Source organism: Amycolatopsis vastitatis, assembly GCF_002234595.1.
GTDB classification, from domain to species: domain Bacteria; phylum Actinomycetota; class Actinomycetes; order Mycobacteriales; family Pseudonocardiaceae; genus Amycolatopsis; species Amycolatopsis vastitatis.
On the sequence record NZ_NMUL01000021.1, the window covers coordinates 230096 to 286682 of the forward strand.

The following is a 56587-nucleotide window of genomic DNA, read 5'->3' on the forward strand; positions in this document are numbered from 1 at the left end:
CGACGTCGTGCAGCGCCGACAACCGGACCACCTCGGCCGGGTCCGCCAGGTCGTGCAGCCGGTCGAACAGCTGCGCCAGCCGGCCGGCCGGGCTCACCCAGAACAGTCCCCGGGTGATGTCCTCGCCTCGGTTGTAGTAGGCGTGCGGAAGGCCTTTCGGCAGCCGGACGGTGTCGCCGGGGCCGGCGGTCTCCCACTCGCCGTCGAGGTAGAGGGTGAACACGCCCTCCAGGACGTAGATGTGCTCGTCCTGGGTCGGGTGCACGTGCGGTGGTACCCCGGTGCCGGGCGGGTCGAAGGTTTCGAAGGCGAAACTCGATTCACTCACGGCTTTCAGGGAATAGGTGTGGCCGAGCACGTTCCACACCTTCTTCCGCATCCCCTCGCGGGCGGGCGTGATCCCCTTGGGCAGGGGACCGAGCACGATTTCCTCGCCGGTCATCACACCTCCTGGCCGATGGCTCGTCAGGTACTGTCCGGCATCCCGGTCGCGCTGTACAGCCTCCGATACCCGGGCAACGCGAGGAGCGCGGTGGCGAAGAAACGTCCGTCCCGGTCTTCGTCCTCACCGCCGGGTTCTTCCGGTGTCACGGGTCGCCAGAGAGACAGGGAAAGACCGCGGGCGAGGTAGGTGTGCCCGTTCTCCTCCTCGGTGACAGCCGTTCTCGCGCGGAGCGCGGCGACGACTTCGTCGGCCGGGATCCGGAAGAGGTCGAGCCCGTTGTAGATCACCGCGTCCGCGCGGTCGGGGCTGCCGAGCTGGATCGCTTCGACGCGGTCGGCCTCGTCGAAGTGGCAGCCGATGGACAGGCCCGACGGCCGGTCGACGCCCCATCCCGGGCGGCCGCCGCGGAACCCGCACAGGAAGACGGGGTCGCCGAGCCGCCGGAGCGCCTCGAGGGTTTCTTCGCCGGTGGCACCGATGCGCAGCGGCCCGGCGACGTCGGGCGGCCGGAGCCGGATGACGACGCCGGGTGTCATGTCGTCGCACCGCCGGACCGGTCCAGCAGGGCCCGCACGTCGTCGGCCTCGGGTGTGCCGAGCGCGGTGTACGCGGCCAACGCCGCTTCCAGGTGAGCTTTCGCTTCGGTGTCGTGCCCGTCCGCCAGGTGCACCCGCCCCAGGCCGTGGTGCGCCCGGGCGCGCTCGTGCAAGTGCCCGATCCGCCGGGCGAGCTCGAGCGCCACCTCGTACCGCTCGATCGCCTCGGCGCCGGTCTTCGTGTCCGCGAAGTCGTTGAGCGCCCCGACTTCGAGGTTCGCGTTCCCGGTCCTGGCGAAATCCAGCGCACGGCGGAAGTGGGCGTCGGCTTCGTCCTGCCGCCCCAGGGCGGCGTAGGTGCTGCCCAGCGCGGCGAGCACCGGTCCGCCGAGTCCGGCCGACCCCAGTTCCTGCGCGATCGCGCCGCTGCGTTCCAGGTGGTCGATCGCCGTCCGGTAGTCACCGCACCAGCGGTAGTGCTCGCCGAGGTTGCACAGCGCGATCCCTTCCAGGAGCGCGTGACCGGTCCGGCGGGCGGCGGCGAAGGCGAGCCCGTACTGCTCCCGGGCGGCCGGGCGCCGGCCGCGCATGTCGTCGATGGTGGCGACGGCGTTGCGGACCATGCTTTCGAGCAGGTCGTCCCCCTGGTCCAGCGCGACGGGCAGGGCCTGCGCGAGATGATCGGCGGCCTCGTCGTAGCGGCCGAGCCGGATCAGGGCCACGCCGACGGCCTGGCGAGCGAAACCCTCTTCCAGCGTGCCGGCGCGAGCCGCGGCGAGCGCGGCCGTGTGGAGGGTGAGTGCCTCGTGGTAGTGCGCCGCGATGTCCAGGTACCGCCACAGCGTCGCCGCCAACCGGACCACGTGCCCGGCCAGGGCTTCCGGGGCGCTCGTGGCCAGCGTCAGCATGGTGGCCCGCTCGGCGTCCAGCCAGGCCCGCTCGGCCTGGGTGCCCGCGAAACGCGGTTGCGGCCCGGCCGACTGCGCGGCCGGCGGCCGCACGTAGGGCTCGTGGGGTGAGAACAGGTCCATCGCCGCCGAGGCCCAGCAGAGGTAGTGGTCGAACAGCCGGGTCCACGCGGCGAGCCGGGTACCGGCGTCGTCCCGGGCCGCGAGCTCGGCGGCGTAGAGCTTGACGAGGTCGTGCATCCGGAACCGGCCGGGCGGGTTCTCCTCCAGGAGGTTGGCGGCGCACAGCACGCGCAGGGGCCGCGCGTCGCCGAGCAGGGCGATCGCGGCCGCGCGCTCGACGTCGCCGGTGGGCACCATCCCGAGCAGGCGGAACGCGGAGGCGGAACCCGGGTCGAGTGAGCGGTACGAGGCGTCGAACACCGCGCGCAGGCTCGCGGTCAGCTCCCCGGTGTCGAGGGCGTCCAGCCGGCTTTCGCGCAGTTCGGCGGCCAGCGTGGCCAGGCGGTTTCCCGGCCGCGCGGCCACCCGGGCGGCGACGATCGCCAGTGCCAGTGCCATTCCCCCGCACTGGCGCAGGATTTCCCGGCCCGCGTCGGGTTCTTCGGCCAGCCGGGCCGCCCCCAGCTTGTGGGCGAGCAGGTCCCGCGCCTGGCGGTCGTCGAGAGTGCGCAGGGGCAGCGTGCTCGCGCCGTGGGTGGTGAGCAGGCCGCCGAGCTCGTGCCGGCTCGTGATCAGGACCGAACAGGAGGAGCCGCCGGGCAACAGCGGAGCGGCGTGTGCGGTGTCGCGCGCGTTGTCGAGCACCACGAGCAGCCGGCGCTCGGCCGTGAGGGTCCGGTACAGCGCGGCCTGCCCGTCCGGCTCCGGCGGGATCGACGCCGGGGCGACGCCGAGCGCGCCGAGGAATCCGCGGACGGCCCGCTCGACGGGCACCGGTTCGCGGGCCGGGTCGAAGCCGCGGAGGTCGACGTGGAGCTGGCCGTCGGGGAACCGGCTCGCGTGGTCGGTCGCCCAGCGCACGGCCAGCCAGGTCTTCCCGAGACCACCCGCGCCGGAGATCACCGCCACCGCCCCCTCGGAGGCGAGCATCCGGTCGAGGGCCGCCAGTTCCGCGACACGGCCGGTGAAAGCGGACGGCGCGGCCGGGAGCTGCCGGGGCACCGGCCGCCCGGCGTCCGGCCCCCCGCCGGCCAGGATGCGTTCGTGCAGGCCGCGCAGCCTGGGTCCCGGGTCGGCACCGAGCTCGTCCGCCAGGCGCGACCGGACCCTTTCGTACTCGCGCAGCGCGTCGGCCGGGCGTCCGTCGAGGAACAACGCCTCGATCCGCTGTGCCGCCGCCCGTTCGCCGGTCACGCCGTCCGGGCCGGACCGGGCGAGCACGGCGGCGTGGGCGCCGGTGCGCAGCCGGAGGTCGTCGCGGTCCAGGAGAGCTGCTTCGTGCTTGCGCTCCAGCTCGCCGCGGACGCCCTCGACCCACGGCGAGTCCAGCTCGCTGAGCGGCGTCCCCCGCCACAGCGCCAAGGCTTCGTCGTACAGCGCGAGTGCCGCGTGGTCGTCCGCCGTCGTCCGCGCCTGCCGGAGCAGGCTTTCGAACCGGTGGACGTCCACGGTCAGCGGATCGGCGGCGAGGACGTAGCCGCCGCGGTCGCGCTCGATCGTCACGCCGTCCAGTGCGGCCAGGACCCCGCGCAGCCGGGAGACGTAGCCGTAAAGGGTGTTTCTCGGCTGCCGGGGCGGCCGCTCTCCCCACACGCGGTCGACGAGCCGGTCGACCGGCACCACCTGGCCGACGTCGAGGAGCAGCACGGCCAGGACGTCACGCTGACGCGCGTGCCCGACGTCGAGCCGGGTGCCCCCGGCCACGACCTCGAGGGTCCCCAGCACCCGCAGGTCTGCCACCACGATCCCTCCCTGCCACCAGACCTAGCGGATCGGCGGCGTCCGGACAAGGCCTCTCCAAGGTTTTCCGAAGGGCTCCGGCCCACCGTGAAGACACCGAACGGCGGCCGAAGGAGCAGTGATGATCGACCACACCTACGTCCGGACCCGCATCACCGAGGTCCAGCACGAGTTCGCGGCGGCCCGGCGCTGGCGACGGCGGCTGGAGCGTCTGGTGGATCGCGCCCGCAGGCGAAACACGGGGTAGCCGGCCCGTCCGGGGACGTGCCATCGAGGGGTGGGCACGTCCCCGGACGGGTGAAGTCCGGCGGGCGAACCGGCCACAGTGGACGCTCGCGCGCGCGCCACGCGCCGGGACCGGGCGGCGGCGGACGGGCCGCTGCCTCTAGGATTCCGCCGGTGACCACCTACGACGACACCTTCGAGCACCTCGACCCTTCGGCCCTGCCCCAGCGGCAGCAGCGGATCCTGGTCGCGATCCGGGACTGGGTGGTCCAGCACGGCTACTCCCCCAGCACGCGGGACATCGGCGAAGCCGTCGGCCTGCAGTCGACGTCTTCGGTCTCGAAGCACCTGGCCGCCCTCGAAGACAAGGGCTTCCTCCGCCGCGGCGCGACCGTGTCGCGCCCGATGGACGTGCGCGCGTTCCTGCACGGCAGCGCTTCCGCCGAGGACAGCGACTCGGTGCCGGTGCCCGTGGTCGGCGACATCGCCGCCGGCACGCCGATCTCGGCGGTCGAGCACGTCGACGACGTCCTCAAGCTGCCGCGCGACCTGACCGGCCGGGGCACCGTCTTCGGGCTGCGCGTCCGCGGCGACTCGATGATCGACGCGGCCATCTGCGACGGCGACATCGTCGTGGTGAAGCAGCAGTCCGAAGCGCACTCGGGGCAGATCGTCGCGGCGATGATCGACGAGGAGGCGACGGTGAAGGTCTACCGCCGCCGCGACGGGCACGTGTACCTCGAGCCCCGCAACCCGGCCTACGACGTCATCGACGGCGACCGCGCGGTGATCCTCGGCACGGTCGTGTCGGTGCTGCGCAGCGTCTGAGCCCGCCCGGTCGTGAGTGGTAAGGCGGGTTCCACCCCGCCTTACCATTCACGACCAGGTGACCGGCAGCTCGTAGACGCCGTACACCGATCCGTCGTGCTTGAACGAGATCTTCTCGACGTCGGTGGCGAGCGCGAGCGTCGGGATCCGCCGGTACAGCGTGCTGTACACGACCTGCAGCTCGAGCCGGGCCAGCGGCTGGCCGAGGCACTGGTGGACGCCGAAGCCGAAGGCGACGTGCCGGTGCGAGTCGCGGCTCAGGTCCAGCCGGTCGCCGTCGGGGAAGACCGCGGGGTCGCGGTTGGCGATGTCGTTGGCCATGATCAGGCCCTCGCCCGCGCGGATCACCCGGCCGGCGATCTCGATGTCCTCCAGCGCGACGCGGCGGCGGCCGTTGTGCGTGATGTTCAGGTAGCGCAACAGTTCTTCGACCGCCGAGGCGACCAGGCCCGGGTTGTCGCCGTCGCTGTCGCCGTCGCGCAGCAGGGCCAGCTGGTCCGGGTGCTCCAGCAGGGCGAGGGTGCCCAGCGCGATCATGTTCGCCGTCGTTTCGTGGCCGGCGATGAGCAGGAGCACCCCCATCTGCGCCGCTTCGGCCCGGGTGAGCTCCCCCGCTTCGACGCGCGCGGCGAGGCCGGAGAGCAGGTCGCCGGCGGGCCGCGCGAGCTTCTCCCCCATCAGCTCGTCGAGGTAGCCGATCAGCGCCTGGTGCCCGGCGGCCCGCTCCTCGGGCCGCGCGTCGCGGCGGATGATGACCTTGCTGTTCTCCTGGAAGAAGTCGTGGTCGGCGTACGGCACGCCGAGCAGTTCACAGATCACCAGTGACGGCACCGGCAGCGCGAACGCCTCGACGAGGTCGACGGGGTTCGGGCCGGCCAGCAGCTCGTCGATCAGGTCGTCGACGATCTTCTGCACGGCCGGGCGCATCGCGGCGACCCGGCGGATCGTGAACGGCGCGGTCACCATCTTGCGCAGCCGCGCGTGCTCCGGGTTGTCCATCAGGATGAAGCCGATCCCGGTGCCGCCCTTCGGCAGCGGCGCCGGGCTCGGGTAGCCGGGCCGGGTGATGTCGGCGCTGACGCGCGGGTCGGCCAGCAGTGCCCGTTGTTCGGCGTAGCGGGTCACCAGCCACGGCGTGCTGTCGTCCCACAGCCGGACGCGCGCGAGCGGCGCCTCCTCCTGCAGCGCGCGGGCGACGGGCGGCGGGTCGAAGGGGCAGCCCGCGGCGCGGGTCATCGGGAAGGCGGGGATCTCGGCGGTACTGGTCATGTTTCCTCCGCGGTGGCTGTCAGTTCGCGATCAGTCAACCGAGACTGCTACGCTAAGTCAAGCGACTGATTTAAATGCCATTCCGACGGAGGCCCGCTCGTGCCCGACTCATCCAGATCCGCCCCGGAGGCGTCGCCGCGCGCGAACGTCGTCGTCGCGGTCCTCGCCCTCGCGGGCATCACCGTCTCGCTGATGCAGACGCTGGTCATCCCGCTGATCCCGGCCCTGCCCCGGCTGCTGCACGCCTCCGCCGCCGACGCCACCTGGGCCATCACCGCCACCCTGCTCGCGGGCGCGGTGGCGACCCCGACCATGGGCCGGCTGGGTGACATGTACGGCAAGCGGCGGATGCTGCTCATCAGCCTCGGCGCACTGGTCGCGGGCTCGGCGATCGGCGCGCTTTCCGACAGCCTCGTACCGATGGTCGCCGGGCGCACGCTGCAGGGCCTCGCCGCCGGCGTCATCCCGCTGGGGATCAGCATCATGCGGGACGAGTTGCCCGCCGAGCGGCTCGGCTCCGCCACCGCGCTGATGAGCGCGTCACTCGGCGTCGGCGGCGCGCTCGGCCTGCCCGCGGCCGCCCTGCTGGCCGAAAACACCGACTGGCACGTGCTCTTCTGGACCGCGGCCGGGCTCGGCCTGGTCGTGACCGCGCTCGTCGTGGCCCTCGTGCCGGAGTCGCCGGTGCGCACCGGCGGCCGCTTCGACGTGCCCGGCGCGGCCGGCCTCTCGATCGCGCTGGTGTGCCTGCTACTGGCGATCTCGAAGGGCGCCGACTGGGGCTGGGGCAGCCCGGCCACGCTGGGCCTGCTGGTCGGCGCGGTCGTCGTCCTCCTGCTCTGGGGCCGGTGGGAGCTGCGGACCGCGCAGCCGCTCGTGGACCTGCGGACGACCGCGCGGCGCCAGGTGCTGCTGACGAACATCGCGTCGGCGGTGTTCGGCTTCGCGATGTTCGCGATGTCGCTGGTCCTGCCACAGCTGCTGCAGCTGCCGTCGGCCACCGGCTACGGCCTCGGCAAGTCGATGCTGGCGGTGGGCTTGGTGATGGCGCCGTCCGGGCTGGTGATGATGGCGCTCGCGCCGGTGTCCGCGCGCATCACGGCCACGCGCGGCCCGAAGACGACGCTGATGCTCGGCGCGGTGGTCGTGGCCGCCGGGTACGCCCTCGGCATCGTGCTGATGAGCGCGACCTGGCACCTCGTGCTGGTCTCGAGCGTCATCGGGGCCGGCATCGGGCTCGCCTACGGCGCCATGCCCGCGCTCGTGATGGGGGCCGTGCCGGTGTCCGAGACCGCGGCCGCCAACAGCCTCAACACGCTGATGCGGTCGATCGGCACGTCGGTCTCCAGCGCCACCGCGGGCCTGGTGCTCGCCCGGCTGACGATCGAGTTCGGGCCGGTGACCCTGCCTTCGCAGAACGGTTTCCGGCTCGTGCTGGGGATGGGCGCGGCCGCGGCCCTCGTCGCGCTGGCCGTCGCCGCCTTCCTGCCGCGGCGTCCGCCGTCGGCTCCGGCCCCCGCAGCCCCGGAACCAGCCGCCGCGGCGGCGCGCTGACCGGCCGCCCGCCGGGCGGTGCGCGCGTGGTGCGCGCCCGGTCAGCGCCGGGCGGAAACCTTCGGTCAGCGCCGGGCCACCACGGCCCGCACCGACCTTCAGGAGCCGGAAATGACGAGCAGGAACGCTTTGGTGACGGGGGCTTCGCGGGGCATCGGCCGCGCGATCGCCCGGCGGCTCGCCGCGGACGGCGCTGTGGTCGCCGTGCACTGCAGCGGCAACGAGGTCGCGGCCAAGGAGACCGTCGCCCTGATCGAGGAAGCGGGCGGCCGCGCCTTCACGGTGTGCGCCCGCTTCTGTGAAGCAGGCGCCGTCGACCGGCTGGCCGACGCGGTCGGCGACGCGTTCGGCGACGGCCTGGACATCCTGGTCAACAACGCCGGCATCAGCTCGCACAGCACGATCGGGCAGCTGACCGAGGAGGAGCTGGACCGGCTGCTGGAGGTCAACGTCAAGACGCCGACGCTGCTGATCCGCCGTCTGATGCCGGTGCTCAACGAGGGCGGCCGGATCGTCGTCGTCGGCTCGATGGCCACGCGGATCGCCGTGCAGAGCCAGATCGGTTACACGGTCAGCAAAGCCGCGGTCGAGGCACTCGCGCCGACGCTGGCCAACGAGCTCGGCCACCGCGGGATCACGGTCAACACCGTCGCGCCCGGGCCGATCCGGACGGACATGACCGAGCCGATGCTGGCGATTCCGGAGGCGGCGGCCGGCCTCACCGCGATGACCGCGCTGGGCCGGATCGGCGAGCCCGAAGACGTGGCCGACGTGGTCGGGTTCCTGGCCGGGCCGGACGGCCGCTGGATCACCGGCCGCACGCTGGACGTCTCCGGCGGCACGTTCCTCGGCCCGATCACGCCTGCTGCCTGACGCGGTCTGGCGGCCCGGGTCACCCCCGGGCGGCCAGGCCGTAGAGGTGGATCTCGCCTTCGCCGTGGTGCGCGGCGACGAACTCGGCCCCCTTGGTGACGAGCCGCGCGATCGCCGTGGCTCGAGGGTCCCCAACTTCCCACCGACAACTTTTTCGTCACGCCTTCCGCGCGACGACCGCGAGCGTCGTGTACGGCAGCACGAACCCGCCGCCGAGCCCGTCGATGGCCGCCCCGACGCCGTCGAGCACGGCCGCCAGCGCGTCCGGGGCCAGCCGGGTCAGGCCACCGGTCGTCGGCAGGAAGTCCAGCCATTCGTCACGGGTGTAGGACCGCTCCCACCCGAACCGCCACCGCTCGGGCTCACCGAAGCCACCGGCGTCGCGGATCCCGTCGGCGAACTTCGCGAACATGACGTCGTAGATCTCGGCGGCGCTCCTCGACTCCCCCGCGAACGGCGACCCGGGCACGAGGCGCCGGAAGGCGTCCGCAAGCGCCTCCGCCACCACGGCCGGCGGCTGGAACACGTGCGCGAACACGGCGAGCAGCCCACCAGGACGGAGCACCCCGGCCGCCTTCACCGGACCCGCGACGGGATCGACCCAGTGCCAGGCCTGCCCCGAGACGACCGCGTCGAAGGTCCGCCCGGCGGGTTCCCAGTCCTCGAAGGTCGCGACCTCGACGTCGATCCCGGCGCCCCGCGCGAAGGCGGCCATCCGCACATCAGGATCGACGCCGAGCACCCGGCACCCCGCCTCCCGGAACTGCCGCGCTTCGATACCGGTACCGCACCCGACGTCGAGGAAGCCGGAACCGGGACTCTCGGCGACGATCCGGTTCACCAGTTCGGGTGGATAACCTGGGCGGGCACGGTCGTAGCGTCCGGGATCGACACCGAACGATTCGGCCATCCGGCGGGCCTCATGGGGTTGAGTGGGCATGCGCCCACTTTAGTGGGCACTCGCCCACTCGGGCAACCGCGTGGGCGTTCGCCACGGGCGTAACGGAGAATGGGGGCATGCCGACCGGGGTCCACCTGCGCGACGTGCGCAAGCAGCTGTTCGACGCGGCCGCGCGGGTCCTGCTACGCGACGGCCCGAACGCGCTGACGAGCCGGGCGGTCACGGCCGAAGCCGACGTCGCGAAGGGCGTGCTGCACCGCCATTTCACGGACTTCGACGCATTCCTGGCCGAGCTGGTGACCGACCGCATCACCCGGCTGGCGGACCAAGCGGCACTCCTCCAGGCCTCGGCCGGAACCCGGACGGTCGCCGAGAACCTCGTCGACGCGCTGACGGAGGTGTTCAACCCGCTGTCGCTGGCACTGACGAGCCTGGTGTTTTCCCGCGACGAACTACGCAACCGCCTACGCCGAACAGGTGACGGCCTCCCCCTTCTGGTGGAAGCCCGGGAGATGCTCGCGGGCTACTTGGCGGCCGAGCGCGAACAGGGCCGCATCGCGGTCGACGCGGACGTGGATTCCCTGGCGCTCTCCCTGATCGGAGCCGGGCACCTCCTGTTCGCGGGCCGCCGCCGGGGCACCCTCCCCGAGGACACCGAGCTGGCCGGTCTGGTGGACACGATCATCGCGGACGTCATCCAGCGCAGGCTGCTGTGAGAGTCCGAAGTGGACGGACCCGCATCGCCGACTCGAACTGCCTGAAAAGCTTGGAATATCAGCTGAGTGCTTGAATCTCGGTCGCCGGCCTTTCCTGGCCGGCGGCCCACGACGCCAAGAGGGCAAGACCGTCCGCGGCCGCCGTGCCGGCGGCCGCGGTGTAGACGTTCAGGAGCAGGCGGGTCGCCGGCGGCGTCGACCGCCGGGCGCCCTGGACTGCCGCGCGAGGTGGAACAGGTGATCGCGCTCGGCCTCGTCGAGTTGCAAGGCAACGGCCAACGCGTCGAGCACCCCGTCGGAGGCGCCGGCGAGGCTGCCGCGCTCCATCCGCACGTAGTAGTCGACCGATACCCCGGCCAGCAGAGCCACCTCTTCGCGGCGCAGACCTTTGACCCGGCGGTTGCCGCCGTGGGCGGGCAGTCCGGCCCGCTCGGGCGCGATCCGCGCGCGACGGGAGCTCAGGAATTCCTTGATCTCAGTGCGCAGATCGATCTTGGTCACCCCTTCCCAATGCCCTGGGTGCCACCAGTGACAAGTGCGTATTTCCCCCTCAGATCGAAAAGATCCGAGTGACTGGTGAATGGGTTGTTGGCCATGAGTCTCCATCGTTTTGTCACGAAGATGTGCTGACGACCAACCCAGGTTGACAGGCGTCCCGGACGTCCGGGAGACCCTGCTGATCAAGGTACTGCGAGACCCCCTTAACACGGATCAGCTCCTGTTCCGCGCGGCACTCACCGTCGCGGACGGCTATCTCAGCTATACGGAGCGTGCCAAGGCGCCGCAGTACGGGCAGCGAGCACAACCACCCAACGCAACCACGCGTGGGGGTCCGGGGGCTTGCCCCCGGCGGGGGTGTGGGGGCTCGGCCCCCACAGGACACAGAACGAGAGAGCCCCTGTTCGCGCGTTCCGCGAACAGGGGCTACCCCGAATCGAGTGGGCGATACTGGGATCGAACCAGTGACCTCTTCGGTGTGAACGAAGCGCTCTCCCCCTGAGCTAATCGCCCGTCGTACGAACTTCCACGAGGTCCGAGGGGGCGGACTCGTGGTGCGCGATACTGGGATTGAACCAGTGACCTCTTCCGTGTCAGGGAAGCGCTCTCCCGCTGAGCTAATCGCGCGCTGCGGAACTTCGTACTGGCGGAAAGCATATCGGACGCCCGGAGGGCCCGTGCAGGGGGTCCGGTGTCTCCGCCGCCTGCGAAAACGTCGTGACACGAACGTGCGGAAACGGGCAGACTGCGGAGGACATCCGCCTTCACCCCCGACCGTCGCCGGCGCCGAAGGCGGCCACCCCGCCGGCGCGGCCGACCAGGAGAGCTTCCGCCTCGATGACCGAAACCGTGTCCACCTCTTCCGCCGACGTGCACCGCCCCCCGGCGCGCTCGGGACTCCTCATCGGGGTTCTCGTGCTCTCCGCGTTCGTGATGATCCTCAACGAGACGATCCTCAGTGTCGCGCTGCGTGAGCTGACCGTCGACCTCCGTGTCCCGACCACGACGGTGCAGTGGCTGACCAGCGGGTTCCTGCTGACCATGGCCGTCGTCATTCCCACGACCGGGTTCCTGCTGGAGCGGTTCTCGCCGCGGCAGGTGTTCCTCTTCTCGCTGTCGGCGTTCAGCCTCGGCACGCTCTTGTGCGCGCTCGCGCCCGGGTTCGGGATGCTGATGGCCGGGCGCGTGGTGCAGGCGTGCGGCACGGCGGTGATGCTGCCGCTGCTGATGACGACGGTGATGCGGCTGGTGCCGCCGGAGCGGCGGGGCGCGACGATGGGCACGATCACCATCGTCATCGCGGTCGCGCCGGCGATCGGGCCGACCATCGGCGGCGCGGTGCTGTCGCTCGGCTGGCGCTGGATGTTCTGGATCGTGCTGCCGCTGGCGGTCGCCGCGCTGGTGGCCGGGGGGCTGCTGCTGCGCATCGACAGCGAACGCCGTCAGGTGCCGCTGGACGTGCCGTCGGTGCTGCTGTCCGCGATCGGGTTCGGCGGTGTGCTGTACGGCCTGTCGTCGACCGGTGAGCCGGCCGGTGCCGAGCCGCCGGTGCCGCCGTGGGTGTCGATCGTCGTCGGTGTCGTCGCGCTGGCCGTTTTCGTCTGGCGTCAGCTGCGGCTGCAGCGCCGGGAGCGCGCCCTGCTCGACCTGCGGCCGTTCACGTACCGCAGTTTCGTGGTCGCGCTGGTGCTGACCGCGCTGCTGTTCGTGTGCCTGATCGGCGGGGCGGCGATCCTGCTGCCGCTGTACCTGCAGACGGTGCTGCACACCAGCACGTTCGTCAGCGGCCTGGCCGTGCTGCCGGGCGGGCTGGTGCTGGGCCTGCTGGGCCGCCCGGTCGGCGCGTTGTTCGACAAGGTCGGCGCGCGGCCGCTCGTCATTCCCGGGGCGGCGGCGATGGCCGCTTCGCTGTGGCTGTTCACCGTGCTGGGGCCGACGTCGCCGCTGATCGCGGTGATCGGGATCCACGTGCTGCTGATGGCCGGGCTCGGGCTGATGATGACGCCGTTGTTCACCGAGTCGCTCGGCGCGCTGCCCGATCACCTTTACCCGCACGGCAGTGCGATCCTCTCGACACTGCAGCAGGTGGCCGGGGCGCTCGGGACCGCGGTGTTCATCAGCGTGGCGACGCTCGGCAGCCACGACACCACGGCGGGCACCCCGGACGGTTCGGGGTTGCGGGCCGCTTTCGTGGTCGCCGGGGTCTTCGGCTTGCTCGCCTTCGCCGGCACCTGGCTGATCCGCCGGCGTACTCCGGCTGAAGCGTCCACTTCGGACAGCTGAGGTAAAGTCCCGCTTCCGCTCGGCGAAGGCTGGGGGGAGACCTGCGAGCGGAAGCGGGAGTTCAGGGTCGGTACGGGGGTCGCCTCGCGGCGAAAGGCACAACACGGCTCCAGCATGATCGGTATTCCGTGAAGGCAAGGGGTGAGGCCCGGGGACACCGCCGTACCGACACCCTCTACAACGTCCCGCGCGCGTCGGTGTTCCCCCACCGCGCGGGACGTGACGCGGCTCATGCCGCGCCCGGCTCACCATCCACAAGGGACAGTGCTGGTCAGGACGCGGGCGTCACCGGGGCCAGCAGCAACCCCGTGATCGCGTCGATCAGGCCGGTACCCGCGTCGTCCCAGCTGGCCCGGGGTGTCGCCGTGCCCTCCGCCAGCGCGCGCTCGCGCTCGGCCGTCATGTGGATCATCAGCTGGCGCGCCATGTCGCCCCGCTCGGCCCGGACTTCCGCCGGCAGGCCGTCCAGGCACCGGTTCAGCCCTTCGACCGCGCGCGCGAGCGTCGGCGACGACAGCGACTCCTCGACGACGATCGGCCGCAGCGCCGGGTCGGTCATGACCTGGGCGCTGAACCGCGCGAACCAGGTCGGCGCGCCCAGCTCCCGCAGGTAGCTCGTGGACGGACGGACGAGGCAGGCCACCCAGTCGCGCAGGTCGCCGTCGCCGTCGACCGCCTCGACGAGCTCGGCCCGCAGCCGTTCGATCCGTCCGAAGTGCTTGCGGGCGATCGCGCGGACCAGATCGACCTTGGTGCCGAAGTGGTAGTTGACCGCGGCGTTGTTGCCCTGCCCGGCCGCCTCGCTGATGTGCCGGTTGGACACCGCGTGCACCCCGTGCTCGGCGAACAGCCGCTCCGCCGTGACCAGGATGCTCTCCCGCGTGGCGCTCGCGCGGTCCGTCTTGACGTTCATCAGCCCCACCCGGTCACCCCGACTATCTGCCGGGCCCCACCTTACGGAGCCCGTCACCGGAGCCGTCCCAGCCACGCCCGTGCCGTCGCCAGGTAGCGACGGCTGAACTCCGTGCCCGGTGCCCAGGCCTCGAACCCGTGCGGGCCGCCGGGCACGACGTGGAACGTCGTGCCGACGCCCGCCGCGCGCAGCCGGCGGGCGTATTCGGCGGCTTCGTCGTGGAACAGGTCGATGTCCCCGACGCCGATCCACGTCTCCGGCAGCCCGGCGACGTCGTCCCGGCGGGCGGGCACGGCGTAGTGCGGCACGACCGGCGCCCCGGGCTCGGTCCCGAGGTAGGCGCGCCAGCCGAAGCGGTTGAGGCGGTTGTCCCAGATCCGGTGCCCGGCGTCGTCGAGGCCGCGCCGGGCCGCGGTGCGGTCGTCGAGCATCGGGCAGAAGAGCCACTGCGCGCGCGGCCGCTCGCCCTCGTCGTGCAGGCGCTGCACGAGCGCCGCCGCGAGCCCGCCGCCCGCGCTCTGCCCGCCGACGACGATCCGCTCCGCGGCGGTGTGGCCGCGCAGCCACGTCCAGGCGGCGTGGCCGTCGTCGAGCGCCGCCGGGAAGGGGTGTTCCGGGGCGAGGCGGTACTCGGCGGACACCACGGTGATGCCGAGTTCGCACGCCGTTTCCGCGCAGAACCGGTCGTCCTGGGCCGCGCCGCCGATGACCAGGCCGCCGCCGTGGATCCACAGCAACGTGAGATCCGACTGCGGCAGCAGCGGCCGGTACACCCGCAGGCCGGGCCGCAGCTCGATGGCGACACCGGGCACCGGCGACGGGCGCATCCGCGCGGTCACCGCCCGCACCAGGTACCGCACCCAGGCGCGCTCGAGCGGCAGGCGCGGCAGCCGCCGGACCCGGCCGCGCAGTTCGGGCGCCACCGCGGACAGGTTCACTGCACCGACCAGCCGCCGTCGGACGGCAGCAAGGCGCCGTTGACGTTCACGCCGTCGTCGGCGAGCAGGAAGGTGATCGACGCGGCCAGCTGCTCGGCCGTGGCGATCGGCGGGATGAGCCCGAGGAACTCCCCCACGCGGCCCTGCCCGAACTCCGACGGCCGCGCGGGCAGCGCCATCCCGGTCGCGACCCCGCCCGGGGCGACGGCGTTCACGCGGATGCCGTGCGGCCCGTACATGAAGGCGCAGCTGCGGGTGATGCCGACGACGGCGTGTTTCGACGCGGTGTAGGCGATTCCGGCGGCCGAGCCGCGCAGCGCCGCTTCGGAGGCGACGTTCACGATGGCGCCGGAGCCCGCCTCGAGCATCGCCGGGACGACCGCGCGGATGAGCCGGAACGTCCCGTCGACGTTCACGGCGAAGACGCGCCGCCACAGCTCGTCGCTCACCTCGTGGGCCGGCGAGAAGTCGTCGACGATGCCCGCGACGTTGGCCAGCCCGTCGATGCGCGGCCCCGCGGCGGCGAGGATCCGCGCCACGCCGCTGTCGTCGGTGATGTCGGCGGGCACCGCGACCAGCTCCGGCGATCCGAGCCCGGCCGCGAACTCGTCCAGCCGGCTCGCCGAGACGTCGACCGCGACGACCCGGCCGCCTTCGCGGGCGATGCGCGACGCGGTGGCCCGGCCGATCCCGGAGGCCGCGCCGGTCACGACGACCGTCCGGCCCTCGAACCGGCCCGGCACGATCCGCTCGTGCCACCCCGCCCGGCCGGCCCCGGGCGACGGCGTCACCCCGTGGTTGGCGCGCGTCACCAGGTCGTCGACGACCTCCTGGGCGAGCCGGCCCTGGCTGAGGGCGACCAGCTGCCGCAACGGCAGCAGACGGACCGGCGCGAGGACGGTCTCGTCGACCCCCGCCTCGGCGAGCAGGGAACGGATGAGCGGGCCGCCCTCGGGGTGCGCGACCCAGTCGCCGATCGGGGTGTCCGCCGTGAGCGGTTCGGTGGTGGTCATGGGTGCAGCGTACCCGTTGTTTAAGTCAAGTGCTTGACTTAGCTTTCGGCGATGGCGAGAATCCGGTGGAGCGTGGCAGGAGAGCCACTGCCGGTCCGCGGCCCGAGTTCCTAGCGTGATCGTCATGATCGAGGTGCTGGCGCCGATCCTGATCGGCCTGCTCTACGTCCTGCTGAACTCCCTGATCCGCGAACCGCACCGGCGGAAGTTCAACGCCGTGATGGTGGGCGGCGCGGGCGCGGCCTACCTCTCCGGCGGCGCGCTCGGGCCGTGGGAGGTCGTGTTCTGCGCGGTGCTGGCCTACGTCGCGTTCCGCGGGCTCGACTCGTGGACGTTCATCGGCGTCGGCTGGCTGCTGCACACCGCCTGGGACGTCGTCCACCACCTGAAGGGCCAGCCGATCCTGCCGTTCGCCCACGGCTCGTCCTTCGGCTGCGCGATCTGCGACCCGGTCATCGCGATCTGGTGCTTCACCGGCGGCCGGTCCGTGTGGGCGTGGCGGCGGGTTGGCGCCCATGACACCGGGGTACCCGGGTGACATGAGCGCCGACGTCGAACGGGCCGCGCACGCCTACTGCCCCCGGTGCCACCCGGACCCGCGGCCCGGGGACGTGATCACGGCGCTGTGCGGCGCCCGCCACCCGTACTACGGCCGCCGTGACCGGCCGGTCAACACCTGTCCCGCCTGCGTGACGCTGGCTTCGGCCAACGTCTACGCGTGCGGGCACCCCGGCGCCTGAACAACGCCCCGGATTCGGGTGTTCCGGAACCACCCGGCGAACCGACCACATAGGCTGATCGGCATGAAGAGGGTGGGGATCGCCACGGCGACCGCGGCGGTCGCCGCGCTCGTGCTGGCGCTGGTCCTCGGCTTGCTGGGCGGCACACCGACCGGCGCCGGGGACAACGGGGACGGCTACCGGTTGTTCTGCGGGCCCGGGCTGACCCCGGCGACGCCGAATCACAAGGCGAGCTGGCTGGGCGGCGTGGTGCTCGACTTCGGGCGCGGCACGCCGTGCCCGGACCCGCAGCCGTCCAGTGCCGCCGTGCTCTTCGGGTCCGTCGCGAACGGGCACGGGTCGTTCAGCCTCGTCGAGCTCGGCTGGCTCTACGTGCTGCTGGTCTTCCTGGTCACCCTGCTCGCGGCCTGGGCGGTGCAGGCCCGCGGCCCGCTGCGCCTGCTCTTCCTGCTGCCACCCCTGCTCCCCCTGCTCGAACCGGCCTTCGCGCGGCTGTTCGTTTCGACGTTCGCCGAGCCGGCCGGGCTGTTCGGCGCGTACACGCTGTTGTGCGGGCTCGCGGTCATCGCCGCCACCCGGGCCGAGGACGGCTTCGCGCGGCTGTCGGCGCTGCTCCTCGTCGCCGTCGGCGGGGTCGTGGGCGGGCTGGCGAAGATCGGCTTCCTCCCGTTGTTCGTGCTGGCCGTGCTCGTCTGCGCGGTCACCGCGGCCCGGCCCGGCCGCGGCGCGTGGTGGTCCGGCCGGATCGTCGGGCCGGTGATCGCCGTCCTGCTCGTGCTCGAGATCATCGCCCCGATCCGCGCGAACCTCGCGTGGCAGGAGCGCAACTACGCCGACGTCAACGCGGTCAACGTCGTCTACACCTTCGTCCTGGCCGAGCTGCCGGGGTCGGCGCGCCGGCTCGGCCTGCCCGAGGACGCGCAGCAGAGCGCGGGCCACGCGTACTACCCGGACGGCCCGGAGGCCCTCGCCGGCTCGGACGTCCTGCTGGAGGACCCCTCCACGGTCAAGCACAAGGCCTGGGACCTCCTGCTGGAGCACCCGGGCGTGCTGGTGGGCGCGATCGGCGTCGGCCTGCAGGCGACGTTGGGCCGGAGCCTGCCCTACCTGCCGGACGAGCCGTGGACGGCGACGAGCCGTCCCCCGGACAACTCGGCGCCGGTCAGCGGCGACATGGGCGGCGACTCGGCCACGTTCCAGGAGTGGCTCGACGGCATGGGCATCCCGTGGTGGCCCGCCGTGCTCGTCCTGCTCAGCCTGGCGGCCGCGGTGGTGGCGTTGCTGCGGCGGCGCCGCTCGACGACCCGCTACGGCGTCGTCGCCGGGGTGGCCGCGGCGGCTGCCCTCGGCATCGCCGCGATGGCGGTGGTCGGCGACGGGTACTTCGAGATCGCCAAGCACATGTGGCTGGCCGCGTACCTGCTCGACGTCGCGACCCTGGCGCTGGGCGTCATGGTGGCGCCGGTCCTGCTGCGGCGGGGCCGCGAGCTGGGCAACCGCCGTCGGCGGGCCGCGGCCGGAACGCCGGAGACGCGGGAACCCGAGCCGGCCGCACCGGTCAACTGAAGTCTACAAAGGACGATCGGCCCGCAGGGCGCGGATGAGGACCGGCAGCGCCGCCACCAGCGCGATCCCCCGCACGGCAGCGGCGACGAGGTACGGCGCCCGGAGCCCGAGCCCGTGCGCCACCAGGCCGCCGGTCAAGGCGCCCACCGGGATCAAGCCCCAGCCGACCAGCCGGTAGACGCTGGTGACCCGGCCGAGCAGCGCGGACGGCACGAGCTGCTGGCGCAGGCCCGCGGTCACGACGTTCCACAGCGTCGTGACGAAGCCGTTCAGCGCGAGGAACGCGCCGAGCAGCACGGCGCCGGAGCTCAGGCCGATCCCCGCGAACGCGCCCACGTTGACGGCCAGCGCGGTCAGGAGGGCCGGCAGGTTCCCGATCCTCGCCACGACGCGGGAACTCACGAGGCCACCGAGCACACTGCCGAGCGCCGCTCCGGCGAGCAGCAGGCCGTAGCCGCGCGGGCTCACGTCCAGGATCTGGGTCGCGAGCAGGACCAGCGTCACGTTGGCGAGCTGGCCGGCGAAGGTGTTGACGCCGAGCAGGAGCGCGATCGTGCGCAGCAGCCGGTGCCGCGCGAGCCAGGCCACGCCTTCCCGGAGCCCGGAGTGCGGACGGACATCGCGCACCCGCCGGGGCACCGTCGCCACCAGTACGGCGGACAACGCGAACGAGACGGCGTCGAGCCCGAACGGGAGCGCTACCGCCACCCCGAAGAGCATGCTGCCCGCGGGTGGCCCCGCGAACTGCTCGGTGAACGTGGTGATCGCCTGCTGACGGCCGTTGGCACGCGGCAGCAACGGCTTCGCGACGAGGTCCGGCAGGATCGCCTGCGCCGCCATGCTGAAGACGACATCGCCGGCGCCGAGCCCGAACGCGGTGACGACGAGGAGGGGAACACTGGCCCCGCCGCACGCGACCACGACGGCGGCCGTGCCGGCCAGCGCGGCCTGGACCGCCTGAGCCCGCCACATCAGGCCGGCCCGGTCGTGCCGGTCGGCCAGCGAGCCGGCGGGCAGGGACAGCAGCAGCCACGGCAGGTACGCCGCGGTCGCGACCAGCGACACCAGACGCGGGTCGCGCGTGACCGTGACGGCCAGGAGGGGCACCGCCGCGGTGAACGCCCCGGTGCCGAAGCTGTCGATGCCGGTCGCCCACCACAGCCGCAGGTATGCCCGGGGGAGCCGGGGTTTCGCGTCGGTCCGGGTCATCCCGCGATCTTCGGGCCGGGCGCGGTGGCCGGGACACCATTTAGCGTGGCGCTACATACTCGAAGCATGGACTTGCCGATCGAACTCGGCGTGGCCGAGCTGGCGACGACCCGGTTCGCGATCTCGCCGCTCTCGGAAACCGTCGCATGCCTCCAGCAGCTGGCCGGCCGCGACCGGCAGGCCGTCACCCTGCCGTGGCTGCGCTGGGCGCAGGACGAACTCGCCCGCACACCACTGGAGCTCCCGTGGACCTGGCCGCTGCTCGTCAGCGACCGGCCCAACTGGCCGGAGTTCCTCGTGCCCGCCCCGCGTGACACCGGACCGTCCATTGAGGACGATCTGGCCGCGCTGCTGCGGACCACCGCCCGGCAGGTCCGGGCCAGCCTGGGCCGCGTGTTCGGCGACGAACTGCCGGAGGCCGCCGCCGAACTCGCCGACCGGCCGGCGGCCGGGCTGCGGACCATCGCCGCCGAACTGCGGACGGCGCACGACCGGCTGGTCGCCCCGCACTGGCCGCGGATCCGGGCCGTGCTCGACGCCGACGTCGCGCACCGGGCGCGGGTCCTCGCCGCGGGCGGCAGCGCGAAGCTGTTCGACGGCCTGCACCCGGCCCTGCGCTGGCGCGACGGCCGGCTGCTGCTGACCGACGGCCGGCGGACCGACCGGGTCGTGAACCGGGGTCCCGGCGGCCTGGTCCTCATCCCCGTCGTGCTCGGTTCGGCGGACGTACTGGTCAAGGGAAACACGTCCACGCAGACCACGATCCGCTACCCGGCCCGCGGGTGCGGTGCGTTGTGGACGGCCGGGACCCGGCCGCCGCCCGGCGGCACCGTCCGGCTGCTCGGCCGGGCGCGGGCCGGGCTCCTCGAAGCCCTGCGCTCCCCCGCCACCACCACCGACCTGGCGCGGGCGCTCGCGGTCACGCCCAGCGCCGTGTCGCAGCACCTGCGAGTGCTGCGCGAAAACGGGCTGGTGACGCGGGAACGCTCCGGGCGCCAGGTCGTCTACCTGATCACGGCGCTCGGAGCGTCCCTGCTGTCTTCTTGACTCAGCCCGCCAGCGAGGACAGCGGCACCGCGAACACCGAGCGGCCGCAGACCTGGCTCGCCGCCGCGCATTCGGCCGTGGACCACTCCGCCATGGACCACACCAGGCCCGTCGACGAGTCGTACGTCAGCGCCTCCGGGTGCATGGCCCAGCAGGCCGTCGTCCCGGAATCGCACGTCGCCGAGGTGCTCTTCGCCGTCGTCTGGGTCCAGAGCTGGCCGTTGATCGTGGCCGAGCTGTGGGCCACGTACCACTTGCCGCCGTTGGACAGCACTCCCTGGACGTTGCCGACATAGCTGCGGAACGCCTCGGTCGCGGGCACCGTGCCGGACGACGCCGCCAGCAGGAAGTCGTCGCCCATCGGATAGCGGTAGAGGCGGCCGTGGAGGTTCGTCTCCTTGAAGTACTCCGACGTCACGATGCTCGCCGGGCTGGTGCTGCGGTCCAGCGACATCGACGAGAAGCACGGCACCGCCGCGTCGGAAGCCATATTGCAGGTGCCGCCCGCGTAGCTGTAGTAGCCGATCTGCATCATCGCGTACTTGTACGTCCAGGCCGCGTAGCCGGACGACGTCTTGCCGATGTTGTTCGTGGTCGTGTCGGTCATCTGCAGGATGTGTTTGGTGCTGAAGACCCGGATCGCGGTCGAGGTGCTGCCCACGGCCGTCACGTAGATCTTGTCGCCATACCAGGCCATCCCGCCCATGTGCGCTTCCGCGGCGGAGAAGTTCGTGCCGGTGCTGTTGGGCACGGCCAGGTACATCATCCGGTACGACGGCTTGGCCGGGTCGTTGTAGTTGATCGCCTGGATCCGCGCGTCGTTGTACCGATCCTCGTTGGGGGTACTGAGTGCGGCCTCGCCGTGCCAGCCGGACAGGATGATCTTGTCGTCACCCCACTTCCCGTCGTTGTCGGCGTCACCGGAGGTCGTGACGGACTGGGGGGTCCACGTCGTCGTCCCGGCGCGGTCGGCGTCCCAGCACATCGCCTTGGTGGCCACCGGCGCCTTCGGCAGCGAGGCCTTTTCCGCGGTGGTGCAGCCGGTCATGTCGTAGTTGGGGTCGTTGACCACGGTGTTGAGGCTGACGTTCGGCAGCGCGTTGTCCAGCGCGGTGAGCGCGGCGGCCGGCGTGGCGTGCCACACCAGGTTCTGCTTGGTCGTCGTCGTCAGCGGGTCGCTGTAGGCGGCGCTCGCCGTCCCCGGCAGCGCCAGCGCGCCGGCCGCCACGGCCAGCGCGAGCACGAGTGCTTTCCGAATTCGCATGGGGTCAGTACGTCAGGCCGGAATCCAAATTTCGTACACCGTGTTTGTACGGCTTTGTACCGGCCTGGCGAACCGGCGCGAGCGCTTCAGCCGACGACGTCGATTTCGAACGGCTCGGCGGCGCTGTACTCGAGATCGGCCCACACCGCGCCGGGCAGGGCGAAGCGGCGGTGCGAGGTCAGCCGGTCGTCGTAGCCCGGCTCGGACTTGGGGTTGTGGCCGACCCCGGCCTTGTCCGAACCCCAGGCGAAGATGTTGCCGACCCACATCGGCTTCGAGACGCCCTTGCCGTCGATCCGCGGGCGGACGACGACGGCGGCGCCGCTGCTGCCGGACAGGTTGAGCCGGACCGTGTTCGAGCCCGCGTTGGGCGGGGTCACCGTGATGCGTTCCATGATCTCCACTCCGGGTTCGGCGGACAGGGGTGCCGGTGGTGCGTCGTCGACGCCGGGCCAGTAGTCGGCGACGACGGAGATGTCGATGCCGGGCGGGACGTCGAGCAGGTACTGCGCCGCGATCGCGCCGGCCGGGATCTCGGGTCTCCCGGTGGCCGTGGCGATCCAGTACAGCGGCGGTTCGACGTGCTGGGCGGCGAACGCGGCCTTCACCTTCGGCCACGTCGAGCGGTTGCAGTAGATCGTCGGGTGGGCGAACCCGGACCGGCGCCGCATCGCCGCCCACCCGGGCGCCTCCGCGGGCGCGGCGTCCTTGGGTTCCACGTCCAGGACGTGGCCGTCGTTCGTGGTCGCCTTCTTGACGATCCGCACCTTCAGCGCGTCCGGGAAGAGCGCCCAGTCCGCGGCGGTCCAGGGCTCGTACTTGATCCGGTCGATGTATCCGGCCACCAGCACGGGCCGCCGGTCCTTCTTGATGATGTTCCGCGCGGTGAGCGCGTCGTACATGGTGCGCATCGGCTGCCTCGGCTCGGGAATCGGCTGACATCGGCCGTTCCACCATCGCCGAGGCCCCGGCGGCGCCGCCACGCCGAACGGGCGTCCCTTGGGGCGGACCGCCGGGCCGAAAGTCCGCGAGGCTCAGCCGGCTTGGGCGACCGCCTCGGCCAGAATCGCCCGGAGCGGCGTGACCGGCCGGCCCAGGAGGTTCTCGAGGTCGGGCCCCGCGGCGGCGAACTCGCCGCGGCGGACAGCGCGGAACATGCCGAGCATCATGGCCGCGCCGGCCGCGGGCACGCCGTGCCCGGTCAAGCCCGCCACCCACTCGTCGTCGTCGGCGACGACGCGCCTGACGGGCCGCCCGGTGAGTTCGGTGAGAACGACGGCGACGTCCTGGAGGTCGAGCGCGACGGGTGCGGTCAGCGGTGGGGTCGGGCCGTCGAACCCGCCTTCGGCCAGGATGATCGCCGCGGCTTCGGCGAGGTCGGCGTGCGCCGTCCACGACACCGGCCCGTCGGCCGGGGCGATCAGCTCCCCGGTCCGCAGTGCCTCTCCCAGCAGCAGAGGCACGGTACTGGCGTAGAAACCGTTGCGGAGCACGGTGAACGGGACACCGGAGGCCGCGAGGTGGCGTTCGGTCGCGGCGTGGTCGGGCATCGGGGCGAACAGCGAGTCCGGTGACGCACCCTGGTGACTGGTGTAGAGAACGCGCTTCGCCCCCGCTTCGCGGGCAGCGTCGACGGCCGCGGCGTGGTGGGCGACGGCTGCCTCTCCCGTCTCGTCCGTCGAGACGACGAGGACCTGCGTCGCTCCTTCGAACGCTTCGGCGAGCGAGCCGGGATCGGCGAAGTCACCGCGCCGGACGCGGACTCCTCTCCCGGCCAGCCCGGCCGCCCGGCCGGGCTCCCGGACGCTGACGCCGACTTCGGCCGCCGGAACCCGCTCCAGCAGCCGCTCGGCGATCGCGGAGCCGAGCCGGCCGGTACCCCCGGTGATGACGATCATGGTGCACCCTCTCGCTTGGCATCAATGATGATACCCACGTTATCATCACTGATATCGCTTTCGTGTTATCGATGGAACCATCGTCCGGGATTGCGCGTTTCGGGGACATCTTTGGCTGTGGCGTAACACCTTTCGGACTTCCGGCGCCATAGGGGACGGCGTTCGCGCCAGTCCGGTCCCCAGCGCATCAGGAGTTCGTGATGGGTTTTCGCCGTTCCGTGGTCCCCCGAAGATCAAGACGTGCCCTCGCCGCCGGCGTGGTCGTGCCGCTCGTTGGCGCACTCGCGGTGGCCGTCGCCGCCGCGACACCCGCAGCCGCCGTGCCCACCGGGTTCACCGACACGGTCGCGATCGGCGGGCTGACCTCCCCGACCGCCGCCGCGTTCGCGCCCGACGGCCGGGTCTTCGTCGCCGAAAAGAGCGGGCTGGTCAAGGTCTTCGACTCCCTCGCCGACCCGACCGCGACGGTGTTCGCCGACCTGCGCACCCCGACCCAGGACTTCTGGGACCGCGGCCTGCTCGGACTGGCCGTCGATCCCGCCTTCCCCACCCGGCCGTACGTCTACGTCTCGTACACGCTCGACGCCCTGCCGGGCGGCACGGCGCCGCAGTGGGGCGACGCCTGCCCGACGCCGCCGGGCGCGACCGACCAGGGTTGCGTCGTGACCGGCCGCGTCTCCCAGCTGACGATGGGGCCGGACGGGACCGCCGTCAGCGAGAAACCGCTGGTCACCGGCTGGTGCCAGCAGTTCCCCAGCCACTCGATCGGCGCGCTGGCCTTCGGCCCGGACGGCGCCCTCTACGCCGGTGGCGGAGACGGCGCCAGCTTCAACTTCGCCGACTACGGCCAGGTCGGGAACCCCTGCGCCGACCCGCCCTCACCCGCCGGGACGAACCTCGCGCCGCCCTCGGCCGAAGGCGGCGCGCTGCGTTCCCAGTCCCCGCGCCGCCCGGCCGGCCAGCCGGTGCTGCTCAACGGCGCGCTGCTGCGCATCGACCCCGACACCGGTGCCGGCCTGCCCGGCAACCCCTTCGCGAGCAGTTCCGACGCCAACGCCCGCCGCGTCATCGCCTACGGGTCGCGCAACCAGTTCCGGTTCGGGTTCCGCCCGGGGACGGCCGAGCTGTGGGCCGGCGACGTCGGCTGGAACACCTGGGAGGAGATCAACCGCGTCGCCGACGCCGGGGACGCGGTGGCCGAGAACTTCGGCTGGCCCTGCTTCGAAGGCAACGCCCGGCAGGCCGGCTACGACGGCGCGAACCTCGACGTCTGCGAGTCCCTGTACTCCGCCGGCGGGCAGACCGCGCCGTACTACACCTACAACCACAACGCCAAGGTCGTGGCCACCGACCCCTGTCCGACCGGCGGCTCTTCGATCAGCGGGATCGCGTTCGAGTCGGGCAGCACCTACCCCGCCGAGTACGCCGGCGCGCTCTTCTTCGCCGACTCCTCCCGCGGCTGCATCTGGGCGATGCAGACCCTCGGCGGGCAGCCCAGCCCGAGCCGCCTGGTCCCGTTCGTGACCGGGGTCAGCACGCCCGTCCAGGTGCTGACCGGTCCCGGCGGCGACCTCTTCTACGTCGCGCTCGGCAGCGGTGAACTGCACCGCGTGAGCTACCCGGGCAGCGCGAACCGGCCGCCGGTCGCGTCGGCCACGGCGACGCCGTCGAGCGGGGCGGCCCCGCTGACCGTCCAGTTCGACGGCACCGGATCGACCGACCCGGACGCCGGCGACGTGCTGTCCTACGCGTGGGACCTCGACGCGGACGGCGCGTACGACGACTCCACGGCCGCCCGCCCCACCTGGACGTACACGACCGCGGCCGTGGTCGACGCCGGGCTGCGGGTGACGGACGCCCACGGCGCGACGGGGACCACGACGGTCCGCGTCACCGTCGGGAACCCGGCGGGGCTCGACCCGGTGCCGGTCATCGACACCCCGAGCACCGCGCTGACCTGGTCGGTGGGCCAGACCGTGCCGTTCTCCGGCCGCGCGATCGACGCCCAGGACGGCGCCCTGCCGCCGTCGGCGCTGTCCTGGCGGCTCGCCATCCGGCACTGCGCGGCCAACGGCACCTGCCACACCCACAACGTCCAGGACTTCCCCGGCGTCGCCGCGGGATCGTTCGTCGCGCCGGACCACGAATACCCGTCGTACCTGCAGCTGACGCTGACCGCGACGGATTCGACCGGCCGGACCGGGACGAAGACGATCGACCTCCAGCCGAAGACGGTGACGCTGAGCTTCACCTCGAACCCCAGCCAGGCGTTGCTCACCGTCGGCGGGACCCAGCAGCGCACCCCGTTCTCCCGGACGGTGATCGCCGGCTCGACCAACTCGATCAGCGCGGACAGCCCGCAGAACCTGCCGCCGCTCAACCTGAAGTACGCCTTCTCCAGCTGGGCGCACGGCGGGCCGCGTGCGCAGAACATCGTCGCGCCGTCGGCGTCGGCGACCTACCAGGCGAACTACCGGCTCTGCTGGCTGCTGCAGCCCTGCTGACCGGACGACCCGGCGTCCCGTGGCGCCGGGTCATTCGCCGGGGTTCTTGGTCTTCTCCGCCTTCTTCGACTCTTTCGCGGATTCCTTCGCTGCCTTGGACGACTCCTTGGCCGCCTGCTTGGACTCCTTGGCCGCCTGCTTGTCCGGGTCGTTCCCGTTGCCGTTCCCGTTGCCGTTCCCGTTGCCGTTGTTGCCGGCCGCCCCCGTGTTTCCCGGGTCCGTGGCACCGGACGACTCTCCGGCGGGCTGTGCGCCGGTCGTTTCCCCGCCCGGGGCCCCGGGCACCGAGGTGACCTGCCCGTCCGGCGTCGGCTGGACGCCGCCCGGCAGGGCGCCGGGACGGGAACCGGCCTGCGGCCCGGTCCGCACGGGCTGGGTCGTCGTGCCCACGCCGCCGGAGAGCGGCGGCGGGGCGTCACCGGAGCTGCTCGCGCCGATCGTCACCGTGGTGACCAGCGCCGCGCCCGCCGCGGCCACCTTCGCCGCCGTCGCCCACGACAGGGCGGACGTGCCCGTGCCGGTGGCGCCGGCCGCGGCGCCGGACGAGGCGAGCGAGCCGGTCGTGGACAGCCACTGCGAGACGATCGGGACGCCGAGGATGAGCGGGGCGATGCCGGCGGGCAGTTCCTCGTTGAGCTGTCGCAGGCCGGCGGCCAGCTCCCGGCAGTCCGCGCAGTGGTCGAGGTGGGTCGTGATCCGGTGCGCCTTCTGGTCGCCGATCCCGTCGCGCACCCACTTGGCCAGCTGGCCGGAGATGGCCCGGCAGGCCCGCCGCCGCGCGGTGGGGACGTGCTGGTCCAGGTAGGCCTGCCGCAGGCCCTCCCGGGCGCGGTAGGCCAGCGCGGCGACCCCGTTCGGCGTCATCCCGAGGTCCTCGGCGATCCGCGCGGGCGGGTCGCCGTCGATCTCGGTGCGCCACAGCACCGTCCGCCACCGCTCGGGCAGGCTCGCGAACGCGTCCACGGCGACCGTGGCGTGCAGGCGGCTGCCGACCGGCTCGTCGCTGCCTCCGCCCGGCAGGACGTCCGGCACCTCGGCGACCAGGGAGACGGCCGAATCGCGCCGCCGCCAGCTGATCATCGTGTTCCGGATGGTCGTGAGCAGGTAGGGCCGGAAATCCTCGTCCGGGCCTTCGCCGGAGCGCAGAATCCGCAGTACCCGGGTGAATCCCTCGGCGATCAGGTCGTCGCGCTCCGCCGCGTCGGCCGCGATCGCGGCCGCCACCCGCCGGGCGGCGACGAGGTGCCGGTCGTAGAGCTCGCCGTACGCGGCGACGTCCCCGCCGCGTACCGCTTCGATCAAGACCGCGTCGCTCGGGCCGTCCGCCGTCCCGGCCACCGCCGGCGCCACCTCGGTCACCACACCCCCTCGCCGTGCGCATGCACGTGCAGAACGTCCCGCGATAGTCGCGCAACGAGTGACACCAGCGCAAGGTTGCGTCGCCGAAAGGGCTTCCCCGGCATTTCTCCGGTCACGAGTGCCGGGTGCGTGGACTTGTCACTTCCCTGAGCGTTGCCCGGTGGGTTACCCCCGTCGCCGGTGATCGTCGTTGCCACCACCCATACCGGCGAGTAAAGACAAGGGCGTCGCCCGTCCGTCCGGCGACGTCATCCATGTCCGATGTGGACGGTGCGGGGAGACCTGGAGCCGCTCGCGCGCACCGCCCGCCATCAGGAGGGTTTTCCCATGCGCAGAGCCCTGCTCGTCCTGTTGACCGTGCTCCTGCCGGCAGTGGTGGTACCCGGCGTGGCGACGGCCGCCGACAGCCCGGTCGTCACGGCCGTGCCCGCCGGTGCCGGGAGGGGCTGGCCGGTCAGCGGCGCCCAAGGCGTCCTCGACCTCGCCTCCCGCGGGTACGTCGAAGAGGAATACCTGCTCTCCGGCCGCGCCGACACGTTCGCCCAGGTGGGCCTGTGGACCGACGACGGCCGCTGGGCCACGCGCGTCGACACCACCGGCAATCCGTACACCACCCGGATGGTCGTGGTGCGGCCGCGCGACGCCGCCCGGTTCAACGGCACGGTCGTGGTCGAATGGCTCAACGTCAGTTTCGGCGTCGACATCCCGGTCGACTTCTCGCAGTCCTACGAGCACTTCATCCGCGAGGGGTACGCCTACGTCGGCGTGACGACCCAGAAAGCCGGTGCCGACAAGCTCAAGAGCCTCGACCCCGCGCGGTACGGCGCCGTGAACCTCAGCGGTGACGCGCTTTCCTACGACGTCTTCTCCCAGGCCGCGCAGGCGGTCCGGGCGAACCCGCGGCTGCTGGGCGGCCGGACCCCGGCAGTCGTGCTGGGAACCGGGCATTCGCAGTCGGCCCTGCGGCTGACCACCTACGCCAACGCCGTCCAGCCGGTGCGCCGCAGCTACGACGGCTTCATGATCCACGGCCGGGCCGCGCTCGCCGCCCCGATCGGCGACGGCGTGGTCGGGCCGCTCTCCGCCCGGATCCGGACCGATCTCGGCGTCCCGGTGTTCGTCCTGCAGTCGGAGACGGACGTCATCGCGTCGGCCTCGGTCCGGCAGGACACCCCGCTCGTGCGCACCTGGGAGGTCGCCGGCACCTCCCACGCCGACCAGTACGGCCTGAACCTGTACAACGCGGCCAACGCCCGCGACAAGTCGATCAACGACGGCGCCCCGACCACCTGCGACAAACCGGTGAACAGCATGACGTTCCGGTACGCGGAGAACGCGGCGTTCCGCTACCTGGACCGCTGGGCGCGCGGCGGCGCGGCGCCACCGGCCGCGACGCCGATCTCGATGCTGCTCAACCTCATCATCCTGCGCGACGCCGACCAGAACGCCCTCGGCGGCGTCCGGCTGCCCGACCTCGACGTCCCGGTCGCGTCGTACTCGCCCAACAACAGCGGCGGCAACGTGCCGGGCGCCTGCCTGCTGCTGGGCACGACCACGCCGCTGACACCCGAGCGGATCCGGCAGCTGTACCCCGACCACGCCACCTACGTCGCGAAGTTCACCGCGGCGGCGGACCGGGCGGTGCGGGCGGGCTACCTGCTGCCGCCCGACCGCGACGAGGCCGTCGCCCGCGCCCAGGCGGCACCGGTGCCGTAAGCCGGCTGTCCACAAGGGATTCCGCCCCCGGCGTTCCGGCAATGTCGTGCGGCAACGACGGCGCCGGGACTCTGCGGCCGCTGCGATGTTTTGAATGACTCATTCACCTCACCGGAGGTCCTGAATGAGTCATTCAAGACCCGGGGGCGGCCTGACGGCCATCGATGGAACCTGTTCCACCCGCCCCGCGAGCTGACAAACGCGACCCTGCCCGCGTATGGTGTCGAAAACAGTAACAGGTTCTAGTTTCAGGCCACGAAAGGGAGCCGGATGGACGAGCAGGCGATGCGGTATCCGAACCACCTCGGCCACCTGGTCGTCTCCGCCCTGAAGCGCCACCGGGACAAGCCGGTCATGGTGCTGGGCGACACCACGATGACCGGGAGCCGGACCGCCGAGCAGGTCAGCCAGTACGCCCAGGCCTTCGAGGCGCTCGAAGCCGGCACGGGCGCGCCGGTGGCGCTGCTGTCGCTGAACCGCCCCGAGGTCCTGCTCATCATCGCCGCCGGCCAGATGCAGGGGTCGCGGCGGACGGCGCTGCACCCGCTGGGCTCACTCGACGACCACGCCTACATCCTGAACGACGCCGGCATCACCACGCTGATCATCGACCCGGTGCCCGCCTTCGTCGACCGCGCGCTCGGCCTGCTCGAGAAGGTCCCCGGCCTCACCCAGGTGCTCACCATCGGGCCGGTGCCGGAGCGGCTGAGCCACGTCGGCAAGGACCTGACCGCGGCCGCCGCGGGCTTCGAGCCCCGGCCACTCGAGCCCGCCGCCCTGCCGCCGGACCAGGTCGTCTCGATCACCTACACCGGCGGGACCACCGGCAAGCCCAAGGGCGTCATGGGCACCGCGCAGGCGATGACCACGATGACGCAGATCCAGCTCGCCGAGTGGGAGTGGCCGGAGGCGCCGAAGTTCCTCATCTGCACCCCGCTGTCCCACGCCGGCGCGGCGTTCTTCGCCCCGACGCTGATCAAGGGCGGCTCGCTGGTCGTGGTCCCGAAGTTCGACCCCGCCGACACCCTGCGGATCATCGAAGAGCAGCGGATCACCGCCACCATGCTGGTGCCGACCATGCTCTACGCGCTGATGGACCGCCCGGACTCGCGCACCCGCGACCTGTCGTCGCTGCAGACGGTGTACTACGGCGCCGCGTCGATCAACCCGGTGCGCCTGCGCGAGGCCATCGACCGCTTCGGGCCGATCTTCGCGCAGTACTACGGCCAGTCCGAAGCGCCGATGGCGATCAGCTACCTCGCCAAGGGCGACCACGACGACGCGCGGCTGGCGTCCTGCGGGCGGCCGTCGGCGTTCCTGCGCACGGCCCTGCTCGGCCCGGACGGCGCGCCGGTGCAGCCCGGCGAACCGGGCGAGATCTGCGTGGCGGGGCCGCTGCTCGCGGGCGGGTACTGGAACCTGCCGGACGTGACCGCGGAGACGTTCCGCGACGGCTGGCTGCACACCGGCGACGTCGCCCGCGAGGACGAGGACGGCTTCTGGTTCATCGTCGACCGGGTCAAGGACATGATCGTCACCGGCGGGTTCAACGTGTTCCCCCGCGAGGTGGAGGACGTCGTGGCCGAGCACCCGGCGGTCGCGCAGGTCGGCGTGATCGGCACGCCCGACGACAAGTGGGGCGAAGCGGTGACGGCGGTCGTGGTGCTGCGGGAGGACGCGGACGACGACCTCGAGCGGCTCACCACCGAGATCCAGGCGGCGGTGCGGGAGCGCAAGGGGCCGGTGCACGTGCCGAAGCAGGTGATCGTGGCCGCGTCGCTGCCGATGACCGGGCTGGGCAAGCCGGACAAGAAAGCGCTGCGCGCCCAGTACGAGCCGCGGAGCGCGGCCGTGTAGGGCGTTATACGCCAACGTCCTTGCGCAGCAGGCAGAACTCGTTGCCTTCCGGGTCCTGCAGGACGACCCACGACTCGGTGCCGTCCTGGCCGACGTCGGCCGGGCGGGCGCCCAGTGCCGTGAGCCGGGCCAGCTCGGTCTCCTGGTCGCCGCCCGCCGGGCTGACGTCGAGGTGCAGGGGCAGCTTGCCGCGGCGCGGGGCGTCGGTCTTCGCCAGGATCAGCGTCGGCGGCCCCTGGCCGAAGGGGACGCCGGGCAGGCCCAGCTCGAGGCCGTCGGGTTCGTGGCCGATCACCTCGTAGCCGAGCACCGGGCACCAGAACCCGGCGAGCTTGTCCGGGTCGCGGCACTCCAGCACGAGCTCGGTGATCCGGCACGCCATCCGCTCAGCTCCGTTCGGTCTCCCGCGCGACTTCCGCGGCTTCGTCGTCGTCCATCGCCTTCGTGTCCCGCGGCGGCAGGAACGGCTCGTCCTCGCCGTCCGCCGCTTCCCCGGCCTCGATGGTCCGGCCGCGGACGAGCTCGGCGTCCAGCTCGGCGCCGAGCAGCACGGCCAGGTTCGAGATCCACAACCATACAAGGAAGGCGATCACACCCCCGAGCGAACCGTAGGTCTTGTTGTACGAGCTGAAGTTCGCGACGTACAGCGCGAATCCCGCGGACGCCAGCACCCACAGCACCACCGCCAGCAGCCCGCCGGGGGTCAGCCACTTGAAGCTCGGCTGCCGGACGTTCGGCCCTACCCAGTACAGCAGCGCGAACGCCAGGCTGACCAGCACGGCGATCACCGGCCACTTCGCGATCTCCCACACCAGGACCCCGGTCGATCCGAGCCCGATCAGGTCGCCGAGCCGGCGGGCGACCGAGCCCGTCGCCACGACGCCGAGGGCGCACAGAGCCAGCAGCACCACGATGCCGACGGTCAGCGCCACCCGCAGCGGGAGGACCTTCCAGATCGGACGGCCCTCCGGCATGCCGTAGATCGCGTTCGAGGCCCGCATGAACGCGCCGATGTAGCCGGACGCCGACCAGAGCGCGCCGAGCAGGCCGAGGATCGCCAGCGGCCCGGCCAGCCCGCGCGAGCCGGCGAGCTCCTTGATCGCGCCGACGAGGATGTCCTTGCCCTGGCCGGGGACGAGCTGGTTGATGTTGTCGATCACGGTCTGGATCTTGTCCGGGCCGAGCAGGCCGAGGATCGACGTGAGCACGATGATGCCCGGGAAGAGCGACAGCACGCCGTAGTAGGTGAGCGCGGCGGCCCAGTCGGTCAGGTTGTCCCGGTTGAACTGCTTGAAGGTCCGTTTGAGCACCGCGCCCCACGACCGCTTCGAGAGTTTTCCCGGGCTTTCGGGTTCGTTCCGCCGTCTGGCCACCGTCGCCACCTCCTGCTCCGTCGGGGCGGGCATACCCCGTGCGGGAGTGGGTATGCCTGGATCGTCCCGAGAAGCAGGAGGAAGCCGTGCCCGAGGTCAGCCGCGTGATCGACGTACCGCCCGACGCCGTGTTCGCCGTGCTCGCCGACGGCTGGCTCTACAGCGGCTGGGTGGTCGGCAGCTCGCACATCCGCGAAGTCGACGGGGACTGGCCCGCCATGGGCTCGCGGATCCACCACAGCGTGGGCCCGTGGCCCCTGCACATCCAGGACGTGACCGTGGTCAGGGCGGTGGAGCCGGGGTTGTCGCTGTCCCTGGAGGCCCACGGCTGGCCACTGGGCGCCGCGGCGGTCGGCCTGACCCTGGTCCCCCACGGCGAGGGGCAGACGCTGGTCCGGATGACCGAGCACATCACCCGCGGCCCCGGCAAGGTGCTGCCGGAGGCCGTGCAGGCGCTCATCGCGAAGCCGCGCAACGCCGAATCCCTGGCCCGCCTCGCCGACCTGGCCACGGGCAAGCACGCCCGCGCCCGAGGCGGCCGCCCGCGTCCCTAGTACGAACGCTCGCCAGGCTGAACTCGCGCGCTCCTGGCCTGGCTCATGCGCCCCAATGTGGCGTTCGGTGCGTCCAACGCACCCAATGTGGCGTTCGGTGCATCCAACGCACCCAACGCCACATTGGGGCGCTTCGGCACCGGCCGTGGTCGCGGGTCAGCCGTAGATGGCTCGGTGGGCCGCGCGGATCACCGCCGCGTAGCCGCCGCCTAGCGGGCCCGAGCGGGCGAGGGCCGCGCGGGCCGCGTTGGCTCCCGGGCCGCCGTGGACCGCGCCGCCCGGGTGGGCCGAGGCGCCCGCCAGGAACAGCCGGTCGACCGGGGTGTCCGGGCGGCCCGTGCCCACCACCGGGCGGAAGAACAGCTGCTGGTGGATCGCCGCCGTGCCGCCGTTGACCGCGCCGCCGACCAGGCCCGGGTCCTGGTCGGCCAGTTCCACCGGGCCCTGGATGTAGCGAGCCTTGATCAGGGCGGTGAACCCCGGCGCGTTGGCCTCGACCGTCTCCTCCATCCGCCGGGCCCGGCGTTCGAGCGCGGGCCGGTTCTCCATCGTGCCGCGCGGTACGTGCGTGTACGCCCACGCCGACTCCGTGCCCGGCGGCGACCGGTCCGGGTCGCTCGTGGTCATCTGGCCCAGCAGCAGGAACGGGCGGCGCGGGGTCCGGCCGCGGGCGAGCTCGCCACCGAACGCCGACAGCCCGTCCAGGTCCGTGCCCAGGTGGATGGTGCCCGCCCCGCGGGCCGCTTCGGCCGTCCACGGGATCGGGCCGGACAGTGCCCAGTCCACTTTCACCGTCCCGCTGTCCCACTGGAACCGCTCCAGGTCTTCGACGAACCGCGACGGCAGCCATTCCGGGGCGAGCAGCTCGCCGTAGAGCAGCGGCGCCGGGATGTCGGCCAGGACGGCCTTGTGCGCGCGCACGGGTGCGCCGGCGGCGTCCCGGACCCCCATCGCCCGGCCGCCGGCGACGAGCACCTCGCGCACCGGACGTCCACAGTGGACTTTGCCGCCGCGGGATTCCAGGCGGCGCACCAGGGCCGCGGTCAGCTCCCCCGCGCCGCCCGCCGGTACCGGGAAGCCTTCGCCCTGGCCGATCATCGCCATCAGCCAGCCGAACACCGCGCTGCCCGCGTTGTCCACCGAAAGGTCGCTGTGCGCGGCGTTGCCCGCCAGCAGCAGCTTCGCGCCCTCGCCGTCGAACAGCTCGTCGCCGAACCGGCGCACCGGCAGCGTCAGCATGCGCGCCAGGCGCAGCGCGTCGCCGGTTCCGGTGCGGCGCAGCAGTTTCAGGCTCGGGCGGACCGGGGGGAACGACGTGAACAACGCGTCCAGCAACGGCTCCCGGATCTTCCGCCACTGCTCGAACAGGCGGCGCCACGCGTCGCCGTCGCCGGGGGCGAACTCGTCGACCGACGCCGCCGTGCGGTCGATGTCCCGCGAAAGCACCACGCAGCGGTCGTCGGGCAGGACGTGCGCCAGCACGTCGGGCGCGTGCCGCCAGCGCAGGCCGTGCTCCTCCAGCCGCAGCCCCCGGATCGCCGGGGACACCGCGCTCATCGGGTAGAAGGCGCTGAACAGGTCGTTGCGGAAGCCGGGCTCGGTGACCTCGGCGGTCCGGACCGCGCCGCCGGGGTGCGGGGTCGCCTCCAGCACCAGCACCGACCAGCCCTCGTCGGCCAGGACGTTCGCCGCCACCAGGCCGTTGTGCCCGGCGCCGATCACCACGGCGTCGAAGGCTTCCGTACTCACTCCGGCCTCCCGGCTGGTCAGGCTTGCGACTGGTGGCTCGGCCCGGCCCGGGTGAGCGAGCGGAGCCGGGCCAGGACCCCGTCGCGGCGCGGCGGGGCCAGGGGCGGACTCGCCGCTCCCGCGCCCGACCGGAGCCCGGTGACCAGGTCGGCGAGCGCGGACGCGGCGTCATACCGAGGTTGCCAGCCCAGCGCGGTCTCCGCCAGCGTGGTGTCGCCGAGCGCCGCGCGGTCGGCCAGCTCGAGCCAGCCGGGGTGCAGCGGCAGCACCCCGCCGAGCCAGGCCGCCCGGGTCGCGGCCCGCACCAGGGGCTTCGGCACCGGGACGCGCACGCCGCCGAGGACTCCGGCCAGCGCGTCCGCGTCGAGGACCTCCGGCGCGGCGAGGTTGACCGGGCCGGTGAAACCCTTGTCGAGGATGAGCCGGATCGCGTCGGCGACGTCGGAGGTGTGCACCACCTGCGCGCGCAGGTCCGTCCACAGCGGAACCGGCAGCCGCCGCCCGCCGACCAGGCCGGCGGGCACCACCGGGCCGAGCAGCCAGCGCGCGAACTCCCCGGCCGCGCGGCGGTGCAGGATCGCGCAGGGCCGGATCCGCGCCACCCGGACGTGCGGATACCGTTCCTCGAACCGGTCGAGCAGGGTTTCCAGCGCGGCCTTGCCGCGGCTGTACGCGCTGCCCGCGACGCCGTCGCACGGCCAGTCCTCGGCCACCTTCTCCCAGCGGGGCGCGGGCCCGTAGGCGGCGACGGAGGACGCGACGACCAGCCGCGGGACCCCGGCGGCCACCGCCGCGGCGAGCACGTGCCGGGTCCCCTGGTCGTTGGTGCGCTCCATCGGGGGGTCGCCGCGCGCCGGCGAGATCGCCCACGCGAGGTGCACGACGGCGTCGGCGCCCGCGAACACCGCGGCCAGCTCCTCCTCGGCGCCGGGGACGCCGATGTCGAGGGCGTGCCAGCCGGCCCGGTCGTACGGTTCCGCGGTCGTGTCCGGCAGCCGCCGCGCGAGCCCGGCCAGGTCGTGGCCGGGCTCGAGGGCGGCCAGCAGTGCCGTTCCGACGTTCCCGGTGGCCCCGGTGATCACGATCCGCACGCCGAAGGCTTACCCCCTGTGGCGGCCGTAAAACTAGACGAAGTCCCGCGGGATCCGCTTGTGCCAATTGCGCGAGACGATCCGCCGCGCCCCGTCGTAGCCGTCGAGCTGCGCGTCGACGACGAACTCGGTGTCGGTGCAGGACACGCGCGTGCGGGTCTCGCTGCGCGCCAGCCAGTCGCCGCGGGAGAAGGTGACCTCCCACTCGGTTTCCGCCACCGGCGAGCAGAAGTCGTCGGCGACCCAGCTGTAGCGCTCACGGACGTCGCGGGTGACCTCCAGGTCGAGGTCGTCGTAGCGGACGGTCCCGGCGTTCTTCACGATGTCCAGCGCCGACTCGTAGCCGACGAGGTCCCGCGAGACGGTCCACCGCTGCTCCCCCGGCGTCACCGCGGTCACCGGCATCGGCGAGGCGCCTTCGGGTTCGCCGAACGGCCGGGCCGGCAGCTCGTCCGGTTCGGCGACCGGGCGCACCGGCAGCTCCAGCGCACTGTGTCCGGTGTGGACACTCAGCAGCACCGGCGTCGGGGGCGGCCAGGCCAGCGGCCAGTACGACGTGGACAGCGAAAGCCGGATCCGGTGCCCGGCCGGGAAAGCCTGCGCGACGGCGTTCAGCTCGATCTCGACCGCGCACCGCTGCCCCGGCTCCATCGGGGCCGGGGCGTCGTGGCCGTCCCGGTGGGTCAGGTTGAGCAGCCCGTAGGTGACGCGCGTGGCCCGCCCGTCCGGCGCGACGTCGGACAGCCGCGCCGCCACCATCGCGACCGGCTGGTCGGCCGAGACCTCCAGCCGCACCTTCGGGGAGCCGAGGATCTCGCAGCGCTCGGTGAGCACGTCGGTGTCGAAGACGAGCGACCCGCCGTCCTCTTCGCGCTGGTCGTAGGGCAGGTCCGGCGGGGCGCTGTAGGACGCCCACTTCCCGGAGAACTGCCCGACCGACAACGGCGAAGACACGGTCAACGCCTCGTCGGAGACGGTCTCCCCCGGCCGCGCGAGGCGGTGCCGGGCCAGCGGCAGCTCCTGCGGCCCGACGTGCGGCGACGGCCAGCTCGCCTCGCCGACCCACCGGCCGGGCCGGTCTTCGTAGGAGGTCGACGGCGGCACGCTCTCCTGCATCCAGGTCCGCAGCATCGGCCCGGCCATGGCGTCGTTCTCCTCGCCGCGCAGCCAGTGGTCCCACCACCGGACGACTTCCTGGAGGTAGCCGATCGCCGGCCCGGGCTCGCCGAGGTGCGGGTACTTGTGCGACCACGGCCCGATCAGCCCGCGGCGGGGGACGTCGAGGTGGGCCAGGAGCCGGATCACGGCGTTGGAGTAGCCGTCGGCCCAGCCGCTGGAGGCCAGCACGGGCACCTGGACGTCACTGTAGTTCTCCGACACCGACGCGTGCCGCCAGTAGTCGTCGCGGCGCTGGTGACCGAGCCAGTTGTCGATCCACAGGCTGCAGTTCTCCAGCCGCTCCAGCCACATCTCCCGCCACCGTTCGCCGACGACCGCCGGGTCCGGCGGCAGCGTGGCGTAGGCGAACATCGTGCCGGACTCGGCGACGTTGTCCGACAGCAGGCAGCCGCCCATGTAGTGCATGTCGTCGGCGAAGCGGTCGTCGGTGAACGACGAAATCACGATGGCACGCAGGCTGGGCGGTTTCCGCGCCGCGACCTGCAGCGCGGCGAACGCGCCCCAGGAGATGCCCATCATCCCGGTGTCGCCGGTGCACCACGGCTGCGCGGCGATCCATTCGAGGACCTCCTCGGCGTCGAGCTGCTCGCGTTCGAGGTACTCGTCGGCCAGGACGCCCTCGGACTCGCCGGTGCCGCGGATGTCCACGCGCACGCAGGCGTACCCGTGCCCGGCGAGGTAGGGGTGGTGGATGGAGTCGCGGGGCGCGGTGAGGTCCCGCTTGCGGTAGGGGATGTATTCGAGGATCGCCGGCACCGGATCGGTGTCCGACGAGACCGGCCGCCAGATGCGCGCGGACAGGACGGTCCCGTCGGACATCGGGATCCGGACGTGGTCTTCCTCGGTGATTTCGTACGGCAGCGAGGTGACGGCTCGCAAGAGTCAGTTCCCTCCCGGGGTTACGGCTGCAGCAGGATCTTCTGGGCGCCGTCGAGCTTCTTCTGGAAGATCTCGTAGGCGCGAGGCGCCTCTTCCAGGGGCAGCTTGTGGGTGGCGAACCCCTCGACGCCCAGCGGGTCGCCGTCGCCGGTGAGCACCGGCATGACGTCGTCGAGCCAGTGCCGCACGTTGGCCTGGCCCATCCGCAGCTGGATCTGCTTGTCGAACAGCACCATCATGGGCATCGGGTCGACCATGCCGCCGTAGACGCCCGACAGCGAGATCGTGCCGCCGCGGCGGACGCTGTCGATCGCGGCGTAGAGCACGCTCAGGCGGTCGATGCCGGCCTTCTCGGTGATCTTCTCGCCGAGCGGCTGCGGCAGCAGCCCGACGAGGGTGTGCGCCAGCTTGCCGACCGGGGCGCCGTGGGCCTCCATGCCGACCGCGTCGATCACCGAGTCGGCGCCGCGGCCGTTGGTGAGCTGGCGGATGCTGTCGCCGATGTCCTTGTGGTCACGGGTGTCGAGCGCGGTGGCACCGTGCTCGCGGACCCGGGCCAGCCGCTCCGGCACCAGGTCGAGGCCGATCACCTGGCCGGCGCCGCGGTGGCGGGCGATCCGGCAGCACATCTGCCCGATCGGCCCGAGGCCGAACACGACGACCGTGCCGTCGCGCGGGACGTTCGCGTACTCGACGGCCTGCCACGCGGTCGGGACGACGTCGGAGAGGTAGACGAACCGCTCGTCCGGCGGGCCGTCCGGCACCTTGATCGGCCCGTAGTGCGCCTGCGGCACGCGCAGGTACTCGGCCTGGCCGCCGGGGACCTGGCCGTAGAGCTTGGTGTAGCCGAGCAGCGCCGCGCCCTTGCCCTGCTCTCTGACCTGGGTCGTTTCGCACTGCGACTGCAGGCCGTGCTCGCACATCCAGCAGTGCCCGCAGGAGATGTTGAACGGGACCACGACCCGGTCGCCGGGCTTGAGGTTCGTCACCTCCGGCCCGACCTCTTCGACCACGCCCATCGGCTCGTGGCCGAGGATGTCGCCCTCGGTCATGAACGCGCCCAGCACCTCGTACAGGTGCAGGTCGGAGCCGCAGATCCCGGTGGAGGTCACGCGGATCACCGCGTCCGTGGCCTCCTCGACCTTCGGGTCCGGCACGTCCTCGACGCGGACGTCGCGTTTGCCGTGCCAGGTCACTGCCTTCATGGCTCTCCCTTTCCGCGTGCGGGTGTCCCGCCCCGGCTTCCCGCGGGTACCGGCGGACAAACGCGCCAGGCTCAGGTCAGGGCATCGGCCACCAAGTACACGGCCGCGGCCACCGCGGCGGCGGCCGGGAACGTCAGGACCCAGCCCAGGACGATGTCCCGCGCGATGCCCCACCGGACGGCCGAGAGCCGCCGGGTCGCGCCGACGCCCATGATCGCCGCCGTGATCACATGCGTCGTCGAGATCGGCGCCTTCACCGCGAACGCCGTCACGTACAACACCGACGAGGCCACCGACTCCGCGACGAAGCCGTGCGGCGGGTCGAGGGGGAAGACGCGGCGGCCGAGCGTCCGCATGATCCGCAGACCACCCGAATAGGTGCCCAGCGACAAGGCCCCGGCGCACAGCAGCGTCGCCCACAGCGGTACCGCGAACGTCTTCTGCTCCCCCGCCGCCACCAGCGCCAGCACGATCACGCCCATGCCCTTCTGGGCGTCCTGCAGGCCGTGGCCGAGCGCGAGCGCCGACGCCGAGAAGATCTGGAACCGGCGGAACACCCGGCCGCTGCGGTGCGGGTTGGCGCGGCGCAGCAGCCACAGCGCGCCGACCATCACGAGGTAGCCCAGGCACAGCCCGAGCAGCGGCGACGCGACCATCGGGATCAGCACCTTCTCGCCGATGCCGGCCCAGTGCACGGTGCTGGCGGCGGCCAGCGCCGCGCCGACCATCCCGCCGATCAGCGAGTGCGAAGACGACGACGGGAGCCCGAAGTACCAGGTCACGAGGTTCCAGGTGATGGCGCCGGCCAGCGCGGCGAACACGACCGTGAGCGCGTCCGGGCCGGCCGGGACGTCGATGATGCCCTTCGCCACCGTCGCGGCGACACCGGTGGACAGCAGCGCGCCGGCCAGGTTCATCACCGCCGCCAGCACGAGCGCCGCGCGCAGCGTCAGGGCGCGCGTCGACACCGCGCTCGCGATCGCGTTGGCCGCGTCGTGGAAGCCGTTGGTGTAGTCGAAGAACAGCGTCAGCACGATCACGGTGACCAGGGCGGCCGTGCCGGTCACTAGGACTCCTTGACGGCGATGGTCTGCACCACGTCGCCGATGTGCTCGAAGGCGTCGGCGGCCAGCTCGAACTGCTCGACGACCTCCTTGGTCTTGAGCACCTCGAGCGCGTCGCCGCCGGGCTCGAACAGGTGGGCCAGTATCCGGCGGTAGATCCGGTCGGCCTCGTTCTCCAGCTCGTTGATCTCGATCCAGAACGGCTCGAGATCGCCCACCTTGGACAGGCCCGGCATCGACGACGCCGTCAGTTCCGCGGCCCGGCAGAGCACCCGGACCAGCAGGTCCGTTCCCGGCGGGAACGCGCCGATGCGGTACAGCACGGCCAGGTCCGCCGCGGTGTCCACGAAGTCGAGCACGTCGTCGATCTTCGCGGCCAGCGCCTGGATGTCCTCACGGTCGAACGGTGTCACGAAGGAGCTGTTGAGCTCCACCATGATCGTGTGCGTCAGCTCGTCGCCCTGGTGTTCGACCTCGTGCAGGCGCTTGGCGATCGGTTCCCGCTCGGCGGGTTCGGCGGCCACGAGGTCTCTCAGCAACGCGGTCGCGGTGACGAGGTTCCGCGCCGCCTCGGTGAGCAGGTCGAAGAACCGGGTGCCCCGTGGGGTGAACCGCATGGACGTCCTTTCGTCGGCGCACGACCGTCCGGGGCCGGGTACCCCGTTCGGGCGCACGTTTAACGCGCCGTCTCCGGGCAATCAGGGAACATGACCGATTCCGGATCCCGGCGCCTGAGAGTACTGCTCTGGCACGTGCACGGCTCGTGGACCGACGCCTTCGTCCGCGGCCGCCACGAATACTTCCTGCCGGTTTCGCCCGACGGCGCGCCCTGGGGCCTCGGCAAGGCCGGGCGGAACTGGCCGTCGGTGACCGAAGTGCCGCTCGACCGGCTGGCGGAGGCCGAGCCCGACGTCGTCGTCCTGCAACGGCCGGAAGAGCTCGAATACGGCGCCCGCCTGGGCGTTCCGGCCGTCTACGTGGAACACAACGCGCCCCGGCCGTACGCCGCGTCGAGCGAGCACCCGCTCGCGGGCCGGTCCGACGTCACCGTCGCGCACGTGACCCACTTCAACGCGGCGATGTGGGACTGCGGCCGCGCGCCGGTGACCGTGGTGCCGCACGGGATCCCCGACCCGGGACCGCGCTACACCGGTGAGCTCGCCGCCGGCGTGTCGATGATCAACGAGCCGGTGCGGCGGCAGCGCGTCACCGGCGCCGACCTGCTCGGCACGCTCGCCGGCGAGGCCCCCGTCGACGTGTTCGGCATGGGGACGGAGGAACTCGGCGCACCGCTGCGCGGCCGGGGCGACGTCCCGGCGCCGGCGCTGCACGACGAGATCGCCCGCCGCCGCGTCTACCTGCACACCGCCCGGTGGACGTCGCTCGGACTGTCCCTTTTGGAGGCGATGCACCTGGCGATGCCGGTGGTCGTGTTCGCCGCCACCGAGGCGGTCGATGCGGTGCCGGCCGACGCGGGTGTGCTGTCGACCGACGTCTCCGTGCTGGCGCGGGGCTTCCGCGAGCTGATCCACGAGCCCGACTTCGCCGCGCTCGCCGGCAAGAACGCCCGCGAGCACGCCTTGAAGCACTACGGGCTGGCCGCCTTCCTGACCGCTTGGGACCGCCTCCTCGCTGAGACGGCCCGTTGAACCGCGAAGGGAACGCCTCACCGATGAAGATCGCGATGGTGTCCGAGCACGCCAACCCCCTCGCCGCGCTGGGCGAAGCCGACGCCGGCGGCCAGAACGTGCACGTCGCCGAGCTGTCGGCCGCCCTGACGCGCGCCGGCCACGACGTCACCGTCTACACGCGACGGGAGAGCCGCGACGAGCCGACCGAGGTGCGGACGCCCCAGGGGTACCGCGTCCTGCACGTGCCCGCCGGGCCGCCGCGCAAGGAGCCGAAGGACCACCTCCTGCCCTACATGGGCGAGTTCGGCAGCTTCCTGCGCGACCGGTGGGCCCTCGACCGGCCGGACCTGGCGCACGCGCACTTCTGGATGTCCGGCCTCGCGACGTCGCTCGCGGCGAGCGCGACCGGGACCCCGGTCGCGCAGACCTTCCACGCCCTCGGCGTCGTCAAGAAGCGCTACCAGGGCGACAAGGACACCAGCCCGGCCGACCGGATCCGGCTGGAGCGGATCATCGGCCGCCAGGCCGGGCGCGTGATCGCCACCTGCTCCGACGAGGTCTTCGAGCTGTCCCGCCTCGGCGTGCCGCGCTCGCGGATCTCGGTCGTCCCGTGCGGTGTGGACCTCGGCCGGTTCTCCCCCGACGGGCCGGTGGCCCGCCGCCGGCTGCCGCACCGCCTGGTGGCGGTGGGCAGGCTGGTCCCGCGCAAGGGGTTCGACATCGCGATCACCGCGCTCGCCCAGCTGCCGGACACCGAGCTGGTCATCGCGGGCGGCCCCGAGCGGGGCAGGCTGTCCCAGGACCCCGAGGCGGGGCGGCTGCGGCAGCTCGCCGACCGGCTCGGCGTCGGTGACCGCGTGCGCTGGGCCGGGCAGGTGTCGCGGGAGGACATGCCGGCCCTGCTGCGGTCGGCCGACGCCGTCGTGTGCACGCCGTGGTACGAGCCGTTCGGGATCGTGCCGCTGGAAGCGATGGCGTGCGGTGTCCCGGTGGTCGCGTCCGCGGTGGGCGGGCTGACCGACACCGTCGTCGACGGCGTCACCGGCCTGCTGGTCCGCCCGCACCAGCCGAAGGAGCTCGCGTCCCGGGTCCGGCGGCTCCTCGACGACCCGGCACTGGGCCACGCCTACGGCACGGCGGGCCACGACCGCGCGGTGGCCCGCTACTCGTGGGACCGCGTCGCCGCCGACACGCTCCGGGCGTACCACAAGCTGGTCCCGCAGACCGCTGCCACCGCCGAAGCCCGCTGACCAGATGTCATGAACGACTCTTTCCTGTCGTCCGATGACAGGAAAGAGTCGTTCACGACATGCGCTCAGCCCACGTAGCGGCGGGCTTTCGATGCGCGTTGGGGCGCTTCCAGGAGGCGGAGGCCGTGCTCGACGTGGGGCGGGACCACCCGGCGGTCGCGGAGCACCCAGGGCAGGCCGCGGGCGACGTCCAGGAGGGCCGCCGCCGTGGCGAGGTCCGTGGGTGCGGACCGCAGGACTTCGCGGCCGCGGCGGAAGACCGCCGGCCAGGGGCGGCGCAGCAGGAGCGTCCAGAGCGTGTTGCGGATGCCCAGGCGGCGGCGGTGGCGCGGGTCGCGCAGCTTCGACGGCGCGTGGTGGATCACCACGTCCTCGGCCCAGCACATCCACCAGCCGCGCGCGGCGAGGTCGAGGGCGAACAGCTCCTCCTCGCCGCCGAGCCACATCCGCGTCGAGAACCCGCCGACCTCGCGGAACGCGCTGACGCGCACCGCCGTCAGGCCGGCCATGATGCCGAGCAGCGCCGGGCCCGGCAGCCAGTCCGGGCCGGGCACCGGCGACTCGCGCAGCTCCGGCGTGATCGGGTCCTCGGCCAGGCCGGGCTCGACCAGGCAGCGCCCGGTCACCGAGCCGAGGCCGGAATGGGCGTCCAGGAGTTCCGCGGCCCGGGTGAGCGCGCCGGGCTGCCAGGTCGTGTCGTCGTCGCAGAAGGCGACGTACGGCGTCGTCACCTCTTCGACGGCGACGTTGCGGGCCACCGCGCCGAGGTTCTCCGCCAGCCGGAACAGGCGGACGCCGGGGAACTCCCGGGCGACCATGTCGGCCGTGCCGTCCGCGGACCCGTTGTCCGCGACGAAGATCGGCGCCTCGTCCGGCAGGGACGTCATGTGCGCCAACGTTTCGCGCAGCTGCGAGCGCCGGTTGCAGGTGATGATCACGACCGAGATTCGCGCCATTCGGCGGTCCTTTCCAGAGTCCGGGCCTGGTGTTCGACGTGGTCGGGCAGGACGCGGCGGGAGCCGAGCGCCCGCGGCAGCCGGGGCACCGCGCCGAGGACGGCGCCGGGTGCCCGCACCAGCGTCCTGACCACCTCCCGCCGGCAGACGCGAGGCGGGCGGCGCAGTACGGCGATGAGCAGCCGGTTGCGCAGTTCGGCCCGGCGGCGCCACGACGACGGCGGCCGCGACCGGGACGGGTGGTGGTGGGCGCGCAGGCTCCCGACGTAACAGACCTCCCAGCCGCGTGCGGCCAGGTCGTAGGCCAGCAGCTGTTCCTCCGCGCCGAAGTGCAGCAGCGGGCTGAACCCGCCGACCTGCAGGTACGCCGTGCGGCGGACGATCGCGGAGCAGGCGAGGAAGCCCAGCACCAGCGGTCCGGGCGCGCCGTCCGGGCGGCCCAGCGGGCTGCGCTCCATTTCGGGCGTCACCGGGTCGTCCCGGCATTCCGGGCCGACGAGGGTGCGCGCGGCCAGCAGGCCGGTCCGCGGGTGCCCGTCGAAGATCCGCTCCGCCTCGGCCAGCGCGTCCGGCGCCCACCACGAGTCGTCGTCGCTGAAGGCGACGTACGGCGTGTCGGCCACGACGACGCCGAGGGTGCGGGCGGCGGCACCGAGGTTGTGCGGCAGCCGGATCACGCGCACGTTCGCGTACCGCCCGGCGACGTCGGCCGTCTCGTCTTCGGAAGCGTTGTCCAGCACGACGACCGGCGGTTTTGGGTCCAAAGTAGACAGCTGGGCCAAGGTGCGGGCCAGTTCGCGGGCGCGGTTGCGGGTCGCGATGACGACGGTCGTGCGCGCGCTCACCGCGTCGCCACCAGCTCGTCGACCAGGCCGGCCAGGGACGGCACCGGCGGATCGGCCGTGGCGCCCGGCGACAGGCACCACTTCAGCCGGGACCCGAGCAACGCGGTGTCGCCGGCGTCTTCGGCCGCGACGACCGGCCAGCCCAGCGCCTTCCCCTGCGCGGTCACCTTCCCGCCGCCGGCCACCGGGTCGACGGCGAGCACCGGCACGCCGGCCTTCAGCCCGAGCACCAGCCCGTGCAGCCGGGTGGTCACCACGGCGTCCATTTTGGACACCGCGGAGACGAACTGGTCCGGGGTGGCGCACCGCGCCAGTCCTCGTGCGCCAGCCGGGTGTCGAGCGGGACCCGGGCGCAGTCGAGGCCCGCGAGCCAGCCGGTCAGGGCGTCGTGCACCTCGTCGTGCCGTCCCGCGCCCCCGTACTCCGGCTGGTGCGGCGCGAGGACCACGCCGAGCACCGGGGTCGTCGAGACGGACGCGGCCAGGGAGAGGTCCGGGGTGACCCCGTCGTCGCGCGCGAAGACGCGGTGGAACCCGGTCACCGCCGGGTCTTCCGGGTCGACCACGCTCACCCCGACCGCGATCCGGCGGCAGGCGGCGTACCGTTCGTGCAGCGCGCGCACCTGCGGCCCGTGGACCGGGCCGCAGGCGAACACGACGTGCGTGTAGTCCCCGGGCGGCGCGTCCGGCAGGTGCCGGGCGCCGGGGCGGAAGCCCGGGCTCCACACGACGTCGTGGCCGATCCCCGCCGCGGCCAGCGCGGCGCCGGTCGCTCGCAGGCTGAGGACATCCCCCGCGGTCGCTTCGCCGTGCAGGAAACTGGCCCATCCGGTGAGCAGAACTCGCATGACTGGTCGCGTACCCGCTCGTGGCCGCCTTACACGGTTTCGCCGGCACAGGTGCCGGGTAGCCGCCCCGGCATGACGGATCCGGGAGTGACCAGGCGGTTCGAACGTGCGGTGGTGACCGGGGGTGCCGGCTTCGTCGGCGCGCACCTGTGCGCGCTGCTGCTCGAAGAGGACATCGAAGTGATCGCCGTGGACAATCTCGTGACGTCGTCGGCGGACACCCTCGACGAACTGCGCCGCCACGAGCGGTTCCGGTTCGTGCGCCACGACGTCACGCGGCCGATCCCCCTCGACCGGGCCGACGTCGTGTTCCACCTGGCCTCCGCCGCGTCGCCGCGTGATTACCTGGCGCTGCCGCTCGAAACGCTGCGCGCCGGCTCGTACGGCACCGAGAACGCCCTCGAACTCGCCCGCCGCGCCGGCGCGCGGTTCGTGCTCGCCTCCACCAGCGAGGTCTACGGCGACCCGCTGGAACACCCGCAGCGCGAAGGGTATTGGGGCAACGTCAACCCGATCGGGCCCCGCAGCGTGTACGACGAAGCCAAGCGCTACGCCGAAGCCCTGACGTCGGCCTACCGCCGCGAACACGCCGTCGACACCGGCATCGCGCGGATCTTCAACACCTACGGCCCCGGCATGCGCGCGCACGATGGCCGGATGATCCCCGCGTTCCTCGACCAGGCACTCAGGAACGAGCCGATCACCGTCACCGGCACGGGCGAGCAGACGCGGTCCATCTGCTATGTCGAGGACACCGCCCGCGGCCTCCTGGACCTCGCGCGGTCGGGCCACCCGGGCCCGGTGAACCTCGGCAACCCGCACGAGCTGACGGTCCGTCAGGTGGCGGAGCGGATCAAGGAGATCACCGGGTCCGGTTCGCCGATCGAGTACATCGACGCGGTGGTCGACGACCCGCAGCGGCGCTGCCCCGACATCTCCCTCGCCCGCGAGGTCCTCGGCTGGGAACCGAAGGTCGAGGCCGACGACGGTCTCCGTCGCACAGCGGCGTGGTTCCGCCGGGCGCCGTCGCGCTGAGTAGCGACGCCCAGGGGTTTTGCGCGCCATCGTTTATCAACGACTTCGCCGGGTAGCGCTATAGGCGAACGCGGGCCCCACGAGTCCGCACCGGAACGCCAGAGGCAGGTCGATGCGCATACTCGGGATCAACGCCGTCTTCCACGACCCGGCCGCGGCACTGGTCGTGGACGGGGAGATCGTCGCCGCGGCGGAGGAGGAACGGTTCAGCCGCCGCAAGCACGGCAAGCAGGCGGTGCCGTTCTCCACTTGGGAGCAACCCGCCCAGGCCGCCGCCTGGTGCCTGGCGCAGGCGGGACTGTCCGCGAAGGACCTCGACGCCGTCGGCTACTCCTACGACCCCGCACTGGTCGAGCCGGGCCTGCCCGGGCACGACCCCAGCGGCGAAGAACTCCGGACGGAATTCGCCCGGCGGGCACCGAAGTTCCTCAAGGCCGCGCTGCCCGGGCTCGACCCCGGAATCGTCCGGTTCGTCCGGCACCACGTGGCCCACGCCGCGTCGGCCGCGCTGGCCGCGCCGTTCGGCGACTGCGCCGTGCTCGTGGCCGACGGACGCGGCGAGAGCACGTCCTACCTGGCCGGTGAGTACCGCGACGGGCGGTTCAAGGAGCTGGCGGCGCAACGGCTCCCGCACTCGCTCGGCCTGCTCTACGAAGACCTCACCGAGCACCTCGGCTTCGCCCGCTCCAGCGACGAGTACAAGGTCATGGCGCTGGCCTCCTACGGCAAGCCCGTGTTCCTCGACGAACTCTGCGAGCACGTCCACGTCACCGGCGACGGCGGCTTCCACGCTTCCGGCGTCGACCTGGCCGCGCTGGCCCCGCGCCGCGAAGCCGGCGAGGAGCTCACCCCGCGTCACGCCGACCTCGCGGCCAGTGTCCAGAAGGTCCTCGAGGACATCCTGCTGGAACTGGCGGACTGGCTGTACGAGCGCACCGGCCAGCGTGACCTGGCGATGGCGGGCGGCATCGCGCTGAACTGCGTCGCCAACACGCGGCTGCACGCCGAGGGCCCGTTCGACCGGATCTGGGTGCAGCCCGCCGCCGGGGACGCGGGCACCGCGCTCGGCGCGGCCCTGCAGCTGGCCGCCGACGCCGGGGAACGCGGCGCCCCGATGGGCGATGCCGGCCTCGGCCGCGGGTGGACCGACGAGGAGCTCGAAGAGATCCTGATCAAGGCGAAGCTGCCGTACGAGCGTCCTGACGACCTTGCCGAGACCGTCGCCGAAGCGCTGGCGAACGACGAAGTGATCGCCTGGTTCCAGGGCCGCGCCGAGTTCGGCCCGCGGGCGCTGGGGCACCGTTCGCTGCTGGCCCACCCGGGCCGCAAGGCGAACCTGGAACGGCTCAACGACGTCAAAGGCCGCGAGCAGTTCCGCCCGGTGGCGCCGATGGTGCGGGCCGAGCGGGCGGCCGGGATCTTCACCCGCGGCCCGCTGCCCAGCCCCTACATGCTGTTCGTGCACGACGTCGCCGAAGACTGGCGCGACCGCATCCCGGCCGTCACGCACGTCGACGGCACCGCCCGCGTGCAGACGGTCGAAGAACGCGAAAACCCCGTGCTGGCGCGGATGCTCGCCGCGTTCGAACGGCGGACCGGCCTGCCGGTCGTGATCAACACCAGCCTGAACACCGCGGGCCGTCCGATGGTCGACTCGCCCCGCGACGCGCTCGAGTGCTTCGGCTCGGCGCCCATCGAGCTGCTCGCGCTGGGGCCGTTCGTGCTCCGGCGTCCCCGTCCCGCCCGACCCGGCGCGGCGTCGCCGGAGGAGAAGGAGGTGCCGTGATGGAAGACCATCTCGCCGCGTTGGCCGAAGCCGCCCGGCGGACCCGGGAATCCGCGCCCAAGATAACCGCGTGGGGACGGCACCTCGCCGGCGTCTTCGAAGCCGGCGGCAGGCTGCTCGCCTGCGGGAACGGCGGCAGCGCCGCCGAGGCCCAGCACCTGACCGGCGAGCTGGTCGGCCGGTTCCGCCACGAACGCCGTCCCCTGTCGGCGATCGCGCTGCACGCGGACACGTCCGCGACCACGGCGATCGTCAACGACTACGGCGACCACGAGGTCTTCGCCCGCCAGGTGCGCGCGCACGGGCGGCCGGGTGACGTGCTGGTCTGCCTGTCCACCAGCGGCGGCAGCCAGAACGTCGTCGCCGCCGCGAAAGCCGCGCACGAGCTGGGCGTCACGACGTGGGCGCTGACCGGGCCGGCCCCGAACCCCCTCGCCGCCCTGTGCGACGACGCGGTGACGGTCGAGGCGCCGACCGTCGCGACCGTCCAGGAGATGCACCTGGCTCTGGTGCACGGCCTGTGCGCGGCGCTCGACGACGCGCTCGGGGTGACCGCGTGAAGCCGCTGGTCGTCCTGGGCGACACGCTGCTGGACGTCGACGTCGAAGGCACCGCCGAGCGGCTGTGCCCGGAGGCGCCGGTGCCGGTGGTCGACCTGACGGCCCGCCGTCGCCGCCCCGGCGGAGCCGGCCTGGCCGCGCTGCTGGCCGCGCGGTCGGCGGCCGAGGTCGTCCTCGTGACACCGCTCGGCGACGACGAAGGCGGCCACGCGCTCACCGGGCTGCTGGAACCGGACGTCACCGTGCTGCCGCTGCCGCTGCGCGGCACGACGGTGTGCAAGACGCGGATCCGCGCGGGCGGGCAGTCGTTGCTGCGCCTGGATTCCGGCGACGGCACGGCGACCGCCGACCCGCTGCCCGCTCAGGTGCGCCCAGTCCTGGAAGACGCCGGCGCGATCCTCGTCGCCGACTACGGCCGCGGCCTGATGCGCAACCCGGACGTCCGGCGGCTCCTGCGGGAGCTGGCCGAGCGGATCCCGGTGGTCTGGGACCCGCACCCGCGCGGGGCGCAGCCGGTGCCGGGCACCGGGCTGGTCACCCCGAACTTCGCCGAGGCGCGCGGGGTGCTCGCCGGGCACGAGGAACCGGCCGAGCTCGCCAAGCTGCTGCGCGGCCACTGGCACGCCGGCGCGGTCGCGGTCACCGTCGGGTCCCGCGGCGCCGTGCTCGCCGACGGCCTCGGCGAAACGGACGTCCCGATCCCCGCCGCGGCACGGACACCGGGCCACACCGCGCCCGACACCTGCGGCGCGGGCGACCGGTTCGCCGCCGCGGCCACCGCGGCTCTGCTCGGCGGTGCCGACCCGGCCGAAGCCGTGGTGACGGCGGTCGAAGCGGCCGCCCGGTTCGTCGCCGCCGGCGGCGCGACCGCGCTGTCCGCGAACGACGGCCCCGTGCCCGCCCCGCAACCGGCGGCCGACGCCTTCGGTCTCGCTTCGCGGGTCCGGGCGAGCGGCGGACGGCTGATCGCCACCGGCGGGTGCTTCGACCTGCTGCACCCCGGGCACGTCAGTCTCCTGCGCCAGGCCCGTGCGCTCGGTGACGCGCTCGTCGTCTGCCTCAATTCCGACGCTTCGGTCCGCGGCCTCAAGGGGCCCGGCCGCCCGCTCGTACGGGACCGCGACCGGGCCCGGCTCCTGACCGCGTTGTCCTTTGTGGACGCCGTGGTCGTCTTCGACGAGCCCTCCCCCACCGCCGTGCTGGAGAAGCTGCGACCCCACGTGTGGGTCAAGGGCGGTGACTACGCGGAAGCCGACCTGCCCGAACGCGAAGTCGTCGAACGGCACGGCGGGGAGGTCGTGCTCGTCCCGACCGTGCCCGGCTATTCGACGTCCCGGCTGGTCGCCGCCGCGGCCAGTGCCTGACCTTCCCGACCTCCGAAGGAGTGCGATGCGACCCCTCGGCAACGTCCTGATCACCGGTGGCGCGTCCGGCCTCGGCGCCGCCACCGCCGTCGCCGTCCGCAAGGCGGGCGGCACCCCGTACATCCTCGACCGCGTCCGCCCCGACGACCCGGCCGAGTACGTCGAAGCCGACCTGACCGACACCGCGGCCACCGAGGCCGCGGTGCGCGAGCTGGCCGAACGCGCGGGCGGCCTCGACGGCGTCTTCACCGCGGCGGGCACCGACGCCTGCGGCCCGCTCGGCGAAGTGTCCACAGAGGACTGGGAGCGGGTGGTGAAGGTGAACCTGCTCGGCACCGCCGCGGTGATCCGCGCCGCGCTGCCCGACCTCGAACGTTCGCACGGCACGATCGTCACCGTCGCGTCCACGCTGGGCATCAAGGCCGTCAGCGACGCGACCGCCTACTGCGCCTCGAAGTTCGGCGTCGTCGGCTTCACCCGCGCGCTGGCCGCCGAGCTGGCCGGACGCGTCGGCGTCACCCTGCTCATCCCCGGCGGGATGTGGACGCACTTCTTCGACGGCCGCACCGACCAGTACAAGCCGCCGCCGGACGCCAAGCTCAACCAGCCGGAGCACGTCGCGGACACCGTGGTCTTCGCCCTGCAGCAGCCGCCGGGCGCCGAGGTCCGCGAGTTGGTCGTGTGCGCCTCGGAGGAGGGGTCGTGGCCGTGAGCTCCGCCGTGCTCGTGCTGCGCGCGCTCGGGATCGGCGATCTGCTGACGGCCGTCCCGGCGCTGCGCGCCCTGCGCGCGGCGTACCCGGACGACCGGCTGGTGCTGGCCGCGCCCGAAGGGCTGCGCGACCTGGTGGAGCTGATCGACGCGGTCGACGAGCTGCTGCCGACCGCGGGCCTCGGCGACCTCGCGTGGCCGGGACCGCCGCCGAGACTCGCGGTCAACCTGCACGGCAGCGGCCCGGAGAGCCTGCACGACCTGCTCGCCACCGACCCCGCCGAGGTGCTGACCCACCAGCACCCCGACTTCCCCGACGTGGCCGGCCTCGCGTGGCGCGACGACCTGCACGAGGTCGACCGCTGGTGCCGGCTCGTCGAGTACGCCCACCTGGAGGCGGACCGCTCGGCGCTGCGGCTGCCGGTGCCGCCGGGTCCGAGCCCGGCCCCGGACGCCGTCGTGGTGCACCCCGGTGCGGCCTTCCCGGCGCGGCGCTGGCCCCCCGAGCGGTTCGCTTCGGTGATCGCCGCGCTGGCAGCTACCGGTGAGCACCGCGTGGTGCTCACTGGCAGTCCCGGTGAACGCGACCTGGCGCTTTCGATCGCCGAGGCGGCCGGGCTCGGCGACGACGCCGTGCTGGCCGGGCGGACCGGCCTGGCGGAGCTGGCCGCGCTGGTGGCCGGGGCCGCGCTCGTCGTCTGCGGCGACACCGGCGTCGGGCACCTCGCGACCGCGTTCGGCACGCCGTCGGTGCTGCTGTTCGGCCCGACCCCGCCGCGGCTGTGGGGACCGCCGCCGTCGGCGAGGGAGCATGTCGTGCTCTGGGCCGGAAACGTCGGCGATCCGCACGGCGAGGAGCCCGACGGCGGGTTGCTCCTGCTCGGTGAGGAACGTGTCCTGGCCGCGACGCGCTCGGCCCTGGAAGCGAGGGTGGCGCATGGCTGAGCACATCGGGATCGTCGGCGCGGGCTACGTCGGCCTGACCAGTGCCGCCTGCTTCGCCCGGCTCGGCCACCGCGTGACCTGCGTGGACGCCGACGAGTCCAAAGTAGACGATCTGCGCCGCGGCGTCGTGTCGATCGCCGAGCCCGGCTTGGCCGAGCTGGTCGGCCAGGGCCTCGCGGACGGGACGCTCACCTTCACCACCGCCCAGGCCGAGCTGTACGGCGCCGACCTCGTCCTGCTCTGCCTGCCCACCCCGCCCGCCGAAGACGGGCGGCCCGACCTCGGCGTCCTCGAAAAGGTCGTGCCGCAGCTCGGAAGGCTGCTGCGGCCGGGCTGCGTGGTGGTCACCAAGTCGACGGTGCCGGTCGGCACCGCGGCGCGGCTGCCGCACCTGCTGGGCCGCGACGACCTGCCCGTCGTCGGCAACCCCGAGTTCCTGCGCGAAGGGCACGCCGTCGAGGACTTCCTGCACCCGGACCGGGTGGTCGTCGGCACGGACCCGCCGGACTCACCCGCGGCGCGGCGGGTCGCGCGGCTGTACGAGCCGACCGGCGCCCCCGTCGTGGCGACCGACTCGGCCAGTGCCGAACTCGCGAAGTACGCGAGCAACGCGTTCCTCGCGGTGAAACTGTCCTATGTCAACGTCCTCGCCGAACTGTGCGAACGGTTCGGGGCCGACGTCCGCGAGGTCTCGCGCACCATGGGCCTCGACGCGCGGATCGGCCCGGAGTTCCTCGCCCCCGGCCCCGGCTGGGGCGGTTCCTGCCTGCCGAAGGACACCTCGGCCCTGCTGCACGCGGCCGAATCCGCGGGCGTCGACTTCGGCATCCTGCGCGACGCCGTCCGTGTCAACACCCGCCAGCGCGCCCGGGTGGTGCGGGCCGTACGGCAGGCCGTCACGGGGGCGGCGGACGGGTCGCTCTCCGGCGCCCGCATCGGGCTGCTGGGCCTGGCGTTCAAGGCGGGCACCGGCGACCTGCGCGACTCCCCGGCCCTCGCGGTGGCCGCGGACCTGGCTCGCGCGGGCGCGGAGCTGACCGCGCACGACCCGGCCGTCGGGTGCGTGCCCGGGATGGGCGCGGTCCAGGTCGTCGACGACCCGTACCTGGTGGCCAAGGACGCCGCGGCGCTCGTCGTGCTCACCGAATGGCCGGAGTTCCGGGACCTCGACTGGGCCCGGCTGGCCGCGTCGGCCGACCGGGCGATCGTCGTCGACACCCGCAACCTGCTCGACCCCGACCGGCTGGCCGAAGCGGGGTTCACCCACCTCGGCGTCGGCACGCACTCACGGAGGCAGTCATGACCCTGCGCGTCCTCGCGCTGACCTGCACGCTCAAGCCGTCGCCCGCGAAGTCGAGCAGCGACCTCATCGCGCGGCAGCTGCTCGAGGCGTTCGCGGAACGCGGGGTCACCGGAGAGGTGGTCCGCGTGGTCGACCACGACGTCCGCCCGGGCGTCGAGGCCGACATGGGCGAAGGCGACGCGTGGCCCGCCATCCGGCGCAAGATCGCCGGCGCGGACATCCTGCTGATCGCCACCCCGACGTGGGTCGGCCACATGTCGAGCGTCGCGCAGCGGGTTCTCGAACGCCTCGACGCGGAACTGTCCGAAACCGACGAAGAGGGCCGTCCGGCGATGTTCGGCAAGGTGGGGGTGGCCGCCGTGGTCGGGAACGAGGACGGCGCCCACAAGATCATCGCGGATCTGTTCCAGGCGTTGAACGACGTCGGCTTCACGGTGCCCGCGCAGGGCGCCACGTACTGGAACGGCGAGGCCATGCAGGGCGGCGACTACCAGGACCTCGACGAGACGCCGAAGGCCGTGGCCTCCACGAACGCGACCCTGGTCCGCAACGCCGTCCACCTGGCCGAGCTGCTTCGCGAGCATCAGTACCCGGCGTCATGACTAGTCCGTTCGAGTGACATCACTGCGCCGGACGAGTGTGGCGCAGACCACGTGGGTAACTGGTCCGGGACCTTCGATCCCGTCAGGGGGCTCCACGTGCCGAACCGAGTCATGATCAGCCGCGACAGCAAGCCCATCCCGTGCGAGGAGTGCGGGCTGCCCACGCTGCACGTCGCCCGCCTGGTGTCCGGCGACGGCACCCTGCTGGGCCAGACCATGGTGTGCACCGCCTGCCGGCGGCACCGTTCGGAAACCGAGCCGGTGGGCGCCCCGTAGCTTCAGCGGTCCCGCAGCATTTCGAGCAGGTGCCGGGCGGGCAGGGTCATCGTGCCGAGGCCGAGCCGGGCCGGGACGCCGTCTTCTTCCGCCGTCACCAGCCGGCGTTCCAGCTTTTCGAGCAGGGCCCGGCATTCGTCCAGGTCGACCGGTTCCCCCGCCACCGCGACCGCCTGCACGGCACCGGCCAGACGGTGCATGAGGTCGGCCAGCGCTTCCCGGGCGTCCGGCCAGGGGTACTCGAACGGGTGCTCGCGGCGCTCCGCCGTCGTCCGCACGGCGGTGATCAACTGGGACACCGCGGGCCACAGCCCGAGGAGTGTCCGCAGCGCGCGTTCGTGGTGCGTCCCGTCGGCCGGCCGGCCGCGGCGGAGGTTCAGCCTCCGCCCTTCCCGCGTCAGGCCGACGGCTTCCTCGGCCGCCAGCACCTGGCTGCGCGTGTCCTGTGCCTGGGACAGCAGGTCGTCCAGGTCCTCCGGCGGCTCGTCACGGCGGACCAGATCGGACAGCGACTCGAGCAGGGCGGCCAGCGCGGTGGCGAGCCGGTCGGCCGCCGCCGCGACGCGTTCGCCGTACAGCGGCGGGAAGATCAGCGTGTTCACCGCCACGCCGATCGCGGCACCCAGCGCCGTCTCCAGGAGGCGGTCGCCGAGCAGCGCGGGCTCGCGGGCGGTGCCGTAGGAGATCAGCAGCATGCCGGTGACGCCGACCCAGACGCCGGAGTCGCCGAAGCGCCGCCAGCTGCCCACCAGCAGGCCGACGAACACGACACCGCCCAGCGCGACGGCCTGCCACGGGATCAGCTGCCCCGCGACAGCGGCGAGGAGCACCCCGGTGGCCACCGAGCCGACCTGCTGGAGCCAGCCTCGTAGCGACCGGTAGACCGTCGCTTCCACGAGAAAGATGGCGGCGTACGGCGCGAGGAACGGCTGGGGCAGCCGCAGCACGAGGGTGGCCAGCAGCCACGCCGCGGTCGCGGCCAGGGTGGCTTTGGCGCTCTGGACGAGGATCCGGCGTTCGCGGCCGGGGACCCGTACCGCACGGGCGAACCAGCCGACGGGGGTCCGGTCGTGGCGTTCGCCGTCCGGCGGGTTCGCGAACACGGCGCCGAGGCGGCGCCGCAGCCTCGACAGAGTGCTGGGGGCCGCGTCGGGGCCCACAGCCGCTTGGCGAGCCCGGTCATGCCTATCGGCACCCGCCGGGGAACCACCGCTATCCGGCACCGCGCCGGGACGCCCACCGACCTCTCGCCGAACCCCACGAGCCCGGTCATGCCCCCCGGCACCCGCCGGGGAACCGCCGTTCCGCTCCCCACGCACCCCGTCCCGCTCCTCGGCGGCGGCAGGTCTGTCGTCCCGTGCGGTCATGCGGGCGGGGCGATGTGCACGAGCTTCGTCTGGGTCATCTCGTCGAGCAGCTCGGGTCCGTAGCCGTAGCCGTTCCCGCTGCGGCGGCGCGGATGCGCGGCCCCGCCGGGCGCGCCGCCGAACACGTTGTTGACCTTGACCGTGCCCGCCGGCAGCTCTCGCCACGCGCGCTGGGCGTGCGCCATCGAGGCCGTCAGCACCGTCGCCGCCAGGCCGTATTCGCCCGATGCGGCTTCGGCGAGGGCTTCGTCGAAACCGTCGACGACCCGCACCGGGGCCACCGGGCCGAACGTCTCCTCGGTCATCACCCGTGCGTCCGGCTCGCAGCCGGTGAGCACCGTCGCCGGGTAGTGCGCGCCCGGGCCGTCCGGCACCTCTCCCCCGGTCAGCAGCCGGGCACCCCGGTCGATCGCGTCCGCGACGTGGGCATGCACGTGGTCGCGGTGCCGCCGGTCCACCAACGGCGCCAAGGTCCGCGACGAAGCTTCCTTCACCAGCGCGTCCAGGAACGGCTCGGCGATGGCCGAACACACGTAGATCCGTTCGACGGCGACGCAGATCTGTCCCGAGTTCGCGAACGCGCCGAGCGCCGCCTGGCCCGCGGCCCAGCCCGGGTCGACGTCCGCGTCGATCACCAGCGGGTCGTTGCCGCCGTTCTCCAGCAACGTCTTCGCCCCCGTCGCGGCCGCGCTCGCCGCGATCGACCGGCCGGTCGCCGTGCTGCCGACGTGGGCGATGACGTCGACGTCGTCGCGCATCGCGAGGATCGCGCCCACGCCGCCGTCACCGTGAAGGGTCTGCAGGACGCCGTCCGGGAACACGCCCCCGAGCACCTCGCCGAGCAGCTGCCCGGTGTGCGGCGCGCGCTCGCTCGGCTTGTGCACCACCGTGTTGCCGGTGACCAGGGCCGCCCCGAGCAGGCCGCTGGCGACCGCGACCGGGTCGTTCCACGGCGTGAGCGCCACGACGACGCCCCGCGGTTCGGGCACCATGAGGTCCGTCGCCCCGACGCCGCCCAGCAGGCTGCGGCCGCGGTGGACCGGGCCGAGTTCG

At 72.9% G+C, this 56587-nt stretch carries 50 protein-coding genes, 2 tRNA genes and 3 pseudogenes (2 of these 55 cut by a window edge); 25 read left to right on the forward strand and 30 right to left on the reverse strand.

The features are described 5' to 3' along the window. The 4 genes and pseudogenes from CF165_RS21520 to CF165_RS53445 form a co-directional block, all read right to left on the reverse strand. Window positions 1–442, reverse strand: the 5' portion of a protein-coding gene (locus CF165_RS21520) for a cupin domain-containing protein (protein WP_093949320.1). It extends 35 nt beyond the left edge of the window; only the first 442 of its 477 coding nucleotides appear in the window; its start codon is at window positions 440–442; its stop codon lies beyond the left edge, outside the window. A 23-nt stretch (window positions 443–465) separates the two neighbouring features. Continuing rightward, on the reverse strand, window positions 466–981 hold the full coding sequence (locus CF165_RS21525) for a hypothetical protein (protein WP_093949321.1): 516 nt from the start codon (window positions 979–981) through the stop codon (window positions 466–468). After that, window positions 978–1202 carry a hypothetical protein gene (locus CF165_RS54095; protein ID WP_439098515.1) on the reverse strand — a complete coding sequence of 75 codons (225 nt, stop codon included), beginning with the start codon at window positions 1200–1202 and terminating at the stop codon, window positions 978–980. The genes CF165_RS21525 and CF165_RS54095 overlap by 4 nt, the downstream gene beginning before the upstream one ends. Before the next feature lie 81 nt (window positions 1203–1283). Continuing rightward, window positions 1284–3794 (reverse strand): annotated as a pseudogene (locus tag CF165_RS53445) (AfsR/SARP family transcriptional regulator); the annotation flags it as partial. A gap of 118 nt (window positions 3795–3912) precedes the next feature. Here CF165_RS53445 and CF165_RS53450 point away from each other — a divergent pair. Further along, on the forward strand, window positions 3913–4038 hold the full coding sequence (locus CF165_RS53450) for a hypothetical protein (RefSeq protein ID WP_276209734.1): 126 nt from the start codon (window positions 3913–3915) through the stop codon (window positions 4036–4038). Between the two features lie 152 nt (window positions 4039–4190). Continuing rightward, window positions 4191–4844, forward strand: coding sequence for a transcriptional repressor LexA (gene lexA / locus CF165_RS21535; RefSeq protein ID WP_093949322.1), 654 nt, complete (start codon window positions 4191–4193; stop codon window positions 4842–4844). Window positions 4845–4892: 48 nt separating this feature from the next. Here the strand turns inward: lexA and CF165_RS21540 are convergent, their stop codons facing one another. Further along, window positions 4893–6113 carry a cytochrome P450 gene (locus CF165_RS21540; protein ID WP_093949323.1) on the reverse strand — a complete coding sequence of 407 codons (1221 nt, stop codon included), beginning with the start codon at window positions 6111–6113 and terminating at the stop codon, window positions 4893–4895. A gap of 99 nt (window positions 6114–6212) precedes the next feature. On the opposite strand from CF165_RS21540, the gene CF165_RS21545 reads away from it, so the two are divergent. Together CF165_RS21545 and CF165_RS21550 are read left to right on the forward strand one after the other, a co-directional pair. Next, complete coding sequence (locus CF165_RS21545) at window positions 6213–7667, forward strand: MFS transporter (protein ID WP_093949324.1); 1455 nt, start codon at window positions 6213–6215, stop codon at window positions 7665–7667. Between the two features lie 111 nt (window positions 7668–7778). After that, the gene (locus CF165_RS21550) at window positions 7779–8540 is read left to right on the forward strand and encodes an SDR family NAD(P)-dependent oxidoreductase (RefSeq protein WP_093949325.1); all 762 of its coding nucleotides are present in this window, start codon (window positions 7779–7781) and stop codon (window positions 8538–8540) included. A 157-nt stretch (window positions 8541–8697) separates the two neighbouring features. On the opposite strand, the gene CF165_RS21560 is transcribed toward CF165_RS21550, so the two are convergent. Next, window positions 8698–9450, reverse strand: coding sequence for a class I SAM-dependent methyltransferase (locus CF165_RS21560; protein WP_093949326.1), 753 nt, complete (start codon window positions 9448–9450; stop codon window positions 8698–8700). A gap of 107 nt (window positions 9451–9557) precedes the next feature. Between CF165_RS21560 and CF165_RS21565 the strand changes: the two genes are divergently transcribed. Continuing rightward, the gene (locus tag CF165_RS21565; protein WP_093949327.1) at window positions 9558–10157 is read left to right on the forward strand and encodes a TetR/AcrR family transcriptional regulator; all 600 of its coding nucleotides are present in this window, start codon (window positions 9558–9560) and stop codon (window positions 10155–10157) included. A gap of 177 nt (window positions 10158–10334) precedes the next feature. Here CF165_RS21565 and CF165_RS21570 read toward each other — a convergent pair. From CF165_RS21570 to CF165_RS21580, 3 genes and pseudogenes are all read right to left on the reverse strand, one after another. Continuing rightward, a pseudogene (locus CF165_RS21570) lies at window positions 10335–10658 on the reverse strand (helix-turn-helix domain-containing protein); the annotation flags it as partial. Between the two features lie 438 nt (window positions 10659–11096). Then, window positions 11097–11168: transfer RNA gene (locus CF165_RS21575), tRNA-Val, on the reverse strand. A 39-nt stretch (window positions 11169–11207) separates the two neighbouring features. Beyond that, window positions 11208–11282, reverse strand: a tRNA-Val gene (locus CF165_RS21580). 210 nt (window positions 11283–11492) lie between these two features. Between CF165_RS21580 and CF165_RS21585 the strand changes: the two genes are divergently transcribed. Then, complete coding sequence (locus CF165_RS21585; protein WP_093949328.1) at window positions 11493–12938, forward strand: DHA2 family efflux MFS transporter permease subunit; 1446 nt, start codon at window positions 11493–11495, stop codon at window positions 12936–12938. Window positions 12939–13209: 271 nt separating this feature from the next. Here the strand turns inward: CF165_RS21585 and CF165_RS21590 are convergent, their stop codons facing one another. The 3 genes from CF165_RS21590 to CF165_RS21600 are packed head-to-tail and all read right to left on the reverse strand — an operon-like array spanning window position 13210 to window position 15802. Then, window positions 13210–13851 carry a TetR/AcrR family transcriptional regulator gene (locus CF165_RS21590; RefSeq protein WP_093949448.1) on the reverse strand — a complete coding sequence of 214 codons (642 nt, stop codon included), beginning with the start codon at window positions 13849–13851 and terminating at the stop codon, window positions 13210–13212. 53 nt (window positions 13852–13904) lie between these two features. Beyond that, window positions 13905–14774: an alpha/beta hydrolase gene (locus CF165_RS21595; protein ID WP_240521712.1), complete on the reverse strand. Its 870-nt coding sequence runs from the start codon at window positions 14772–14774 to the stop codon at window positions 13905–13907. Window positions 14775–14785: 11 nt separating this feature from the next. Beyond that, complete coding sequence (locus CF165_RS21600) at window positions 14786–15802, reverse strand: SDR family NAD(P)-dependent oxidoreductase (protein WP_093949330.1); 1017 nt, start codon at window positions 15800–15802, stop codon at window positions 14786–14788. 124 nt (window positions 15803–15926) lie between these two features. Here CF165_RS21600 and CF165_RS21605 point away from each other — a divergent pair, with 124 nt between their 5' ends. The 3 genes from CF165_RS21605 (at window position 15927) to wsfD (ending at window position 18108) form a co-directional block, all read left to right on the forward strand. Further along, window positions 15927–16340 carry a DUF6010 family protein gene (locus CF165_RS21605; protein ID WP_093949449.1) on the forward strand — a complete coding sequence of 138 codons (414 nt, stop codon included), beginning with the start codon at window positions 15927–15929 and terminating at the stop codon, window positions 16338–16340. A 1-nt stretch (window position 16341) separates the two neighbouring features. Then, window positions 16342–16542, forward strand: coding sequence for a hypothetical protein (locus CF165_RS21610; RefSeq protein ID WP_093949331.1), 201 nt, complete (start codon window positions 16342–16344; stop codon window positions 16540–16542). A gap of 63 nt (window positions 16543–16605) precedes the next feature. After that, a complete protein-coding gene (wsfD, locus tag CF165_RS21615) occupies window positions 16606–18108 on the forward strand; it encodes a glycan biosynthesis hexose transferase WsfD (protein ID WP_167441531.1) in 1503 nt (500 codons plus the stop codon). 3 nt (window positions 18109–18111) lie between these two features. On the opposite strand, the gene CF165_RS21620 is transcribed toward wsfD, so the two are convergent. Then, window positions 18112–19317 carry an MFS transporter gene (locus CF165_RS21620; RefSeq protein ID WP_093949333.1) on the reverse strand — a complete coding sequence of 402 codons (1206 nt, stop codon included), beginning with the start codon at window positions 19315–19317 and terminating at the stop codon, window positions 18112–18114. Window positions 19318–19383: 66 nt separating this feature from the next. Between CF165_RS21620 and CF165_RS21625 the strand changes: the two genes are divergently transcribed. Continuing rightward, entirely contained in the window at window positions 19384–20364 is a 981-nt protein-coding gene (locus CF165_RS21625) for an ArsR/SmtB family transcription factor (protein WP_240521713.1), read from the forward strand. A 1-nt stretch (window position 20365) separates the two neighbouring features. Here CF165_RS21625 and CF165_RS21630 read toward each other — a convergent pair whose 3' ends face one another. The 3 genes from CF165_RS21630 to CF165_RS21640 form a co-directional block, all read right to left on the reverse strand. Beyond that, window positions 20366–21628, reverse strand: coding sequence for a hypothetical protein (locus tag CF165_RS21630; protein WP_093949334.1), 1263 nt, complete (start codon window positions 21626–21628; stop codon window positions 20366–20368). Window positions 21629–21714: 86 nt separating this feature from the next. Further along, window positions 21715–22539 (reverse strand): hypothetical protein, encoded by an 825-nt coding sequence (locus CF165_RS21635; protein WP_093949335.1) that lies wholly within the window; start codon window positions 22537–22539, stop codon window positions 21715–21717. A gap of 123 nt (window positions 22540–22662) precedes the next feature. Next, window positions 22663–23526, reverse strand: a complete 864-nt coding sequence (locus CF165_RS21640) for an NAD(P)H-binding protein (protein ID WP_093949336.1) — start codon at window positions 23524–23526, stop codon at window positions 22663–22665. A 200-nt stretch (window positions 23527–23726) separates the two neighbouring features. Between CF165_RS21640 and CF165_RS21645 the strand changes: the two genes are divergently transcribed. Continuing rightward, window positions 23727–26030, forward strand: coding sequence for a PQQ-dependent sugar dehydrogenase (locus CF165_RS21645; protein WP_240521714.1), 2304 nt, complete (start codon window positions 23727–23729; stop codon window positions 26028–26030). Between the two features lie 30 nt (window positions 26031–26060). On the opposite strand, the gene CF165_RS21650 is transcribed toward CF165_RS21645, so the two are convergent. Beyond that, window positions 26061–27389 carry a sigma-70 family RNA polymerase sigma factor gene (locus CF165_RS21650; protein WP_240521715.1) on the reverse strand — a complete coding sequence of 443 codons (1329 nt, stop codon included), beginning with the start codon at window positions 27387–27389 and terminating at the stop codon, window positions 26061–26063. A 327-nt stretch (window positions 27390–27716) separates the two neighbouring features. Here CF165_RS21650 and CF165_RS21655 point away from each other — a divergent pair, with 327 nt between their 5' ends. Together CF165_RS21655 and fadD8 are read left to right on the forward strand one after the other, a co-directional pair. After that, window positions 27717–29105, forward strand: coding sequence for an alpha/beta hydrolase domain-containing protein (locus CF165_RS21655; RefSeq protein ID WP_205660929.1), 1389 nt, complete (start codon window positions 27717–27719; stop codon window positions 29103–29105). Window positions 29106–29375: 270 nt separating this feature from the next. Further along, entirely contained in the window at window positions 29376–30962 is a 1587-nt protein-coding gene (gene fadD8, locus CF165_RS21660) for a fatty-acid--CoA ligase FadD8 (RefSeq protein WP_093949339.1), read from the forward strand. Window positions 30963–30966: 4 nt separating this feature from the next. Here fadD8 and CF165_RS21665 read toward each other — a convergent pair whose 3' ends face one another. Further along, complete coding sequence (locus tag CF165_RS21665; RefSeq protein ID WP_093949340.1) at window positions 30967–31344, reverse strand: VOC family protein; 378 nt, start codon at window positions 31342–31344, stop codon at window positions 30967–30969. A 4-nt stretch (window positions 31345–31348) separates the two neighbouring features. Further along, window positions 31349–32368: a YihY/virulence factor BrkB family protein gene (locus CF165_RS21670; RefSeq protein WP_093949341.1), complete on the reverse strand. Its 1020-nt coding sequence runs from the start codon at window positions 32366–32368 to the stop codon at window positions 31349–31351. Window positions 32369–32421: 53 nt separating this feature from the next. Here CF165_RS21670 and CF165_RS21675 point away from each other — a divergent pair, with 53 nt between their 5' ends. Then, on the forward strand, window positions 32422–32889 hold the full coding sequence (locus tag CF165_RS21675; RefSeq protein ID WP_093949342.1) for an SRPBCC family protein: 468 nt from the start codon (window positions 32422–32424) through the stop codon (window positions 32887–32889). Window positions 32890–33045: 156 nt separating this feature from the next. Here the strand turns inward: CF165_RS21675 and CF165_RS21680 are convergent, their stop codons facing one another. The 6 genes from CF165_RS21680 to CF165_RS21705 all read right to left on the reverse strand — a co-directional run bounded on the left by CF165_RS21680 (window position 33046) and on the right by CF165_RS21705 (window position 40673). Then, the gene (locus CF165_RS21680; RefSeq protein ID WP_093949343.1) at window positions 33046–34638 is read right to left on the reverse strand and encodes a phytoene desaturase family protein; all 1593 of its coding nucleotides are present in this window, start codon (window positions 34636–34638) and stop codon (window positions 33046–33048) included. Between the two features lie 17 nt (window positions 34639–34655). After that, window positions 34656–35729 (reverse strand): NAD-dependent epimerase/dehydratase family protein, encoded by a 1074-nt coding sequence (locus CF165_RS21685; RefSeq protein WP_093949344.1) that lies wholly within the window; start codon window positions 35727–35729, stop codon window positions 34656–34658. Window positions 35730–35762: 33 nt separating this feature from the next. Continuing rightward, window positions 35763–37787 carry a CocE/NonD family hydrolase gene (locus CF165_RS21690; RefSeq protein ID WP_093949345.1) on the reverse strand — a complete coding sequence of 675 codons (2025 nt, stop codon included), beginning with the start codon at window positions 37785–37787 and terminating at the stop codon, window positions 35763–35765. A gap of 20 nt (window positions 37788–37807) precedes the next feature. Beyond that, a complete protein-coding gene (locus CF165_RS21695; protein ID WP_093949346.1) occupies window positions 37808–38992 on the reverse strand; it encodes a zinc-dependent alcohol dehydrogenase in 1185 nt (394 codons plus the stop codon). Window positions 38993–39063: 71 nt separating this feature from the next. Beyond that, window positions 39064–40059 carry an inorganic phosphate transporter gene (locus CF165_RS21700; protein ID WP_093949347.1) on the reverse strand — a complete coding sequence of 332 codons (996 nt, stop codon included), beginning with the start codon at window positions 40057–40059 and terminating at the stop codon, window positions 39064–39066. Next, on the reverse strand, window positions 40059–40673 hold the full coding sequence (locus CF165_RS21705) for a DUF47 domain-containing protein (RefSeq protein ID WP_093949348.1): 615 nt from the start codon (window positions 40671–40673) through the stop codon (window positions 40059–40061). The genes CF165_RS21700 and CF165_RS21705 overlap by 1 nt, the downstream gene beginning before the upstream one ends. A gap of 90 nt (window positions 40674–40763) precedes the next feature. Between CF165_RS21705 and CF165_RS21710 the strand changes: the two genes are divergently transcribed. Continuing rightward, window positions 40764–41705, forward strand: a complete 942-nt coding sequence (locus tag CF165_RS21710) for a glycosyltransferase (protein ID WP_093949349.1) — start codon at window positions 40764–40766, stop codon at window positions 41703–41705. 23 nt (window positions 41706–41728) lie between these two features. Beyond that, on the forward strand, window positions 41729–42937 hold the full coding sequence (locus tag CF165_RS21715; RefSeq protein ID WP_093949350.1) for a glycosyltransferase family 4 protein: 1209 nt from the start codon (window positions 41729–41731) through the stop codon (window positions 42935–42937). Between the two features lie 65 nt (window positions 42938–43002). Here CF165_RS21715 and CF165_RS21720 read toward each other — a convergent pair whose 3' ends face one another. The 3 genes and pseudogenes from CF165_RS21720 to CF165_RS21730 all read right to left on the reverse strand — a co-directional run bounded on the left by CF165_RS21720 (window position 43003) and on the right by CF165_RS21730 (window position 45585). Next, a complete protein-coding gene (locus CF165_RS21720; protein WP_093949351.1) occupies window positions 43003–43893 on the reverse strand; it encodes a glycosyltransferase family 2 protein in 891 nt (296 codons plus the stop codon). After that, the gene (locus tag CF165_RS21725) at window positions 43872–44738 is read right to left on the reverse strand and encodes a glycosyltransferase family 2 protein (RefSeq protein ID WP_093949352.1); all 867 of its coding nucleotides are present in this window, start codon (window positions 44736–44738) and stop codon (window positions 43872–43874) included. The genes CF165_RS21720 and CF165_RS21725 overlap by 22 nt, the downstream gene beginning before the upstream one ends. Beyond that, window positions 44735–45585 (reverse strand): annotated as a pseudogene (locus CF165_RS21730) (polysaccharide pyruvyl transferase family protein). Before CF165_RS21730 ends, CF165_RS21725 begins: the two are co-directional and overlap by 4 nt. Window positions 45586–45672: 87 nt before the next feature. Between CF165_RS21730 and CF165_RS21735 the strand changes: the two are divergent. The 9 genes from CF165_RS21735 (at window position 45673) to CF165_RS21775 (ending at window position 54167) form a co-directional block, all read left to right on the forward strand. Further along, window positions 45673–46620 carry an NAD-dependent epimerase/dehydratase family protein gene (locus CF165_RS21735; protein WP_093949353.1) on the forward strand — a complete coding sequence of 316 codons (948 nt, stop codon included), beginning with the start codon at window positions 45673–45675 and terminating at the stop codon, window positions 46618–46620. 112 nt (window positions 46621–46732) lie between these two features. Continuing rightward, window positions 46733–48406, forward strand: a complete 1674-nt coding sequence (locus CF165_RS21740) for a carbamoyltransferase family protein (RefSeq protein WP_093949354.1) — start codon at window positions 46733–46735, stop codon at window positions 48404–48406. Continuing rightward, window positions 48406–48966, forward strand: coding sequence for a D-sedoheptulose-7-phosphate isomerase (locus tag CF165_RS21745; RefSeq protein WP_093949355.1), 561 nt, complete (start codon window positions 48406–48408; stop codon window positions 48964–48966). Before CF165_RS21740 ends, CF165_RS21745 begins: the two co-directional genes overlap by 1 nt. Further along, a complete protein-coding gene (locus CF165_RS21750) occupies window positions 48963–50330 on the forward strand; it encodes a PfkB family carbohydrate kinase (RefSeq protein WP_093949356.1) in 1368 nt (455 codons plus the stop codon). Before CF165_RS21745 ends, CF165_RS21750 begins: the two co-directional genes overlap by 4 nt. A 25-nt stretch (window positions 50331–50355) precedes the next feature. Continuing rightward, window positions 50356–51042, forward strand: coding sequence for an SDR family oxidoreductase (locus CF165_RS21755; protein WP_093949357.1), 687 nt, complete (start codon window positions 50356–50358; stop codon window positions 51040–51042). Further along, the gene (locus CF165_RS21760; RefSeq protein ID WP_093949358.1) at window positions 51033–51986 is read left to right on the forward strand and encodes a glycosyltransferase family 9 protein; all 954 of its coding nucleotides are present in this window, start codon (window positions 51033–51035) and stop codon (window positions 51984–51986) included. Before CF165_RS21755 ends, CF165_RS21760 begins: the two co-directional genes overlap by 10 nt. Continuing rightward, window positions 51979–53289 carry a UDP-glucose dehydrogenase family protein gene (locus CF165_RS21765; RefSeq protein ID WP_093949359.1) on the forward strand — a complete coding sequence of 437 codons (1311 nt, stop codon included), beginning with the start codon at window positions 51979–51981 and terminating at the stop codon, window positions 53287–53289. The genes CF165_RS21760 and CF165_RS21765 overlap by 8 nt, the downstream gene beginning before the upstream one ends. Further along, entirely contained in the window at window positions 53286–53891 is a 606-nt protein-coding gene (locus tag CF165_RS21770; protein WP_093949360.1) for a flavodoxin family protein, read from the forward strand. The genes CF165_RS21765 and CF165_RS21770 overlap by 4 nt, the downstream gene beginning before the upstream one ends. A 96-nt stretch (window positions 53892–53987) precedes the next feature. Continuing rightward, a complete protein-coding gene (locus tag CF165_RS21775; RefSeq protein ID WP_093949452.1) occupies window positions 53988–54167 on the forward strand; it encodes a hypothetical protein in 180 nt (59 codons plus the stop codon). Window positions 54168–54169: 2 nt separating this feature from the next. On the opposite strand, the gene CF165_RS21780 is transcribed toward CF165_RS21775, so the two are convergent. Together CF165_RS21780 and CF165_RS21785 are read right to left on the reverse strand one after the other, a co-directional pair. Beyond that, entirely contained in the window at window positions 54170–55270 is a 1101-nt protein-coding gene (locus CF165_RS21780) for an FUSC family protein (protein ID WP_093949453.1), read from the reverse strand. A gap of 260 nt (window positions 55271–55530) precedes the next feature. Beyond that, window positions 55531–56587: the 3' portion of an aldehyde dehydrogenase family protein gene (locus CF165_RS21785; protein ID WP_093949361.1), read on the reverse strand. Its footprint extends 293 nt past the window's final position; only the last 1057 of its 1350 coding nucleotides appear in the window; its start codon lies off the right edge, out of view — the gene reads right to left on this strand; the stop codon is at window positions 55531–55533.

Bases quoted from the DNA above. Each gene is read 5' to 3' on its own strand.
- CF165_RS21605 (WP_093949449.1), top strand. From the start codon at position 15,927: ATGATCGAGGTGCTGGCGCCGATCCTGATCGGCCTGCTCTACGTCCTG.
- CF165_RS21770 (WP_093949360.1), top strand. From the start codon at position 53,286: ATGACCCTGCGCGTCCTCGCGCTGACCTGCACGCTCAAGCCGTCGCCC.
- CF165_RS21550 (WP_093949325.1), top strand. From the start codon at position 7,779: ATGACGAGCAGGAACGCTTTGGTGACGGGGGCTTCGCGGGGCATCGGC.
- CF165_RS21695 (WP_093949346.1), bottom strand. From the start codon at position 38,992: ATGAAGGCAGTGACCTGGCACGGCAAACGCGACGTCCGCGTCGAGGAC.
- CF165_RS21655 (WP_205660929.1), top strand. From the start codon at position 27,717: ATGCGCAGAGCCCTGCTCGTCCTGTTGACCGTGCTCCTGCCGGCAGTG.
- CF165_RS21525 (WP_093949321.1), bottom strand. From the start codon at position 981: ATGACACCCGGCGTCGTCATCCGGCTCCGGCCGCCCGACGTCGCCGGG.
- CF165_RS21620 (WP_093949333.1), bottom strand. From the start codon at position 19,317: ATGACCCGGACCGACGCGAAACCCCGGCTCCCCCGGGCATACCTGCGG.
- CF165_RS21710 (WP_093949349.1), top strand. From the start codon at position 40,764: ATGACCGATTCCGGATCCCGGCGCCTGAGAGTACTGCTCTGGCACGTG.
- CF165_RS21630 (WP_093949334.1), bottom strand. From the start codon at position 21,628: ATGCGAATTCGGAAAGCACTCGTGCTCGCGCTGGCCGTGGCGGCCGGC.
- CF165_RS21715 (WP_093949350.1), top strand. From the start codon at position 41,729: ATGAAGATCGCGATGGTGTCCGAGCACGCCAACCCCCTCGCCGCGCTG.
- CF165_RS21625 (WP_240521713.1), top strand. From the start codon at position 19,384: ATGGACTTGCCGATCGAACTCGGCGTGGCCGAGCTGGCGACGACCCGG.
- CF165_RS21720 (WP_093949351.1), bottom strand. From the start codon at position 43,893: ATGGCGCGAATCTCGGTCGTGATCATCACCTGCAACCGGCGCTCGCAG.
- CF165_RS21755 (WP_093949357.1), top strand. From the start codon at position 50,356: ATGCGACCCCTCGGCAACGTCCTGATCACCGGTGGCGCGTCCGGCCTC.
- CF165_RS21600 (WP_093949330.1), bottom strand. From the start codon at position 15,802: ATGACCACCACCGAACCGCTCACGGCGGACACCCCGATCGGCGACTGG.
- CF165_RS21645 (WP_240521714.1), top strand. From the start codon at position 23,727: ATGGGTTTTCGCCGTTCCGTGGTCCCCCGAAGATCAAGACGTGCCCTC.
- CF165_RS21670 (WP_093949341.1), bottom strand. From the start codon at position 32,368: ATGCCCGCCCCGACGGAGCAGGAGGTGGCGACGGTGGCCAGACGGCGG.
- CF165_RS21745 (WP_093949355.1), top strand. From the start codon at position 48,406: ATGGAAGACCATCTCGCCGCGTTGGCCGAAGCCGCCCGGCGGACCCGG.
- CF165_RS21665 (WP_093949340.1), bottom strand. From the start codon at position 31,344: ATGGCGTGCCGGATCACCGAGCTCGTGCTGGAGTGCCGCGACCCGGAC.
- CF165_RS21590 (WP_093949448.1), bottom strand. From the start codon at position 13,851: ATGAACGTCAAGACGGACCGCGCGAGCGCCACGCGGGAGAGCATCCTG.
- CF165_RS53450 (WP_276209734.1), top strand. From the start codon at position 3,913: ATGATCGACCACACCTACGTCCGGACCCGCATCACCGAGGTCCAGCAC.
- CF165_RS21565 (WP_093949327.1), top strand. From the start codon at position 9,558: ATGCCGACCGGGGTCCACCTGCGCGACGTGCGCAAGCAGCTGTTCGAC.
- CF165_RS21640 (WP_093949336.1), bottom strand. From the start codon at position 23,526: ATGATCGTCATCACCGGGGGTACCGGCCGGCTCGGCTCCGCGATCGCC.
- CF165_RS21635 (WP_093949335.1), bottom strand. From the start codon at position 22,539: ATGCGCACCATGTACGACGCGCTCACCGCGCGGAACATCATCAAGAAG.
- CF165_RS21765 (WP_093949359.1), top strand. From the start codon at position 51,979: ATGGCTGAGCACATCGGGATCGTCGGCGCGGGCTACGTCGGCCTGACC.
- CF165_RS21560 (WP_093949326.1), bottom strand. From the start codon at position 9,450: ATGGCCGAATCGTTCGGTGTCGATCCCGGACGCTACGACCGTGCCCGC.
- CF165_RS21585 (WP_093949328.1), top strand. From the start codon at position 11,493: ATGACCGAAACCGTGTCCACCTCTTCCGCCGACGTGCACCGCCCCCCG.
- fadD8 (WP_093949339.1), top strand. From the start codon at position 29,376: ATGGACGAGCAGGCGATGCGGTATCCGAACCACCTCGGCCACCTGGTC.
- CF165_RS21740 (WP_093949354.1), top strand. From the start codon at position 46,733: ATGCGCATACTCGGGATCAACGCCGTCTTCCACGACCCGGCCGCGGCA.
- CF165_RS21705 (WP_093949348.1), bottom strand. From the start codon at position 40,673: ATGCGGTTCACCCCACGGGGCACCCGGTTCTTCGACCTGCTCACCGAG.
- CF165_RS21610 (WP_093949331.1), top strand. From the start codon at position 16,342: ATGAGCGCCGACGTCGAACGGGCCGCGCACGCCTACTGCCCCCGGTGC.
- CF165_RS21540 (WP_093949323.1), bottom strand. From the start codon at position 6,113: ATGACCAGTACCGCCGAGATCCCCGCCTTCCCGATGACCCGCGCCGCG.
- wsfD (WP_167441531.1), top strand. From the start codon at position 16,606: ATGAAGAGGGTGGGGATCGCCACGGCGACCGCGGCGGTCGCCGCGCTC.